Below are 51,580 nucleotides of genomic sequence, written 5' to 3'. Positions count from 1 at the left end.
CCGCACCGCGCACGCACCGCACGCCGGCTGCCGTCCCTCAGCTCCGCAGCGAGGAGCGGCCGGCTGTGCCTGCGCCGCCGCGCACGGCGGGGCCGCGGGCGCCTGCCCCGCCGGGGTCGCCGGCCTGTCCAGCGGGGCCGCGCAGGGCGGGTCGGCGGGCCCCCGCGGGGTGTTCTTTCCGGGGAGCGGCCGCGCGGGATCCGCCGTGGTGCCGCAGGGCGACGTGCCCGTGTCCTTCGCGAGGGGCCGCGTGCCCGGATCGTTCCCGGCCGGCCACGCGTCCGGGTCGTTCGCCACCGAGCTGCGGACGACGACCGCCTCGGCGGTGACCGGACCCTCGTTCGTCACGGAGATCTCGTAGGGGACCTCTCCCCCCGGCCGTACGGTCTCCGGCAGCACGTCCCCGGAGACCGCCAGGTCGGTGGGCTGCGACGCCGTGACCGGGGGGAAGGCCATCTCCCGCGTCGCGGACCCCGGCCGGCCCTCCCAGGAGACCTTGGCCGGGCCGGCGAGCGTCCGCCCGGTCGGCGTCTTCGGGTCCACCGTCGCGGTGAGGGCGCCGTGCCTGGTCTGGTGGGCGGGGAGGACGCCGATCTGGCAGATGAGGTCCCGGCCGCCCCGCCACCTGCACTTCGGCGGCATGGCGACGATCTTGAGGTCGCGATTCGGCCTGGTGGTGAGGGTGACGTTCCGCACCGGGGCCGCGCCGGTGTTCGTCACCGCGTACGGCCAGGTGTACGTCCTGCCGGGCACGACGGCGCCGTGCGGGCCCTGCGTGTCGAGGACGACCCGCGAGCGCGGCGGGAGGTGCCCGTCCCGGTGATCCCGGTCCGTGGTCGCGTGGTCGCCTCCCGGCCACGCCGAACGGTCGCCGTACCCCCAGGCGGCCGGACCGCGATCCCAGCCCGCGAGCCCGTGCTCCGAACCGGCGGGCGCCTGCTCCCGCCCGCCGGGCCGTACGTCGTGATCCCGTCCGGTGGGCCGGTGGTCGTGTGCGCGCCCCGATGAGCCGCCCGGCCCGTCGGCGTGCGCGGGTTCATGCGACGCGAGTAGCGGCGTGATCGTGAAGCACGAAACGGCCGCCGCCGCCGCGATGCCCCGGGTTCCGGCACGCGTGGCGCGGCCAGAGAAGTCGATCATCGTTGTCCCCCGTGACGTGCTTGGATGCTTTCGACAACGACCCGTTGTAACCGACCCCCGGATGACCTCCTAGCAGCGTGTCGGCGTGTCGTCACAAAGCGTGATGGTAAAAACCTGGGCGATCATGGCGAGATCAGAAACACGGCGATAGTTTCGATCACCCCGACCTAGGAGCCGACCGTGCCCGAGAAGAAGGTCACCGCGGCCGCGATCGCCGGTGCCGTCGTGACCATCGTCGTCTGGATCCTGCGCCTGTCCCACATCGACGTGCCAGCCGAGGTCGCGGCGGCGGCGACCACTCTGCTGTCCGCTGTCGCCGGTTACCTCGCCCCGCACACTCATCGTCCGGACCTGGAAGGCCCGGCGACCGCCCCCCGGACCCCGCCCGCCGCGCCCTGACGACGGGCCCGGCCGGCACAGGGACATCGGGGAGTCCTCAGCGCCTCCGGTCCGGCCTCACAGCCCCATGCGGTCCTCGCAGGCCGGGCAGGATGCCTCGAGGTAGCGGACGGGGATCTGCTCCTCGTTCCACTCGATCGACGCCAGGACCCCGCAGCCGAAGCACACCGGGCACAGGCCGACGCCCGAGAGGGCCTGCCGCACGGCGATCAGCAGCCGGCTGGGCGGCAGGCCGCGGATGACCTCGTCCACCTCGTCGCGCGTGCAACGGATGCGGATGTGCCCCGTCCCCTCGCACTGCGGGCAGTCCCCCATGCGCAGCAGAGGGGGGTCCTTCTGAAGGGTGACCAACTCGCCGCTGCCGATGCACATCTGACAGGGCATCACGATCCCCTGGAACGCCCCGTCGCCGATGGTCTCATCGCTCATGCGCCCTCCTTCGTCGGAGGAGTGACCAGAGGCGCTGTACTGACGATTCGCTCGCTCCGCTCGCTCATGCGACCTCCCCCTTCACGGCCACCCGGTTCGCCGGCCGCTCGGTCCCGGTACCGGATCGACCGGACCGAACCCTCACCTGCCAGCTTCCTCCACCGGGAGCCGCGGCACCGCTCTTTTTCCGAGGTCGCCCACCGCCCGAACTGCGCAAACTTCCCCGTATGGGAAAAGACGGCTAGCCGAGCAGGGCGTAGACGGTGGTGGCGTGGGCCGCGACGGCACCGTCGGCGGCCATCTCGATGTCCGCGAAGGCCAGCGTGCGACCGATCTTGGTAAGCCGCGCCGTGACGACCACGTCGGCGTCCACCACCGGGCGCTGGAAGGTGCTGGACTGCTGCACGGTCGTCATCGGCACGTACGCGCCGCGAGCCGCGGACACCGCGATCACCGTGGCCGTGTCGGCGGCGGCCATCAGGGCCTGGCCGGACAGCGCCCCACCCTCCCTGGCCAGCCTCGGCGACCAGGGCAGGCGCAGCACCGCGGCCCGGTCGCCGACCTCCTCGACGACCAGGCCCAGGTCCTGCACCCAGGGCGCGAAGTTCTCCTTCAGGATCGCGTTGCCGTCGGCGGCGCTCAGCGTCATGCCGCCATCATCCCCGAACGAAAGTCTCGGCCAAGCCCCTCATCGAAGCGGACATGCCGGGCGTATCCGCAGCCCCACCGCGCCTTCCCCGAGCCTTCGCGCCCCAGGCGGCGCAACACGCTCAGCGTCTGATCGCAGGTGACGACACGCCTTCACCGAGCGTTCGGCGCTCAGCTACGCCCACGAGCCGCTCCGAACCGCACCGCCGCGCCCGGTTCCGGGCGCGGCGGCACGCGAGGTCGGGGGGCCGGCGGCGGGTCAGCCTCTGACCAGGGTGGCGACGCACTCCACGTGCTGGGTCATGGGGAAGGCGTCGAAGGCGCGCAGCGCGGACAGCGTCCAGCCGTACTCGGAGAAGAACGCCAGGTCGCGGGCCAGGGTGGCCGGGTCGCAGGAGACGTAGGCGACGCGGCGGCCGGCGAGTTCGGCGACGCGCTTGACGACGTCCCGGCCGGCGCCGGCCCGCGGCGGGTCGAGGACGACGAGGTCGGCCTGGCGCAGGGTGGACCTGCCACGGCCGAACTGGATCTCGTCGATGACCTTCTCGACCTCCCCGCGTTCGACCGACACGTGCGGAAGGTCGCGGAGGTTGAAGCGGGCGTCGCGGACGGCCTGCCCCTCCGACTCGATCCCGACCACGAGGCCGTCCGGGCCGATCGCCTCGCCGAGCACACCGGCGAACAGTCCCGCGCCGCAGTACAGGTCGACGGCGATGTCGCCCTTCCGGGGCTCCAGCGCGTCCAGGACGGCCGCGGCGAGCGTCTCGGCGGCGCCGGGGTGGACCTGCCAGAACCCGCTGCCGCTGACCTGCCACAGCCGCCCGGCGGCCTCCTCGCGGACGAAGGGCGGCTTCTCCTCCCGTTTGCCGCTGACGAGGCGTACGGGCGCGTCCATGCGGGGAACGCGGGCGCGGCCCCGGCTGGACAGGACGGCCAGGCGGTCGCCGGTGGCGGCCGACGCGATGGCCTCGACGCCGGTCGCGCCGGACCAGCGCTTGCGCTCGATGCCGAGCGCCTCGACCTGCGGATGGGCGATCAGGCACTCGTCGATCGGCTCGATCTGGTGGGAGCGGTGCTTGCGCAGGCCGATCACGCCGTCGCGGCGGACCGCGAACTGCACGCGGGTCCGCCAGCCGAGGCCGTCCGGGGCGCCCGGCACCTCCTCGACGACGACGTCGCGGTCGATGCCGGCCAGCCGGCTGAGCTGCTCCTTGACGACCTCGGCCTTCAGCCGGCGCTGGGCGGGCAGGGACGCGTGCTGCCAGTCGCAGCCGCCGCAGCGGCCGGGACCGGCGAACGGGCACGGCGCCTGGACCCGGTCGGGTGACGGCTCCAGGATCTCCACGGCGTCCGCGCGCAGGAAGTTCTTGGTCTCCTGGGTGACCCGGGCCCGTACGCGCTCGCCCGGCAGCGTGTGCCGGACGAACACGACACGCCCTTCGTGCCGGGCCACGCACCAGCCGCCGTTGGCGACCGCTCCGATCTGGAGTTCGATCAGCTCAGACGATTCCACCGGCGGCACGGGTTCCCTCCGATTCGACTTCTTGCTCTGGGCCGTACGGGCGGCGCACGGAACCGGGGGCCGGCGGCTCCTGCCGGCCCTTGAGGCGGTCGGACGAGGCGAGCTGCCAGGGCACGCTCACGACCATCACACCGGGCTGGAACAGCAGGCGCGTCTTGAGCCGCAGCGCGCTCTGGTTGTGCAGCAGGTGCTCCCACCAGCGTCCCACGACGTACTCGGGCAGGAACACGGTGACCACGTCGCGGGGGCTGCGCCGCCGGACGCTCTTGACGTACTCCAGGATGGGCCGGGTGATCTCGCGGTACGGCGAGTCGAGGATCTTCAGCGGCACGGGCAGCTCGCGCGCGTCCCACTCCTCCTGGAGCTTCTGCGACTCCTCGGGGTCGACCCCGACGGTGACCGCCTCCAGCGTCGAGGGGCGCGTGGCCCGCGCGTACGCCAGCGCCCGCATCGTCGGACGGTGGAGCTTGGAGACGAGGACGATGGCGTGGTTGCGGGAGGGCAGGGCGACGTCCTCTCCGGTGACCGCCAGCTCGGCGGCGACCCGGTCGTAGTGCCGCCGGATGCCGCGCATCATGAGGAACAGCAACGACATCGCGACGCACGCGATCCACGCGCCGAGCAGGAACTTCGTGATCAGCACCACGATCAGGACGATCGCGGTGACGATGCCGCCGAAGGTGTTGATGGCCCGCGACATCTTCATCCGCCGTCGGGCGGCCGGGTCGGTCTCGGTCCGCAGCAGGCGGTTCCAGTGCCGGACCATGCCGGTCTGGCTCACCGTGAAGGACACGAACACGCCGACGATGTAGAGCTGGATCAGCGACGTCACCGAGGCGTCGTAGGCGTAGATCAGCACGCCGGCCAGCGCGCCCAGGATGATGATGCCGTTGCTGAACGCCAGCCGGTCGCCGCGGGTGTGCAGCTGGCGGGGCAGGTAGCGGTTCTGCGCGAGCACCGACCCGAGCACGGGGAAGCCGTTGAAGGCGGTGTTGGCGGCCAGCACGAGGATCAGCGCGGTCATCGTCGTCAGGTACGCGAAGCCCAGCGGGAAGTTGCTGAACACGCTGTGCGCGACCTGCGCGATCACCGGGTCCGGCGACACCTCCTTGCCCGCCCGGTCCAGGATGTGCGTGCCCATCGCCGGGTCGCCGAACTTGGTCTTCGTGATGTACGCCAGCGCGACGATGCCGCCGAACATGGACGCCGCGATCAGCCCGAGGGCCAGCAGCGTGGCCGCGGCGTTCTTCCCCTTGGGCTTCCGGAAGGCGGGCACCCCGTTGCTGATCGCCTCGACGCCGGTCAGCGCGGCGCAGCCGGAGGAGAAGGCCCGCAACAGCAGGAAGACGAGCGCGAACCCGCTGACGCCGACCGCCGTGCCGTGGACCGTCATGTCGGCGGTCGCGGCCCGGAGGTGCGCGCCGAACGCCATGCGCGTGAAGCCCCAGATCAGCATCAGGAAGACACCGAACATGAACAGGTACGTCGGGATGGCGAACGCGACGCCGGACTCCCGGATCCCCCGGAGGTTCATGATCGTCAAGATGGCGACGATGAGGAGCGCGGCGAGGACCTTGTGCGGCTGCAGGAAGTGCAGGAGGGCGGCGAGGTTCTCGATCCCCGAGGACACCGACACCGCGACCGTCAGGACGTAGTCCACCATGAGGGCGCTGGCCACCACGATGCCGGCGTTGCCGCCCAGGTTGGTGGTGGCGACCTCGAAGTCGCCGCCGCCGCTGGTGTAGGCGCGGACGTTCTGCCGATAGGACGCGACCACGGTGAGCATGATCACGACGACCGCCCCGGCCACCCAGGGCGTGAAGTGGTACGTCGCAAGCCCCGCGAGGCCGAGGGCGATCAGGATCTCCTGAGGGGCGTACGCCACTGACGACAGCGCGTCACTGGCGAACACCGGGAGGGCGATCGTCTTGGGGAGTGTCTGCTCGTGCTGCTGGGCGCTGCGAAGCGCCCGGCCGAGCAGAAGCCTCTTGACGAGGTCTGGAGCCTTCGACACGACAGGTAAGGCTAGTCGTTCCGGCGGCTGTGAGTTCCACCTCGCCCGGGGGATGAATGCAAGTGCCGTCCTTAAGACGGGTCAGGAAGTGCTCCGCACACCTCCGGCTGTGTAGGTTTCATCAGGTCAAGCGGAGCCAAGCGGACGGCACCGGCGCCGGGAAGGACGACCGTGCATATCGTGATCATGGGTTGCGGGCGAGTGGGATCCACCCTCGCCCACATCCTGGAGGACAAAGGCCATACCGTGGCCATCATCGATCAGAGCCCCGAGGCGTTCCGCCGGCTGCGCGGCGGCTTCAAGGGGCGCCGGATCACCGGGTTCGGTTTCGACCGCGACGTGCTCGTCGAGGCCGGGATCGAGCAGGCCTCCGCTTTCGTCGCCGTCAGCAGCGGTGACAACTCCAACATCATCTCGGCCCGGGTCGCCCGCGAGACCTTCGGCGTGGAGAACGTCGTGGCGCGGATCTACGACCCCCGGCGGGCCGAGGTCTACCAGCGGCTCGGCATCCCGACCGTCGCGACCGTCCGCTGGACCGCGGACCAGATGATCCGGCGGCTGCTGCCCGAGGGCGTGTCATCGCTGTGGCGCGACCCGACCGGCGAGGTGGTGCTGGCCGAGGTGCAGACGGATCCGAAGTGGATCGGCGCCAAGGTCGCGGCGCTGGAGGAGGCCGCCAAGACCCGCGTCGCGTACCTGTCCCGCATGGGCGAGGCGCTGGTGCCCACGGGCGACACCGTCATCCAGGACGGCGACGTCGTCCACGTGATGGCGGCGTCCTCCGACATCCAACGCATCAACGACGCCGTGTCCCAGCGGCCCGAGGAGAAGGTGGAGTAATGCGGGTCGCCATCGCGGGAGCGGGCGCCGTCGGCCGTTCCATCGCGCAGGAGCTCCTGGAGAACGGCCACGAGGTCCTGCTCATCGACAAGAACCCCCGCTCGATCAAGGTCGAGGCGGTGCCGCGCGCCGAGTGGCTGCTCGCCGACGCCTGCGAGATCGCCTCGCTCGACGACGCCGGCCTGGAGCGCTGCCACGTCGTCGTGGCCGCCAGCGGCGACGACAAGGTCAACCTGGTGGTCTCGCTGCTCGCCAAGACCGAGTACGGCGTCCCCCGCGTCGTCGCGCGGATCAACCATCCCAAGAACGAGTGGCTCTTCAACGAGTCGTGGGGCGTCGACGTCGCGGTCTCCACGCCGCGCCTGCTGTCCGCGCTGGTCGAGGAGGCGGTCAGCGTCGGCGACCTGGTCCGGCTGATGACCTTCCGGCAGGGTGAGGCGAACCTCGTCGAGCTGACCCTGCCCGAGGACGCCCCGCTGGCCGGCCAGCTGGTCGGCTCGGTGACGTGGCCGCGCGACACCGCGCTGGTGGCGATCCTGCGGGAGGGCCGGGTGCTGGTGCCCAGCCCGGACGACACCCTCGAGGCCGGGGACGAGCTGATGTTCGTCGCCAGCCAGGACGTCGAGGACGAGCTCGGCGACCTGCTGTCGGCGCACTGACCCAGGGCCTGTCTCGAAGTCTCCAGGACTTTGAGGCGGCCCCCTGAGTCCGAGTCAGGACTTCGAGGCGCCCGTGGCCGTCTCCATCGGCGTACGGCCACGGGCCAGCAGCCAGACCATGGCGGCCAGCGCCGCCACCTGCAGCGGCCAGCCCAGCACGACCTTGGCCGCGCCGAGCCAGCCGACGTGCCCCGCCAGGTAGAGGGGGTACTGCACGGCGACCCGCACCAGGCACGGGATGAGCAGCAGCCAGGTGAGCCGGGAGCACAGCCGGACGATGTCGCGGTCGCGGTGCCAGGCGGTGGGGTCGCCGGTGACCGATCCGATCAGGAACCCGACGACGGGCCAGCGCACGACGATCGACAGCAGCATCCCCGCGGCGTAGGCCGCGTTGTAGAGGATGCCGGGCAGGAACGCGTCGGCGGCCTTGCCCGAGCGCAGCGCGAAGAACGCCGCGATGGCGATGCCGAAGATGCTGTTGAGCACGAACTGGACGGTCGAGCGCTGCGCCAGGCGCACGACCAGCAGGACGACGGCGAGCCCGGCGCCGATGACCAGGGACAGCCGGAGCTGGTGGCCGACGATCCAGGAGACGGTGAAGCCGATCGTGGGGATCGCCGCCTCCACGACGCCGCGCGGGCCGCCGAGCGCCTTGCCCAGTTGCTTGCGGACGGCCTCCTCGACGGTGTCGTACGCGTCCCGCCGGGCCTCGCCGGACCCCGCCGTCTCCCCGTCCCCGTCGCGCGGCGCCCCGGCGGGAGTCCCCGCCGCGCCGTCCGCGTCGCGCCGCGCCCCGGCGGGAGTCCCCGCCGCGCCCTCCGTGTCGCGCCGCGTCTCGACGGGAGTCTCCGCCGCACCGCGCGCGTCGCGCCGTGCTCCGGCAGGGGTCTCCGCCGCGCCGCCCGCGGCCGACCGGGCCTCGGCGGGGGCCTTCGCGCCCTCGCCCTCCGGTCGGCGCCGATCGCTCATGATCCTCCCCGCAGTTCGTACCGCGGGTTGAACATCACCTTGCGGCCGTCCTGGACGCTCACCAGGCCCTCCGCGCGCACCAGCCGACCGGGCTCGATCCCGGCGATGCGCCGCCGGCCGAGCCACACCAGACTGATCACGTCCGAGCCGTCGTACAGCTCGGCCTCCAGTGAGGGCGCGCCGCCGCGCGGTCGGAGAGTCACGGTACGTAGCGTACCCGCCACGCAGGCGCGTCGGCGCACGGCGCACTTCTTGATCGGAGTGGCGCCCTCCTCGCCGGTGGTCTTCTGCAGCTCCTCGGCCTCGAGCTCCGCCTTACTCGACGTCAGGCGGCGCAGGAAGCCGCGCAGTCCCCGAGCGCCCTGTGCGCTCTCCTGCGCCGTACCGGCCGGCACTTCCTCCATGATTCGCAAGCGTAGGCCATCACCTGACGTAACAGACCACCGCACAAGGCTTGAATCATCTGATACTGGAGCGAACCCTGGTACGCGCGGCGAATTCCGCACCCTCCGTGTGCCGCGCGAGGGCCGCCTCCGCCGAGCCGAGCTGCCACGGGACACTGGTCATCATCACGCCGGGGCGGAACAGCAGGCGCGCCTTGAGGCGCAGGGCACTGTGGTTGTGCAGGAGGTGCTCCCACCAGCGGCCCACGACGTACTCGGGGATGAACACGCAGACGACGTCGCGCGGGCTCCGGACCCGGATCCGGGCGACGTAGTCGAGCACCGGCCCGGTGATGTCGCGATAGGGAGAATCGAGGATCGTCAGGGGTACGGGGATGTCACGCTCGGCCCACTCTCGCTCGAGCCGGTCGGCCTCCTCCGGGCTCGTGGCCACGCTCAGCGCGGTCAGCGTGTGCGGTCGCGTCGCCCGGGCGAACGCCAGCGCCCGCAAGGTCGGGGTGTGCACCTTCGACACCAGCACGACCGCGTGGATGCGGCTGGGCAGCGGCACGCCCTCCTCCCCCGGCTCGAGCTCCTCCGCGACCCGCCGGTAGTGCCGCTGGATCCCCTTCATCATCAGGAAGACCAGCGGCATCGTCACCACGACGATCCACGCTCCGTGTGTGAACTTGGTGAGCAGCACGATGACCAGCACGAGCCCGGTGAGCACGGCTCCGACCAGGTTGATCGCGCGGGACCGGTGGACGGAGCGGCGTTCCGCCGGGTCGGCGAGCCGGCGCAGCTCGTCGCCCCAGTGCCTGACCATGCCGCTCTGGCTCAGGGTGAAGGAGACGAACACCCCGAGGATGTAGAGCTGGATGAGCCTCGTCGTGCTGGCGTCGAACGCCCAGATCAGCGCGCCGGCGAGCAGCGACAGGATCACGATGCCGTTGCTGAACACCAGCCGGTCGCCGCGCCGCGCGAACTGCCGGGGCAGGTACCCGTCGCCGCCCAGGATCGAGGCGAGGATCGGGAACCCGTTGAACGCGGTGTTGGCCGCCAGCACGAGGACCGCCGCGGTGAACGCCTGCACCAGGAAGAACAGGATCGACCCGTGCCCGAAGACGGCCGCGCCGAGCTGGGCGATGACCGTCCTCTGCTGATAGCCGTGCGGCGCGCCGACGAGCTGGGCCGGATCGTCGGCCAGGTGCACGTGCGCGGCGCTCGCGAGGATCGTGATCCCGCCGAACATCGTGACGGCCAGCAGGCCCATGATCGTCAGCGTGGAGGCGGCGTTCCGGCTCTTGGGCGGCTTGAAGTTCGGCACGCCGTTGCTCACCGCCTCGACGCCGGTCAGCGCAGTGCAGCCCTGGGCGAACGCGCGCATGACGAGCAGGACGGCCGCCGCCCCGGCCGTGCCGTGCACGGCCCGCACCCCGACGGCGGCCGACTCGGCGGTCGGCGGGTGCCCGGTCGCCACGCGGAGCAGCCCGACGACCAGCATGAGGAGGATGCTCGCGACGAAGCCGTACGTCGGGATCGCGAAGGTCGTGCCCGACTCCTTGACCCCCCGCAGGTTCATCACGGCGAGCACCGTGATCAGCGCCAGCGAGACCGGGACCGCGTACGGGTCCAGCGCCGGGAACGCGGAGATGACGTTGGCCACGCCCGCCGCGACCGACACCGCGACGGTCATGACGTAGTCGATCAGCAGCGCGCTCGCCGCGACGAGGGAGGCGTTCTCCCCGAGGTTGGCGCGGCTGACCGCGTACGCCCCGCCGCCGTTGGGATAGGCGTGACAGGTCTGCCGGTACGAGGTGGTGACCACCAGGAGCAGGAAGACGACGCCCGCCCCCACCCACCAGGAGAGCGCGAGCATCGCCAGGCCGCCGAGGCTGAGCGCGAGCAGGATCTCCTCGGTCGCGTACGCGACGGAGGAGAGGGGGTCGCTGCAGAAGACGGGGAGCGCCAGTTTCTTGGGCAGCAGCGTCTCGCCCATCTGCCCGGTACGCAGCGGCCGGCCGACGAGGAAGCGCTTGGGCAGCTGCAGCACGGCTTGCTTCACGATTGCCAGCAAACCGGCCCGAACCCCCCGAATCCGCGTCCCCTAACACCCTTCTTACGCGCGCGGGCCGCTTCTTAACGCTTCCCTTACACGCCCCGTCCGAGGCGGCCGCGCGAGAACCGGCGGGCGGCAGGACGGCCGCGCCCGCCCCGGGCGGCGGCCCACCGTACGCCGCCGTGCCCGCCGGGCCCACCCGGCACGACGGCTCGATCCTCGACGTGTCGTATGACACATTCTGACTACCTTTGTCGGTGTATATACCTCTCAAGGGCACGTCTCCGCGCGGCTCCGCGCCCGACTTCCGCACGGGAGATGAAGCGTGACCGTGAACCTCGGCCCGAGCGTCACGCGATCCGATCGAGAGTGGCCGGCCGGCCTCGACGTCGCCGGCCTGCGCTCCGGAGGGTGGCGGCCCATCCCGTTCCGGGAGTTCGTCCTCAAGATCCACAGCCGCTGCAACCTGGCCTGCGACTACTGCTACATGTACGAGATGGCGGACCAGAGCTGGCGGTCACGCCCGCGCCGGATGGAGCGCGCCGTCCTCGACCAGACGGCCCGGCGCATCGCCGAGCACGTCCACGCCCACGGACTCGACCGGGTCAAGCTCGTCCTCCACGGCGGCGAGCCCCTCCTCGCCGGGGCCGAGCGGCTCGCGTACGCCGTACGTGCCGTCCGTGCGGCGGTCGGCCCGGGTACCCGCGTCGACGTGCGCGTCCAGACCAACGCCCTCCGGCTGAACGCCGGCTTCCTCCGGCTGTTCGACGAACTGGACGTCGCCGTGTCGGTGAGCCTGGACGGGGACGAGGAGGCGCACGACCGGCACCGCCGCCGGACCGACGGGCGCGGCAGCCACGCCGCCGTGAAGGCGGGGCTCGCCCTGCTGACCGATGGGCCCTATCGCCACCTCTTCGCCGGGCTGCTGAGCACCATCGACCTGCGCAACCCGCCGGTACGGACCTACGAGGCGCTCCTGGCCTGGGGTCCACCGCAGATCGACTTCCTGCTGCCGCACGGCAACTGGAGCACGCCGCCGCCCGGGCGGGTGCCCGACGGCCCGGACACCCCGTACGCGGACTGGCTCATCGCCGCCTTCGACCGGTGGTACGACGCCCCCCGCCAGGAGACGCGGGTGCGGACCTTCGGCGAGATCATGCAGCTGCTGCTCGGCGGGGCCAGTACGACCGAGAGCATCGGGCTGTCCCCGGTCGCGGTGATCGTCATCGAGACCGACGGCGCGATGGAGCAGATCTCCGCGCTCAAGTCGGCGTTCCCCGGCGCCCCGGCCACCGGCCTGCACGTGGAGCGGGACTCGTTCGACGCGGCCCTCCTCCTGCCCTCGGTCGCGGCCCGGCAGATCGGGCTGGACGCGCTGGCGCCCGCCTGCCGCTCCTGCGCGGTGCGGCGCGTCTGCGGGGCCGGCCTCTACGCCCACCGGTACCGCGCCGGGGCCGGCTTCGCCAATCCGTCGGTGTACTGCCCGGACCTGTTCCGCCTCATCGCGCACATCCGCGGTCGCGTCCAGGCCGGGCTGACCGCCCGCTTCCCCGGGCGGTCCTGAGCCGATGGAGTTCGCCCGCCGCCGGCTCTCCCCGCACGATCTGGACGTGCTCGCGCACGGGTCGGGTGGCGCCCTCGTGGCGCGCTGGCTGGCCGAGGCCCAGCTCGGCAAGAGGCTGCTCCTGATCTGGGGGGTGATGGACACCGCCCGCCGGGTGGGACACGTCGAGGCGGAGCGGACGCGGCAGGCGTACCGCCTCCTGGCCGATCTGCAGCGGCGCCATCCGGAAGAGGCCGAGGCCGTCCTGGGCCACCCGGCGACGGGGGCCTGGGCGCTCGGGGTGCTGGGCGTGCTGCAGGGCGCCGAGACTCCGGGCCGCCCGCGCACCGACCCCGCCGGGCTGAGCGCGCTCGCGGCCGCGGTCATGATCAGGGCGGGCGTACGAGGCGCCGTCCGCGTGCCGGCGGCGGATGGCGCGGTCATGCTCCCGTCGCTGGGCCGCGCGGACGTCCCCGGCGATGAGGTCCTGGTCCGGTCGTCGGGTCGCGGCGCCGAGGTGACCGCGCCCGGTGTCCGGGTGACGATTCCGGCCGACCCGCGCACGGACGCGCCCGGCTGGCACGGCCTGCGGACGGTGACCGCCTCCGCGCACGGCCTCACGATCCGCGCGGTGCTCGACGACCTGGACGCCTGGCGCCTGCCGGGCGCCATGGTCGGCGACCGGCTCGGCGGAGCCGAGGTCGCCGAGTGGCGGTCGCTGCTCGAGGAGGCGTGGGAGGTCCTGACCTGTCACCACTGGACGACCGCGACGGAGTGCCAGACGATCGTCCGGGCCCTCGTGCCCCTCCTCGCGCCGCCGAACGGTCAGCGCAGCGCGTCGTCCCGGGAGACCTTCGGCGCCGTCGGGACCTCCCGGCCCGTCGACGCCCTCGGCCTGGCGGTCACCTTCGCGCACGAGGTCCAGCACGCGAAGCTCGCGGCCGTCCTGGACACCGTCTCGTTGATCCGGCCGGACTCCGGGCGGCGCTACTACGCGCCGTGGCGGGAGGATCCACGGCCCGTCGAGGGTCTGCTGCAGGGGGCGTACGCCCACCTCGGGGTCAGCGGTTTCTGGCGGCGGCAACGCCACCATGAGCGGGGCGTGGCCGCCATGCGAGCCCACGCGCAGTTCGCGCGCTGGCGGACCGCGGCGCTGCGGGTGACCAGGACGCTCCTCGCCAGCGGCGAGCTCACCGACGAGGGGCTGGCCTTCGCGACCGGTATGCGGCGCACGCTCGAGGCGTGGGAGACCGAACCCGTGCCCGCCCCGGCGCTTCTGCGGGCTCGCCGCGAGGCGGAACAGCACCGGACCCGCTGGCGCCTGCGCAACTGCGCCGCCTCGGAGTCCGGCTGAGCGCGGCCGGCGCGGCGCGGGCCGGGCGGCTCAGATCGGCGGCGCGTCGAAGTCGAAGTCGAGCCGGTTACCGATCGCGGCGACCTGTGTGTCGGGGTGCTCGGGGCCGAGGGTCCGGTTGTACCCGAGGATCGTGGCCGCCGCGAGCGCCTCGGCCTCCTCGTCGGCGCCGGCGGCGCGCAGGTCGACCACGAGGTTCGCCGCGCAGCCCAGGGTCACGGGGTGCTCCTCGCCCAGGACCGTCTTCAGCCGGGCGAGGCTGTCGGCGCCGAGCTCACGGGCACTGTCGAACTCCCCGAGCGCGTGGCGGTCGCTGGCGAGGTTGATGGCGACCGTCAGCGGATAGTGATGGTCCTTCCCGAGCTGGGCGTGCAGGCCGGCGAGGGCCCGTTCGTTCAGCGCGCGCGCCTCCTCGGCCCTGCCGCGGACGCGGTACAGCAGCGCGAGGTTGCCCAGGCAGCCCATGTTGTAGGGGTGGTCTTCGCCGTAGACCTTCGGATAGCGGTCCACGGTGTCCTCGGCCAGCGTGAGCGCGTCGTCGATCCGCCCGATCGTCCGCAGGATGTTCGACAGGCACATCGCCGCGGCCAGGGTGTCGGGGCGGTCGGCGCCCAACTGCCGGTTGCACTTGGTGAAGATGTCCTGCGCGAGGTCGAGGGCGTCGTCGTACGCCCCGGCCCGCCGCATGGCGATCGACAGGTCCTTCCCGGTGCGCAGCGTCCAGAGGTTCTCCGCGCTGAGCTCCTGGCGCCCGAAGTCGTAGGCGTCCTCGCCGAGGAAGCGCGCCTCGACGTAGTCGCCGCACAGCCGGACCACCCGGGCGAGGCCGTTCCAGGAGGACAGGACGTTGGACTTGCTGACGCCCGTGCTGGCCTCGCTCTGCGCGTTGAACGCCGCCTCGTGCAGGTCGCGGGCCGTCTGGTAGTCGCTCAACAGGGCGTAGTCGAGCGCCAGGTTGTTCACCGTCGCGAGGGTCCGGCCGTCGCGCTCGCCGTACACCGACCGGTGCAGATCCCGTGAGGTCTCGTCGTGGCGCAACGCCTCGGCGAACTCACCGCGCGCCCGGAGGTCGGCGCCGAATCCGTTGATGAGGCCGAGCGTGGTCTCGTCCTCCGGGCCCAGCACCCGGCGCGCCTGTTCCAGAGTGTCCCTGACCAGGTCATGGGCCTGGCGGTACTCGCCGAGCTCGCGGAGGATCGTGCCGAGCCGGCGCTTGGCCACGATGATCTCGCGGGCGTCGGGATCGGAGTCGGCCTGCCAGGTCTCGAGGAACTCCTCGACGAACGCCCGGGCGTTCGCCAGGTCGCCGTAGGTGCTGAGGTAACGCACGATGTTGGTGGCGAACCTGCGGACCCGCGGATCGGCCGACTCCGCGATGCGCGCCGGCCGGACGTGCGGGACGAGTTCGGCATAGCGCGGCCAGTCGGTCTCGTTGTCCGGGTTGGCCGGCGCGGCACCCGCCAGGAGCCGCTGGACCTCCACCCGGAACTCCCGCTGCTCGTCGGCCGGCAGGGACTCGCGCAGCAGCGCCTGGATCAGCCGGTGCACCTGGATGGTCCGGCTGTCGGAGTCGATCCGGACGAGGGCGAACCGGCCGAGCATCCGGATCGCCTGGGAGCGGCGGATCGCGTTGCCCAGCACCGGGCTCAGCGCGGACTCGCCGGTGAAGGTGTTGCGCCGGAAGACGTCGAGCGGGATCGGCTCGGGGCCGAAGAAGGCGCACGCCCGCAGGAGCTGCATGGCCTCGGGAAGCTGCTGTTCGAGCTTGCTCACCGACAGCTGCCAGGCGGCGGTCATCGACGCGGGGTATTCGGAGGCGCGGATCTGGTTGAGCAGCTCGGTGGGCTGTTTGCTGAGCAGGTCGAGGTATTCGTCGGGCGCCATTCCGGTGACCGACTGCAGCGCGCCCGCCTGTTCCAGGGCGAGGGGCAGGTCGCCCAGGCTCTCGGCGAGCATCCGGGCGTCGGTCTCGCTGATCGACCGGGGCGCCCGGCGGTTGAGGAACTCGATGCTCTCGCTGCGGGTGAACACGTCGACAGCGACGGTGTCCACGACGCTCTCCCACTCCTGGTTCCGAGAGGTGATGAGCACGTGGCCGGGCCCGTCCGCGGGAACGAGCCGCAGGATGCTCTCCGGGTCGCCGGCGTTGTCGAAGATGAGCAGCCAGCGGTCGTAGGGATCGCCCCGGCGGAGGGCGTCCAGCACCGCGGCCGCGGAGTCCTCGATCCCCGCCGCCTGCGCCGACTCCAGCCCGAGCCGGGGCGCGAGACCGGCGAGCGAGGAGGGCACCAGGTCGGGCTGGTCGGCGGAGATCCACCAGACCAGGTCGTACTCGGCCTGGAAGCGGTGGGCGTACTCGATGACGACCTGGGTCTTCCCGACGCCGCCCATGCCGTGCAGCGCCTGCGGGATGACGGCGGTGACGCGGTTCGTCAGGCCCTTGTGCAGGTTGTCCAGCATCCCCTGGCGACCGGTGAAGTTCTTGTTGCGCGGCGGGATCTTGCCCCACACCTGGGGCACGCGTCCGGCCGTACGCCGCCTGCCCACGTTCTCGGATTCCACGCGCCGCCTCCGCCGCCACTATGCACTTCGAATTACGGGGTCATCTAAACACTCATTACCCCGAGACGCACGAGGCCAATGCCGGGACCCCGGAGATGATGTCCACTTTTGCGGTGAACGTTCCCTAACACCCATTGCGCACACGGCGCGCAGTTGATCACTATTCTGCCAATATTGGGCATCCTAAAAAAGCGAATGGTCACGGCCCCGTCGCCCGAGAACCGATCGACATCCCCACGTCCGGGGTGTAAGAGTTAGGCGACAGGGAGAGACATGAACCCCGGAGGCCGGATTGCGGGCGCGTCTTCGGGGAATGCCTCAGTTGCGACTGCCAGGGACGGGCCAGGGAGCGCCGCATGCGCGACGACACGACGACGCCGAGTCATGATCCGGCTCCCGACGAGGGATTGATCGACCTCACCGGCTTCGACCTCGGCGATCTGGACGCCGCCGACGGTTCATGCCTGGCCGAGGCGCTCCGGCACCTGGTCGACGCACAGTCGCGAGGGACCGAGGCCGTCGCCGGGTTCCAGGAGTGAGGCGTGTCCGCCACGAACGCCTTTCGGCTGCCCGCCGCCCAGGCGCCGTCGCCGGGCGACGTGTTCCGTGATCATCGGTGACGGCAGGGGGATCACCGTGAGACCGCCCTCGCATCCGATCGGCCGGGTCTCATGATGATCGAGACGATGACGCCCCCGGTGAGCGGGCCGCCCTATGTGGGACCGCGTGCGTTCACCACGGCCGACGCGCCCCGATTCTTCGGCCGTGAGGCGGCGTCCCACCGGCTGGCCGAGCTGTGGCGGAAGCATCGGCTGACCGTCCTGCACGGGCCGTCGGGATCCGGCCGGACCTCGTTGATCGAGGCCGGGGCGCGGCCCCTCCTGCCCTCCGCCGAGGCCGAGATCCTGCCGACCGGGCGGCTGTCCTACGGCTCGGTCTTCCCGGCGGCGGCCCTGCCCGAGCACAACCCCTACACCCTGGCGCTCCTGTCGTCCTGGTCGCCGGCCGAGCCGGCCAGCCGCCTCGCGGGATGGTCGGTCGCCGACTTCCTGACCCGGCGGCCGCAGCGCACCGACGTTCTCGGCCGCCGGATTCCCCTCCTCGCCGTCATCGATCAGGCCGAGGAACTCGTCGCCGGGCCGCCGCACGCGCCCGAACGGGAGCGCGCCCGGCGCTCCTTCGCGGACGAACTGGCCGAGGCGCTGGACGAACACCACCACCTGCGGCTGCTGCTGTCCGTCCGCGACGGGTCCCTGCCCGACCTGGAACCGTACGAACGCACCCTCGGCGACGGTGAGGTCGCCCGGCTCCGGCTGACCCCGTTCGACGCCGAGGCCGCGCTGGAGGCCGTTCGCGGGCCGCTCACGAGGACGGCGCGGTCGTTCGCCCCCGGCGCCGCCGAGGCGCTCATCGACGATCTGCGCGCGGGAACCCCCGTCGTGGAGCCCGCGTTCGCGCAGATCGTGTGCGAGCGGCTGTGGCGATCGCTGCCGCCGCAGGCCGGGGCCATCACCGCCGAGGCGGTTCAGACGCACGGCACGGCCGCGCTGACCGGCTACGTCGCGCGGGCCCTCGCCGACGTCGCCGAGCAGTACGACGTGCCGGTCGGCGGCCTCCGATCCTGGATGCAGCGCACCTTCGCCGGCCCGGACCGGGATCCCGCCCCGAACCCGCCGCAGATGCCCCCGGCGGTGTTGCGCGCGCTCGAGGATCTCCACCTGATCAGGTCGGAGCGCTCGGGCGGAGAGCTCCGTTACGAGCTTCAGCATCCCCGGCTGGTCGCACCGCTCGGTCAGATGATCGACACTCGTCCGAGCGCCTCCGGGCCGGCCGAGCGGCTGCGCGCCGCGACGCGCGCCCTGGCGAGCGGCGAGTTCGCGCGGGCCGAGCGCCAGGCGGTGACCGCCGTACGCCTCGGGGCCAAGTCCGATCTGCGGCTGCGCGCGGAGGCCGAGTCCCTGCTCGGCAACGTCGCGCACGGCAGGGGGCTGCGGAAGGAGGCGGAGACGCACTACCAGACGGCCGCCTCCCTGTTCGAGGCCCGCCAGGACCGCGCCGCCGTCGGCCGGCTGCTCGCCGCCATCGGCCAGATCCGGCTGGCGGACGGCCGTGGCGCGGAGGCCCTCGAAGAGCTGCACGCCGCCGCCGAGCGCCTTCCCACGGACCTCACCGTGCAGGCCGAACTCGCCCGGGCGCTGTGGGAGCTCGGACAGACCCGGGCGGCGATCACCGTCCTGGACGCCGTGCTGTCGGCCGAGGGCGACGCACCGGAGATCCTCCGGACGCGGGGCGAGTTCCTGGCCGACCTCGGCGACGCCGACGCGGCCCTGCGCGACCTCGACCGCCTGCGGCGCCTTCCGCCGGGCGCCCGCGCGGCGCGCGCGCTCGCACTCGCCACGCTGGGACGGTTCGACGCGGCGCGGCAGGAGATCGACGCCGCCCTGGAGGAGGCCCCCGACAGCGGCCCGGTGCTGCTGTGCGCCGCGCGGGTCGCGGGTCTGCGCGGGGCCGGCGACTCGGCCGCGGACCTCGCCCGGCGCGCGGAGGCCGCACGGGACCCCGCCCTGCCACGGCATCAGCGGCGGGTCGTCCGCCGTATCCTCGCCCACCGGCCGGACGATCCGCGCTCGGCCGGGTGACGATCGCCGAGATCGGCGTCGATCGCCCGGTACATCTCCGCGAGCCTCGCGTCGAACGCGGCGAAGTCGAACGGCGCCCTGATCTCCCCGATCAGGAATTTCTTCTCGGGCCCGGGGTCGTACTTCAACTCGGCGTGCCTGGCGGCGAACGCCGCGAGGGCGGTCGCGGCGGCGGCGAGCGCGCGGGCGGCCTCGGCCGTTTCGCCCGGAGCGAGGACCGCCACCTGCGCGGCCCGCTGCCCCACCGTGCGCACGTGCTCATCGATGGCGGCGAGCTTGACGTCGAGGTCGCGCCAGGACCGCTGACCGGCCAGCTCGAGCTGGACGCGGAGCTGTGTCGCCGGCCCGAGGAGCTCGCCGTACGCGGCCTGCCGTGCCTCTAGAGCATGCCGCCTGCGGTCCCGCTCGGCCTGGACGGACTCCCGCCGGACGGTGCCCCACAGCGTCACCGCGACCCCTCCGACCGTGCCCCCGGCCGTGATCAACGAGGCCAGCGTGGAACCGTCGGGCATGACGGCAGTCTGACACCTCGCCGGCCCGCCGTTGACCCCTTATGCCACACAGGAGAGGTTCCTCCCCAGCCTCCCGCGTCGCTCGTCGCCCGTACCGGGGTCAGTGTTCGAAGCGGTAGCCCATGCCCGGTTCGGTGATCAGGTGGCGGGGGCGGGACGGGTCCCGCTCCAGCTTGCGGCGGAGCTGGGCGAGGTAGACGCGCAGGTAGCCGGTCTCGTTCTCGTACGCCGGGCCCCAGACCTCGCGGAGCAGCTGCTGCTGGCTGACCAGGCGTCCCGCGTTGCGTACGAGCACCTCCAGGACGTGCCACTCGGTCGGGGTGAGGCGGACGTCCGCGCCGTCGCGGCCGACCTTCTTGGCGGCCAGGTCGACGGTGAAGTCGTCGGTGACGATGACGGCCGCCTCCTCGGCGGGAGCGGCCCGGCGCACGGCGGCGCGCAGCCGGGCCAGCAGTTCGTCCATGCCGAACGGCTTGGTCACGTAGTCGTCCGCGCCGACGTCGAGCGTCTCGACCTTCTCCTCGGACGCGTGCCGCGCGGACAGCACGATGATCGGCACGCTCGTCCAGCCGCGCAGGCCCTTGATCACCTCGGCACCCTCCATGTCGGGCAGGCCGAGGTCGAGGACGACGACGTCGGGGCGGCGACGGGCGGCCAGGTCCAGCGCGGTACGCCCGTCGGGCGCGGAGTCGACCTCATAGCCCCGGGCCCGCAGGTTGATCCGCAGCGCGCGGACGATCTGCGGCTCGTCGTCCACCACGAGTACCCGTGTCACGTCTGCTCCTCGCCTTCCCGTGCCGTGCGTCCGGTCGGCAGCGAGAAGACCATGGTCAGCCCGCCGCCGGGTGTGTCCTCGGCCCGCAGCTCGCCGCCGATGGCCTCGGCGAAGCCGCGCGCCACCGCGAGGCCCAGGCCGACCCCGCTCCCCCGCGGCCGGTCGCCGAGCCGCTGGAACGGCTCGAACATACGGGGCTTGGCGGAGTCGGGGACGCCCGGCCCGCGGTCGGCGACCCGCAGCTCCACCATCCCGTGGTGCTCGCTGGCGGTCACCCGGACGGGCTCCGGGCCGCCGTGCCGTACGGCGTTCTCCACGACGTTGGCCAAAGACCGTTCGAGGAGTCCCGGGTCGGCGACGACCGGCGGCAGGTCCTCCGGTACCTCGATCTTGACCTGGTCTCCGGGGACGTTCGCCAGCGCCGGCTGGATCACCTCGTCGAGGGCGACCGGGTGGGCGAGCGGGTTGACGACGCCGGTCTGCAGGCGGCTCATGTCCAGGAGGTTGGCGACCAGGCGGTCGAGGCGGTCGGCCGACTCCTCGATCGTGGCCAGGAGCTCGGCCTCGTCCTCGGGGTCCCAGCGCACGTCCGGCGAGCGAAGGCTGCCGACGCTCGCCTTGATCGAGGCCAGGGGCGTCCGCAGGTCGTGGGACACGGCGGCGAGCAGGGCGGTACGGATCCGGTTGCCCTCGGCGAGCCGCCGGGCCTCCTTGGCCTCCTCGGCGAGGCGCCGGCGGTCGAGCGCGGCCGCCGCCTGGTAGGCGAACGCCGCGAGGATGCGCCGGTCGGCGGCGGGCAGCACCCGGCCGTCCAGCGCGAGGGTCACGGTGTCGCCGGCCTGGACGGTGACGTCGGCGTCCCCCGGCCGGGCGCACGGCTCCCGGCCCGCGAACGCCATGCAGGCCCAGTCGTCGCCGGAGCGCTCGAGAAGGCTCACCGACGACAGCCCGAACGTCTCCCTGACGCGTTCGAGCAGCTGGGGCAGGGCGTCCTCGCCGCGGAGCACGCTGGTGGCGAGCATGCTCAGCGTCGTCGCCTCCGACCGCGCCCGCGCCGCCTGGGCGCTGCGCCGGGCCGCGAGGTCGACCACGGTGGAGACCGCCACGGCCACGGCCACGAACACCAGGAGGGCCAGGGCGTTCTCCAGGTGGGCCACGGTGAGGGTGTGCACCGGAGGCGTGAAGAACCAGTTGAGCAGCAGGAACCCGGCGACGGCGGCCACGATCGCCGGCCACAGCCCGCCGACGAGCGCCACGCCGACCGCGATCGTCAGGAAGAACAGCAGCTCGGTGGGGAGCCCGAAGTGCCCGTCGACCGCCAGCAGCCCGGTGAGCGCCGGCGGGCCGAGCAGCGCGAGCAGCCAGCCGGCCGTCCGCCGACGGCGGCCCAGCGACGTCGGCGGGGCGGCCGCCCACCCCCGGCCCTTGCCGGCGTAGTCGTGGGGGACGATGTGCACGTCCACGTCGCCGGACGCCCGGGCGACGGTCGCGCCGACGCCGGGCCCGAAGACGTACTGCCAGCCGCTGCGGCGGCTCGATCCGAGCACGATCTGGGTCGCGTTCGCGGCGCGGGCGAAGTCGATCAGCGCCTTGGGCACGTCGGCGCCGGTGACCTGGTGGTAGGAGCCGCCCAGGCCCTCGACGAGGGCGCGCTGGCGGGCGAGGGCCTCCGGCGACCCGTCGGCGAGGCCTTCGGCCCGTGCGACGTGCACGGCGACCAGGTCGGCCCGGCCCGCGCGGGCGGCGACGCGGGCGGCCCGGCGGATCAGCGTGTCGCCCTCCGGTCCGCCGGTCAGCGCGACGACGATCCGCTCCCGCGCCTCCCAGGTCTCGGTGATGCCCTTCTCGTCCCGGTAGCGGGCGAGCGCGTCGTCGACCCGGTCGGCGACCCAGAGCAGGGCCAGCTCGCGCAGTGCCGTCAGGTTGCCGACGCGGAAGTAGTCGGCCAGCGCCGCGTCGACCTGCTCGGCGTCGTAGACGTTGCCGTGGGCGAGACGGCGGCGCAGCGACTCCGGCGCCATGTCGACGAGCTGGATCTGGTCGGCCCGCCGGACGACCTCGTCGGGCACGGTCTCGCGGGGCCGTACGCCCGTGATGCGCTCGACGACGTCCGTCAGCGACTCCAGGTGCTGGACGTTGACGGTGGACACGACGTCGATGCCCGCCTCGAGGAGCTCCTCCACGTCCCGCCAGCGCTTGACGTTGCGGGATCCGGGGACGTTGGTGTGCGCCAGCTCGTCGACCAGCGCGACCTCGGGGCGGCGCGCGAGGATCGCGTCGACGTCCATCTCGTCGCGGTCCCCGTCCCCCTGGGCGAGCCGGCGGAGGGGGACGGCCTCCAGACCGTCGAGCAGCGCCGCCGTACGGGACCGGTCGTACGTCTCGACGTACCCCACGACGAGGTCCACGCCGCGCGCCAGGCGCCGGTGCGCCTCGTCGAGCATGGCGTACGTCTTACCCACCCCGGGCGCGGCACCGAGGTAGATCTTGAGCCTGCCCCGCATCGCCATACTGATTCACCCCCTTCCTGCATTGTGTCCTGTATGCCGCGCATCGAGACGCGGAGCCGGATCCCGTGCGGATGATCAGTGCGGCGTGCGCGCGTCCGGCATCCGGACGATCTGGCGGGCCTCGTCGCCCGGAACGTGCGTCTGCCGGGGGCCCAGCCGGAAGCGCAGCCGGCAGACGACGACGTCGGTGTCGCGGCGCAGCGCGTGGGCCAGCACCGCGCCACGCTGGTTCTGCAGGACGCGTTGCCACACGTGCGCCGGCTCCACCTCGGGGATGAGGACGAAGACGTGCGGTTCGCCGACTCCGCGGACGTACTCGACGATGGGCTCGACGAGACGCCGGTGCGGGTCGTTCAGCAGGACGAGATCGGCGTCCGGGGCCCAGCGGTGCCAGGCCTCGACGAAGCGCATGGTGTCCTCGGGTTCGTCGGGATGGGCCACGTGCACCGCGACGACGCGCTCGCCGAGCGAGAACGCGGCCGACAGCGCCTCGTACGTCAACCGGTCGACGCCCTCGACCGGGACGAGCACCACCGCGCGACGGCGGCGGGGCCGGGCGGGCGTACGGTTCAGCTCCAGGCGCTCCCCGATCCGGCCGTACGCCCGATGGACGCGGGACATGAGCAGCACGATGAGCGGCAGGGCGACGACGATCAGCCAGCCGCCCTCGGTGAACTTGGTGGCGGCCACGACGACGGCGGCGATCCCGGTGAGCAGGGCGCCCAGTCCGTTGAGGGCGGCGCGCGGCCGCCAGCCGCGCGGCCGGTCGAGCCACCAGTGCCGCACCATCCCCGCCTGGGACAGGGTGAAGCCGACGAACACCCCGATCGCGAACAGCGGCACCAGCGTGTTCATGTCGCCGGCGGTCCCGATGAGCAGCAGCGCGGCGGTCCCGGCGAGGAACAGGATGCCGTATCGGTGAACCTGCCGCTCGGCGCGCAGGGCGAACAGATGCGGCAGGTTGTTGTCCTTGGCCAGGAGACGGGCCAGGACCGGCATGCCGCCGAAGGAGGTGTTGGCGGCCAGGGCCAGCAGCAGCACGGTCGCGAACTGGACGACGTAGTACCCGACGCCGTGGCCGAACGACCCGGCGGTGACCTGCGACAGGATCGTGACGCCGCGGACCGGGCGGATGTGGAACCGGCCGATCAGGGTGGCGATGCCGATCAGCATGAGGCCGAGGGTCGCGCCGAGCGCCACCTCGGCGCGCTGCGCTCTTCTCACCCGCGGCCTGCGGAAGGACGGCACCGCGTTGGCGATCGCCTCCACGCCCGTCAGCGCGGCGCAGCCGTTCGCGAAAGCGCGCAGCAGCAGGAGCGTGCCCACGGTCCTCAGCGTTCCGGCCTGCGCGCCGGCGTGCGCCACGACGACGGGGTGGTCCCGGAACAGGCCGACGACGATCACGGCGACGATCGACAGGACGAACACGACGGTGGGCGCGATCAGGAGCCGGGCGCTGTGCGCGATCCCCCGCAGGTTGACCGCCGTGATCGCGACCAGGACGGCGAGGCAGAGTCCGGGGGTGTACGGGTGGAGCGCCGGGAACGCCGAGGTCAGCGCCGCCACCCCCGCCGCGATCGACACGGCGACGTTGAGGACGTAGTCGACGATCAGCGAGGCACCCGCGACGAGGGACGTACGCCGGCCGAGGTACGCCCTGGACACGCCGTACGCCCCGCCGCCCTGGGGGAAGGCGGCGATGACCTGGCGGTAGGAGATCGTGAGCACTGCCAGCAGCCCGGCGATCGCCAGCGTCACCGGCAGGGTGTAGCCGAGGGCCGTCCCGCCCGCGGCGGCCAGCACGATGACGATGGCCTCCGGGCCGTACGCCACCGAGGACATGGCGTCGAGCGAGAGGGCCGCGAGCCCGCCGGTGACCGAGAGCCGGTCGCGCTCTTCGCGGTGGGCGCCCGGCGCCCGCGATCCGTCGGCTCCGTCGCGTGTCACGGGACCGCCGCTCGCGGGTCCTGGTGTTCTCCTGCCGCGGGTCATGAGGACCGCCGCTCGCGGACCGCGTCGACGTGCGCCGTCAGCGCCGGGTCGGCCAGGTCGGGCCGGAACACGGGGAGCGAGACGATCATCGTGAGGCCGCCGCCGGGAGTGTCCTCGGGGACCAGGGCGCCGTCCATGGCCTCCACCAGCCCGCGCGACAGGGCCAGCCCGAGGCCGAGACCGACGCCGGCCTCGCGGTCGCCGACGCGCTGGAAGGGCTGGAAGATCCGGTCTCGGTCGGACTCGGGGACGCCGGGTCCGCGGTCGATGACCCGCACCTCGACGTGGCCCGCGTGGGCGCTGGCCGTGACCAGCACCGGCTCGCCCGGAGGACTGTGGTGCATCGCGTTGGACAGCAGGTTGACCAGCACGCGTTCGAGCAGGACGGGGTCGGCCAGCAGCTCGGGCAGCGCGTCCGGCGCCTGGAACCGCACGCCGGGCGCGCCCGCCTCGTCGGCCGCGTACTGAACGATCTCCCGGACCGCGACGGGCTCCCGGTGCACGCCCAGCGCACCGGACTGCAGGCGGCTCATGTCGAGGAGGTTGGCGACGAGGTGGTCGAGCCGTACGAGGGACTCGTCGGCGGTGGCCAGGAGCTCGGCGCGCTCCTGCTCGGACCAGGTGACGTCGTCGGTGCGCAGGCTCTCCACCGCGGCCTTCGCGGACGCCAGGGGGGACCGCAGGTCGTGGCCGACCGCCGTGAGCAGCGCGGTCCGGAGCCGGTCGGCCTCGGCCAGCGGACGGACCTGCTCGGCCTCCTCGGCGAGGCGCTGCTGGCGCAGCGCGACGGCGGCCTGCGCGGCGAACGCCTCGAGCACCCGCCGGTCGGCCGCCGACGGCGTACGGCCGCGCAGGACGAGGGCCAGATCCTCGTCCACGGGGATGTCGGCGTCGCCGTCGTCGGGGCTGCACGCCGGTTCGTCGCCGACGGCGGCGACCACCCGCCAGCACTCCGGGTCGCGCTGCCGGACCGGGGTCAGCGGTGCCTCCGGCCGCCGCTCCAGCAGGCTCACCGCGATGAGGCCGAACGTCACCCGCAGACGCTGCAGCAGGTGGCTCAGCGCGTCCACGCGGGCGCCGCCCCAGCCGCGGAGGACGCTGCCCGCCAGATCGGACAGCAGTTCGGCGTCGGCGTGCGCGCGGGCCGCCTCCCGGGTGCGCCGGGCGGCGATCTCGACCACGACGCTGACCGCGATCCCCACCACCACATAGCAGACGAGGGCGAGGACGTTCTCGTGCTGCGCGATCGTGAACCGGTACAGCGGCGGGGTGAAGTAGTAGTTGAGCAGCAGTGAGCCGATCACCGCGGCGAACAGCGCGGGTTGGATGCCGCCGACCAGCGCGACCGTGACGACCGCGACGAGGAAGACGAGGATGTCGCTGGGCAGCGAGAGCTGGTGGCGCAGGTTCGCCAGCAGCAGGGTCAGCAGGGGCAGGCCCGCGGCGACCAGGAGGAAGCCGATGGCGTGGCGGCGCCGGGTCAGCCCGCCGGCGCGGCGGGCCGCCGACCGGGGCCGGTTCACCTCCTCGTGGGTGACCATGTGGACGTCGATCGGCCCGGACAGCGCGGTGGTGGTGACGCCGACGCCCCGGGACAGCAGTTGGGCGAACCGGCCGCGCCGGGAGGCCCCGAGGACGAGCTGGGTGGCGTTCACGCCCCGGGCGAAGTCCAGCAGGGCCTGCGGGATGTCGTCGCCGACGACCTGGTGGTAGGTGCCTCCCAGGCTCTCGACCAGGGCCCGCTGGCGGGCCAGGTGCCCGGGGCCGGCGCCGGCCAGCCCGTCGCCGGTCGTGACGTGCACGGCGAACAGGTCCGCGCCCTTGGCCCGGTCGGCGATCCGCGCCGCGCGGCGGATGAGCGTGTCGCCCTCGGGGCCGCCGGTCAGCGCGACGACGACGCGTTCGCGCGCCTCCCAGGTCGTCTGGATGTCGTGGTCGGCGCGGTACCGGTCGAGCTGGTCGTCCACCTTGTCGGCCAGCCACAGCAGCGCCAGCTCGCGCAGCGCGGTGAGGTTGCCGATCCGGAAGTAGTTGCCCAGCGCCGCGTCGATCTTCTCGGGGGCGTAGACGTTGCCGTGCGCCATCCGGCGGCGCAGCGCCTCGGCCGTCATGTCGACCAGCTCGACCTGGTCGGCCCGCCGGACGACCTCGTCCGGCAGCGTCTCGCGCTGAGGGACGCCGGTGATCTCCTCGACGACGTCGTTGACCGAGTCGAGGTGCTGGACGTTCACCGTCGTGACCACGTCGATGCCGGCCTCGAGGATCTCCTCGACGTCCTGCCAGCGCTTCGCGTTCCGGGTGCCGGGCACGTTGGTGTGGGCGAGCTCGTCGATCAGGGCGACCTTCGGGGCGCGGGCGATCACCGCGTCGGTGTCCAGCTCGGTGAAGGTCGTCCCCCGGTACTCCACCGTCTGCCGGGGGACGATCTCCAGACCGTCGAGGAGCTCGATCGTGCGGGGCCGGCCGTGGCACTCGACGAAGCCGACCACCACGTCGGTTCCGCGTCCCTTCCGCCGGCGGCCCTCGCCGAGCATGGCGTACGTCTTGCCCACCCCCGGGGCCGCGCCGAGGTAGACGCGCAGCCGGCCGCGTGCCATGCCCGTCACCTCCCCTCTCACCCGCGGTACGGGTACTTCTGGTCGAGCTCGACGTTGAGCCGCAGGACGTTCACCCGGGGCTCGCCGAGGATGCCGAGCGTCCGGCCGTCCTCGTTGTCCCGGATGGCGGCGAGGACCTGGGCCGTGGCGACGCCGCGCGCCCTGGCGACCCTGGGGGCCTGCAGGCGCGCGTACGCCGGGGAGATGTGCGGGTCCAGGCCGCTTCCACTGGCGGTGACGGCGTCCGCGGGCACCGCCGGCCGGGCGGGGGCGTCGCCGCGCACCGGCACGATCTCGCCCGTCGCGTAGTCCTCGCCCGCCTCGGCGCACTCGACGCGCACGCCCTCGTACGAGGCGACGAACGGCCGGGACACGACTCCGCACTGCTCGTTGACGCTGACGACGCGGGTCGGCCGGGTCACGCGGCCGGCCCGGTCGCGCGGGCCGATGACCGACAGGACCGCGCCGACGCCGCCGGGCGTGCAGTACGGGCGGGCGCCGCTGACGCCCTCGAGCTCGCCGACCGCCTTGCTGCGGGCGCAGACCTGGGTCAGCAGGGAGTCCCGCGCGGTCTTGGCGGCGATCTCCTTCGCCTTGTCGGCCGGGTTCCGCGGGAGGGTGTCGACGACGTCCTCGGGGCCGAGGTTGCTCGCGCCGGTGGAGGTGGGGTCGTAGCCGGCCCCGGCGTTGGACGGCCGGCTCTGGACGTACTGCCGCAGCGGGTTCCCGCCCGGGTCGGTGAAGGCCTGGCCGATGAGGCGGCTGCCGACGACCCGGCCGGCCAGTTCGATCTTCGAACCCTCGGCCCGGCCGTGCAGGCCGGGAAGGAACGTGACGGCCCACACCGCGAGCGGGTAGACGACGCCGGTGATCACGGTCAGGACCAGCAGGGCACGGATCGCGGCGAGATGGCGACGGATCAGACTTGGCAGGCGCATCAGGACATCCCTGGAAGGAACTGAATGAGCAGATCGACGAGCTTGATGCCGACGAACGGCGCGACGATGCCGCCCAGCCCGTAGACGTACAGGTTGCGGGACAGCAGCTTGGAGGCGCTCGACGGGCGGTACTTCACGCCGCGCAGGGCGAGGGGGATCAGCGCGACGATGATGATCGCGTTGAAGATGACGGCGGACAGGATCGCCGACTGCGGGCTGTGCAGCCGCATGACGTTGAGCCGGTCCAGGCCCGGGTAGAGCGCCGCGAACATCGCGGGGATGATCGCGAAGTACTTGGCGATGTCGTTGGCGATCGAGAAGGTGGTCAGCGCACCGCGGGTGATCAGCAGTTGCTTGCCGATCTCGACGATCTCGATGAGCTTCGTCGGGTTGGAGTCCAGGTCGACCATGTTGCCGGCCTCCTTGGCGGCCGAGGTGCCGGTGTTCATCGCCACCCCGACGTCGGCCTGGGCGAGCGCCGGCGCGTCGTTCGTGCCGTCGCCGGTCATCGCGACGAGCCGGCCGCCCTCCTGTTCCTTCTTGATCAGCGCCATCTTGTCCTCGGGCCTGGCCTCGGCGAGGAAGTCGTCCACGCCGGCCTCCTCGGCGATGGCCCGGGCCGTCAGCGGGTTGTCCCCCGTGATCATCACGGTGCGGATGCCCATCCGGCGCATCGCGGCGAAGCGCTCGCGCATGCCCGCCTTGACGACGTCCTTCAGGTGGATCACGCCGAGCACCCGGGCGCTGTCCGCCCCCGCGCCCCGGACCACCTCACCGACGACCAGGGGCGTGCCGCCACCGGCGGAGATGCCGTCCACGATGTGGGCGATCTCGGTCGCCGGGTGACCGTCGTGCTCGAGCACCCAGGAGAGGACCGCCGCGGCCGCGCCCTTGCGCAGGTGACGCGTACGGCCGGCGGCGCCGTCGAGGTCGACGCCGGACATGCGGGTCTGGGCGGTGAACTCGATCCACCGCGCGCGGGACAGCTCGCCCGGCGAGCGCTCCCGCAGCCCGTACGCGGTCTTGGCGAAGACCACGATCGAGCGGCCCTCCGGCGTCTCGTCGGCGAGGCTCGACAGCTGCGCCGCGTCCGCGAGCTCCTGTTCGGTCACGCCGTCCATCGGGATGAACGCCGCGGCCTGCCGGTTGCCGAGCGTGATCGTGCCGGTCTTGTCCAGCAGCAGCGTGTCGACGTCCCCGGCCGCCTCGACCGCGCGGCCGCTCATCGCGAGGACGTTGCGCTGCACGAGCCGGTCCATGCCGGCGATGCCGATGGCGGACAGCAACGCGCCGATCGTCGTGGGGATCAGGCAGACGAGCAGGGAGACCATGACGATGCCGGTGACGCCGTGGGCGCCCAGCGCGAGCGAGTCCGGCACGCCCGGCCGGTTGGCCTTGGCGAAGATCGCCAGCGGTTGCAGGGTGGCGACGGCCATCACGAAGATGATCGTCAGCGAGGCCAGCAGGATGTTGAGGGCGATCTCATTCGGGGTCTTCTGCCGGTTCGCCCCCTCGACCAGGGCGATCATCTTGTCGATGAAGCTCTCGCCGGGCCTCTGGGTGATCTTGACGATGATCCGGTCGGACAGCACCTTGGTGCCGCCGGTGACCGCGGACCGGTCGCCGCCGGACTCGCGGATGACCGGCGCCGACTCGCCGGTGATCGCCGACTCGTCGACACTGGCGATCCCCTCGACGACGTCCCCGTCGCCCGGGATGATCTGCCCAGCCTCGACGATGACGTGGTCGCCCTGCCGCAGCGCGGGTGCGGGCACCGCCTCCTCCCGCTCCGGCCCGCCGGGCGCCCAGTCGACCAGGCGGCGGGCCATCGTGTCGGTCTTGGCGCGGCGGAGCGATTCGGCCTGGGCCTTGCCCCGGCCCTCGGCCACCGCCTCGGCCAGGTTGGCGAAGATCACCGTCAGCCAGAGCCACGCGACGATCAGCCAGGAGAACCAGCTCGGCCGGGCCACGGCGAGCACGGTGCTCCACACCGCCCCGATCTCGACGATGAACATGACGGGGTTGCGCCACATCGTGCGCGGGTCCAGTTTCCGGACCGCGTCCGGCAGCGACCTGAGCAACTGTCCCGGGTCCAGCAGGCCGCCCTGCACCCTGCCCGGCGCGGGCACCGGCGTCTCAGGCGCCGTCCGGGGCGCGTCGGCGAGTCGTGCGGGCATCAGTGGACTCCTTCGGCCAGCGGCCCGAGGGCGAGTGCGGGGAGGAAGGTCAGGGCGACGAGCACGACCGTCACGCCGGCGACCATGCCGACGAACTGCGGGCGGTGGGTGGGGAGCGTGCCCTCCGACGCGGGGGTGCGGCCCTGGCGCGCGAGGGAACCGGCCAGCGCGAGGACGAAGATCATCGGCAGGAAGCGGCCGAACGCCATCGCCAGGCCCAGCGCGGTGTCGTAGAAGGGGCTGTTCGCCGTGAGACCCGCGAACGCCGATCCGTTGTTGTTCGACGCCGAGGTGAAGGCGTACAGCACCTCCGACAGCCCGTGCGCGCCGCAGTTCAGCATGCCCCCGCGGCCCCACGTTCCGGCCATCGCCGCCGCGGTGCCGGCCAGGACGCAGATCGGCGTGATGAGGAAGTACGCGGCCGCGAACTTGATCTCCCGGCTGCCGATCTTCTTGCCGAGGTACTCGGGCGTGCGGCCGACCATCAGCCCGGCGACGAACACCGTGATCACGGCGAGGATCAGCATGCCGTACAGGCCCGAGCCCGTCCCGCCGGGCGCGACCTCGCCCAGCATCATGTTGAACATCGTCATCATGCCGCCGAGGCTGGTGTAGGAGTCGTGGAAGGAGTTCACCGCGCCGGTCGAGGTCAGCGTGGTGGCGTCCGCGAACGTCGCCGAGTTCGCCACCCCGAACCGCGTCTCCACGCCCTCCATCGACGCACCGATCGCCGTCGGCACCGTTCCGTGGTGGGACAGTTGGAAGAACGAGAGCAGCGTGACGCTGATGACGGCGAGCGTCGCCATCACCGCGACGATCGCGTAGCCCTGCTTGTTACTGCCGACCATCCGGCCGAACGTCCGGGGCAGGCTGAAGGCGATCATCAGCAGCAGGAAGATCTCCAGCCAGTTCGTCCATACCGTGGGGTTCTCGAACGGGTGGGCGGAATTGGCGTTGTAGAAGCCGCCGCCGTTGGTGCCGAGTTCCTTGATGACCTCCTGACTCGCGACCGGGCCCCCGGTGATCGACTGCTTCGCGCCGGCGAGCGTCTGGATCGTGTGCGGGTCGTGGAAGTTCTGCACCGCGCCGCCGGCCACCAGGATGATCGCGGCGACGAAGGCGATGGGCAGCAGGATCCGCAGGATGCCGCGGACCAGGTCCACCCAGAAGTTGCCGAGATGCTCGGTGCGGTGACGGGCGAAGCCGCGTACGAGGGCCATCGCCACGGCCATGCCGACGGCGGCGGACACGAAGTTCTGCACCGCGAGGCCCGCCATCTGCACCAGGTGACCCATGGTCGACTCACCGGAGTAGGACTGCCAGTTCGTGTTGGTCACGAAGCTGACCGCGGTGTTCCACGCCTGATGCGCCACCACCGGCCGGAACCCCAGGCTCAGCAGCAGATGGTTCTGCAGCCGCTGCAGGCCGTACAGGAACAGCACCGACACCGCCGAGAACGCCAGCACGCTCCGCGCGTACGAGGCCCAGGTCTGCTCGGCCTCCGGATGGACGCCGACCAGCCGGTAGACCACCCGCTCGACCCGCGAGTGCCGCGTACCGGTGTAGACCCGGTACATGTAGTTCCCCAGCGGCCGGTAGACCACGGCGAGGGCGAGCACGAGGGATCCGGTGAACAGGACCCCCGCGACCGTCGTACTCATCAAAAACGCTCCGGGAAAAGCAGGGCGGCCACCAGGAAGACGGACACGAGCACGGCCAGGATCAGCCCGACCAGGTTGTCCAGGCTCACAACCGCTCGACCGCCTTCACGACCAGGCCGAACAGGGCGAAGATCGCCACCGTCAGCAGCACGTACACCAGGTCAGCCATTGCCCCGTTCCTCCGTCGCTGCGATCCACGCGGAGGGTTTCAGGCGTGTCATCACGTCCGCCTCCGGCGTGCCGGACCTCCGATCTGAAGGTCACGCCTGCAGTCAACGCCCGAAATGGGCGGCTATCGCCGCTATTGACGAACCCTTAGCGCCGCCCGTCGGCGCCTTAACGCGCTCCTAACGGCACCCTCCGGCGGCGCGGCTCAGGCGGCCGACCCAGGGATGGCCCGCAGCGCGGGCCCGGCGGCTCACGACCGCGCGGCGAACCGGCGCCGGCTCAGGCGGCGACACGGAAGAGGCACGCGCGCGAACCGGTGCCCCACACTCACGCGGCGGCTCAGGAGCGGGCGACACGGAAGAGGCACGCGCGCGGACCGGCGGCTCACACCCACGCGGCGTACCGGCGCCGGCTCAGGAGCGGGCGACGCGGAGGAGGTGCAGCGCGGGTTCGGGAAGCTCACGGGCGCGCGGCCAGACCGCCCGCAGCACCCGTTCCAGCCGCAGCTCGCTCGGCACCTCGACGAGCCGTCCCGCGGCGATCTCGTCGGCGACGACGAGCGCGCTCAGCACGGCCGGCGCGGTGCCGGCGATGGCGGCGGCGCGCAGCGGTGCGGTCGCGCCCAGCTCCAGCGCCGGCGCGGCCGGGCCCCCGTACGGCGCGAGCGCGGCCTCGAACGTCTCCCGGGTGCCCGATCCGGCCTCCCGCAGGAGCAGCGGGGTGGCGGCCAGCTCGACCGGGCGCAGCGGCCGTCGCCTGCGCGTCCACGGATGACCCGGCGCGACGACGACCACGAGACGATCCCGGCCGACGGCGCGGCTGTGCAGGTCGCGCGGCGCGCCGCGGCCCTCGATGAACCCCACGTCCGTCTCGTCCGCCCGCACCCGCTCGATGACGTGGGTGCTGTTGGTGACGTTCAGCTCGACGTGGACGCCGGGGGCGGCCTCGCGCAGCGCCACGAGCCACCCCGGCACGAGGTGCTCGGCGATCGTGAGGCTGGCCGACACGCGGAGCCGGTCCGGCTGGCGGGAGCGCAGCGCCGCGACGCCCTCGACCAGGGCGTTCGCCTGGACGAGGACGGCACGCGCCCAGTCGGTGACCACCGAGCCGGCCGAGGTCAGCCGGGACCCGCTGGTCGAGCGCACGAGCAGCCGCACGCCGAGCCGGCGTTCCAACGTGCGCATCCGCGCGCTGGCCGAGGGCTGGCTGATGCCCATGCGCGCGGCGGCCTGGCCCAGGCTGCCGGTCTCGGCGACGGCCACCAGCAGCTCCAGGGCCTCTAGTTCGGGAAGCCGGGAGGTCATAGACGAACTCTATGACCTGCCAGGGAAACACCTGCTACTGCGGGGCCCGCGCGGGCCCGATGCTGGAGATCATGTCGATCTGGACGCCATCCCGACGCGCCGACGCCGCCGCCCACGGAGCCCCGGACACCGAACGCCCGCCAACGTCGCCCTCCGGCCCGGCCACCGACCGCCACACGGAGGCCCCACGGCCGGTCGAGCCGGGTCCGGCGGCGGCCGCCACGCCGGACGCCGCACAGCCGCGCAGGCCGGACCCGGCGGTGGACGCCGCGCGACCGGCCGGGCCGGATCCGACGGCCGACGCCACGCCGGACGCCGCGCGGCCGGCCGGGCCGGATCCGGTACGGCGCCGGTGGGGACTCGTGCCGGGCGTCGCCGCCTGCGCCCTGGCCGTCGCGGTGTCGTACGGCGCGCACCGTGCGGCGGGGGCGGTGCCCATGCTCACCGCCGCGCTGATCCTCGGCGTGCTCGCCGCGAACCTCGGGTTGTTGCCCTCGACGACCCGGCCGGGGCTGCGGTTCGCCGCGACCAAGTTCATGCGGGCGGGCGTGGTGCTGCTGGGGCTCCAGGTCTCGTTCGGCGACATCCTCGCCCTGGGGGCGCGGACGATCCTCATGACGGTGACGGTCCTGGCCGTGACCTTGGCGGGCACGCGGTGGCTCGGCCGCAGGCTCGGCCTGTCCGACCGGTTGTCCCTGCTGGTCGCCGCGGGCTTCGCCATCTGCGGCGCGTCGGCCGTGGCCGCCGTCGACGGCGCGCTCGGCGCACGGCCGGACGACGCGGAGGCGGAGCGGGAGACCGCGACGGCGATCGGCCTCGTCACGCTCTGCGGCAGCCTGGCCATCGCGGTGCTGCCGCCCGTCGCCCGCCTGCTCGGACTGTCGCCGTACGACGCGGGCCGCTGGATCGGCGCGAGCGTGCACGACGTGGGTCAGGTCGTCGCGACCGCCACCCTCGCCGGTTCGGCGGCGCTCGTTCCGGCGATCGCGGTGAAGCTGGTACGGGTGGTCATGCTCGCGCCCGTCACGGCCGGGGTCGCCCTGCGGACCCGCCGGGGCGCGGGGCGGCGCCGGCCCGCGCCGCTGCCGCTGTTCGTGGTCGGTTTCCTGGCGACGATGGCCGTGCGTTCGACGGTGACGCTCCCGCCGGAGGCGCTGGCCGCCGCGAGCACCGTACGGGACGTGCTGTTCGCGGCTGCCCTGTTCGGCCTGGGCGCCGCCGTGCGCCTGCCGGAGCTGGCGCGGACCGGCCGCCGCGCCCTTCTCCTCGGGCTGGCCTCCTGGGTGCTGATCGCCGGCGTCTCGTACACGGGCGTCCTGCTCACGTCGCACTGACGCGGCGGGGTCAGTGCGACTCCCGGGCCACCTCGTCGCCCGAGGAACCGACCAGGAAGTCCTGGTCCGCGCCGGTGTCCGCGCCCATGACGGTGTCGACGTACAGCCGCTCCCAGCCGCGGAGCGGGCGGGCCACGCTGTCCAGCAGGGCCCGTGCGGGTTCCCTGCCGGCCAGGTCCTCCTGCGGGATGTCCACGTCGATTCGGCGGTTCTCGACGTCCAGGACGATCGGGTCGCCGGTCCGGACCCGGCCCAGCGGGCCGCCCGCCGCGGCCTCCGGCGAGACGTGCAGGACGACCGTGCCGTACGCCGTGCCGCTCATGCGGCCGTCGCAAACCCGGACCATGTCGCGGACGCCCTGCTTGAGGAGCTTCTCCGGCAGCGGCATGTTCGAGACCTCCGGCATGCCCGGATAGCCCTTCGGGCCGCAGCCCCGCAGGACGAGCACGGAATCCTCGTCGACGTCGAGGTCCGGGTCGTCCAGGCGGGCGTGCAGGTCCTCGATCGAGTCGAACACCACGGCGCGGCCCCGGTGGCGCATCAGGCGCGGGGAGGCCGCCGCGGGCTTGATGATGGCGCCGTCGGGCGCGAGGTTGCCGCGCAGCACGGCGATCCCGGCGGCGGGCCGCAGCGGCGACTCCCGGCCGTGGATGACCTCCGGATCCCAGATCTCCGCGTCGCCGAGGTGGTCCACGAGCGGCCGCCCCGTGACGGTGAGCGCGGCGGGGTCGAGGAGGTCCTGAACCTGGCGGAGCACCGCGTGCAGGCCGCCCGCCCGGTGGAGGTCCTCCATCAGGAAACGGCCGGCGGGCTGCAGGTTCACGAGCAGCGGGACGTCCGCGCCGATCCGGTCGAAGTCGTCCAGGGAGAGGGGGACGCCGAGCCGGCCGGCGATGGCGAGCAGGTGGACGACCGCGTTGGTCGAGCCGCCGAGCGCCGCCAGCGCGACGATCGCGTTCCGGAACGATCCGATCGACAGCACGTCGCTGGGCCGGCGTCCCTCGTGCACCATCTCGACGGCCAGCCGGCCGGTCTCGTGCGCCCGGGCGAGCAGGCGGCTGTCCGGCGCGGGCAGACCCGCGGTGCCCGGGAGCGTGGTGCCGAGCACCTCGGCGAGCAGGCCCATCGTGGAGGCCGTGCCCATCGTGTTGCAGTGGCCACGGCTACGGATCATGCAGGACTCGGACTCCAGGAAGTCGCGCTCGGACAGCTCGCCGGCGCGTACCTCCTCGCTGAGGCGCCAGACGTCGGTGCCACACCCGAGCGGCACGCCGCGGAACGTGCCGGACAGCATCGGCCCGCCGGGCACGACGACCGCGGGCAGGTCCACGGAGGCCGCCGCCATCAGCAGGGACGGGATCGTCTTGTCGCAACCGCCGAGCAGGACGACGCCGTCGACGGGGTTGCCGCGCAGCATCTCCTCGGTCGCCATCGCGGCCATGTTGCGCCACAGCATCGCGGTCGGGCGCAACTGCGTCTCGCCCAGGGACACGACGGGCAGGTTCAGCGGGACGCCGCCGGCCTCCCACACGCCCTGCTTGACGCTCTCCGCCACCTCGTCCAGGTGGCTGTTGCAGGGGGCCAGGTCCGAGGCGGTGTTGGCGATGGCGATCTGCGGCCGCCCGTCGAAGGCGTGACCGGGCAGGCCCCGGCGCATCCAGGCCCGATGGATGTACGCGTTACGGTCCTGCCCCGAATACCACTGTGAGCTGCGCAGAACGGACATGTTCCATCTCCTCGAACGGCAACCCAGTGCATGGAATCACATGGGACCGCTCGGCGTCACCCACGGTCCGCCGCCCCGCACGGGCGCCCGTACGGTCAGGAGCCCTCGCCCCACAGCCGGCGTACGGTCTCGAAGACCTTCTGGTTGTGGGAGATCTCGACGACGTTGCCGTCCGGGTCCTTCAGGGCGCAGATGTAGCCGACCGGGCCGGGCATGTCGCGCGGCTCCCAGTGCAGGCACCCGAGCTCCCGGGCGCGGTCGGCGAGCGCGTCGACGTCCTCCCGCCGCGGCACCTCGATGCCGAGGTGCGCGAACGGGGCGAGCAGCCCCAGCTCGCCGCCCCTGTCCTCGTTGAACGACACGAGGACCAGCACGAACGGCGTCTCGACCTGTTTGTCGTTGGACAACCACGCGCTCTCGCCAGCGGCGTCCGCGAAGCGTTCGACGACCACCAAGGGCGTGAGCGTCGTGTAGAACTCGATCGCCTTGTCGAGGTCCCCGGTCGGCAGCGCGACGTGCGTCCAGCGGGCCTGCGTCAGAGCCGTCCCCACGGAGTCCTCCCGAGCGCCGTCGCGAACCTGGTCGTCCCCCCAGGTTACGAACCCGCCCGCCCCCGGTCCACGCCCACGCCCTCAGCGCGCCCCGACGAGCTCAGCCGGGTCGAAGCTCAGCTCGAACGGTTCCGCCAGCTTCAGGATCTCCCCCGCGTGCGCCGCGGCGATCTTCGCGTATCCCCGCCCGCGCAGTTCGTAGACGGTGACCTGTGCGACCCCGGACAGCTCCACCTCGACGAAGAAGGGAATGCCGCCTTCCGCGTAGCGCTGGGACTTCCACGCGCGCCCGAACGCCGTGTTACCGGGACTGAGGATCTCGGCCACCATCGTCACGTCCGCGGCGTTCATGTACGGGTCGGAGTCGGAGAGCGCGGCGGCCGATCCGACCATGACGTCCGGGATCAGAAGATCGGCCCCGAGTTGCAGGTTGACCTCGCGGTTCGCCGCAAGGCCGGGCGGCGCCGCGTCGTCGAAGAGCCTCTCCAGCCGTTTGGCGGCCCACTGATGCGGTTTCGGAGGCACGGGGGATACCACCAGTCTTCCTTCGAGGAGCTCCTGGCGCATGCCGTTCTCCGGCAGGGCCAGCACCTCCTCGATCGTCCAGCTCGTTCGGTAATGATCGGGCGGCACGGCAAACGCCTCCGTCATCGGTGGATCACCTCCGTACACGTCGCCAGTCTCGCACGTCGGCAAGTCACTGTACGCAGCGGAGCGGTCACAGCTCTCAAAAACGCGAAATCCCGCCCCCGGCCGGTGCCGGGGGCGGGATTCGGGGTCGGGTCAGCGGACCTCGGTGATCTCCGGGCCGCGCTCAAAAGGGTTGAACGGGGACCCGCCGTCCTCGCCGCCCTCCTGTTCCTGCTGGCCCATCGCCTGCTGGGCGCCGTCCGGCAGGGACAGCTCCAGCAGCTCACGGGGCGGCATCGGAGAGTCGCCACGGTTGACCACGATGTTGGCGAAGATCTCCTCGACGGCCCGCGCCTGCTCCGGGTCCTGCAGGGCGGCGCCCTGCACCACGCCGCGCAGGAACCAGCGGGGGCCGTCGACGCCGAGGAAGCGGACCGGCTGCCAGCCGTAGCCCTGCTCGGCGATCTCCGGCGGCACCTGGTCCTTCAGCTCCTCCGGGATGGCGACCGGGACCATGGCGTGCAGCTCGGTGCCGAACGGCCCCTCGGCCTCCTGGGTCTCCCCCTGCGCCTGCTTGATCTCCTCGGCGATCTCCTGGCGGAGCTCGTCCCACAGACCGCTCTTCTTGGGCGCGGCGAAGGCCTGAAGCTGCAGGCCGCTCTCACCGATCACGACGGTGACGGCGACGAAGTGCCCGCCGACGAGGTTGCCCTGGGCGTCCTGCTCGGCGTCCTCGATGTTGAGCTGGTGCTCGATCCCCTCGGCGATGGGCACCTGGAACGCGCCGAAGTCGACGCGCTCCACCTCGGGGATCGAGTCGGCCTCGGCGTCCCAGGGGCCGCCGTGGGACACTGCCGCGCTCTCCTGCTCCCCCTCGGATCCGGGCTCCTCGGCCTCGGATTCCTCGGCCGCGACGGTCTCCTCGTCGGTCGGCTCGAGGTTCTTCTCGGGCTCCTCGTCCCGACGACGGCGTCGAAACACGACTCACGCTCCTTCGTTGTGCTGTACGGCCGCGTCCGCGGCGCGGCCCCCCACGGCTCCTGCGTACCCGCCCGTGGATCCGAAACCACCGTCTCCGCGGGCCGAGCCCGGCAGGACCTGTACCTCATGGAAGACGGCCCGCTCGACGCGCTGGATGACCAGTTGCGCGATACGGTCGCCGCGCGTCAGCCGCACGGTGTGCTCGGTGTCGGTGTTCAGCAGGGTGACCTTGATCTCTCCCCGGTAGCCCGCGTCGACGGTGCCGGGCGCGTTCACGATCGTCACTCCCAATTTAGCCGCCAGCCCGGAGCGCGGGTGCACGAAGGCGGCGTAGCCGTCGGGGATGGCGATCGCGATTCCGGTCGGCACGAGTGCGCGGGCCCCGGGCGGCAGCTCGACGTCCACGGTGGTGACCAGGTCGGCCCCGGCGTCGCCCGGGTGGGCGTACGACGGCGCGGGCAGGCCGGGATCCAGCCGCTGGATGAGAACTTCCACAGTCAAGGGCTCCACCTCGTCGCGATCTTGATGGCGGCGCTCGCCTCGGCGCGCGTCACAGGCCGTGACACTACCGCCTGTGCGGCCCCGCGCCGATGAGCGCGGCGCGGCCGGTCACGGCTCCGCCGCCCGGGGCGGGGCGCCGCCGCCGCCTCCGGCGCCGCGTCGGACCCCGCCCGGCCTCGCCCCGGCGCGTGGACGGACCCGGCCCGGCTCCGCCCCGGCCCGCGGGACGAGGCCGCCCCGGCGGCTCCTCCGGCGCGCGGACGGGCCCGGCGCGGTGCCGCTCAGGAGGCGTCCGGGGACCGGTCGCCCGCCGCCCGATCCGCCGGTGGATCAGACGATGACGCCTCGTCCGGCACGACCGTCCCGGTGCCCGCCCGCGCGGCATCGGACGGCGCGGTGTTCTTCCGGCTCCGGCCCAGCAGGGGGGCACGGGCGGGGCGTTCCGTCGGGGACGCCTGGTCGGCACCGCGCAGCGCCGGCCACGCCCGGTAGATGACCGCAGCTGTGGGGACCGCGACGGCCGCGCCGGGGATGCCGCCGACGACCGCGCCGACCGAGATCGCGATGATGATCCCCAGCGGGTGGAAGCGCACCCAGCGGCCGACGACGAGCGGCTGCAGGACGTGGCCCTCGAGCTGCTGCTCGATGACCAGGATGCCGAGGAAGACCAGGGCGGCGACGAAGCCCTTGAAGCTGAAGACGACGAGGAAGGCCAGCGCCCCGGCGACCAGGATGCCGACGATCGGGATGAAGCTCCCGAAGAACACGATCACCGCCAGCGGCGCCACGAGCGGCACACCCATGATCATCAGCGTCACGGCGATGACGATCGAGTGGATGAGCGCGACGATCACCGTGCCGTGGACGTACTGCGACAGCGTCTCCCAGGCCGCGCGGCCCGCCCGGTCGACGCGGTCGTGGTACCGCCCCGTTCCGCTGATGAGCCAGCGCCAGATCCCCGGCCCGTCCTTCAGCAGGAAGAAGGTGACGAAGAACAGGAAGACGATGGCCGCGAGCACCTCGCCGGCGACGGTGGCGCCGGTGAAGGCCGTGCTGACCAGCTTGCCGCGCTGCTGCTGGATCTGGTTGAGCAACTGGTCCACGGCCGACTGGAGCTGGGAGTTCTTGAGGTGCAGCGGCCCGGTCACCAGCCAGTGCTGGAACTGGGTCGCCGTCCGCTGTATCCGGGTGACCAGGTGCGGGAACTGGTCGTTGGCCTGGATCCCGACGAACGTGCCCACGCCGCCGAGCACCCCGAGGGCGAGCAGCATCGTCAACCAGGTCGCGGCGAGCGAGGGCATCCGGCGGCGCAGCCGGGCGGTGACGGGGTACAGCAGCGCGCACAGCAGCAGCGCGATCGCGCACGGCAGAACGACGAGTCGCAGCTTGTCCAGAATGCGCGCGACCGCGTAGATCACGATGCCGACGACGATCAGCCGCCAGCAGAACGCGGCCACGGTCGCCAGCGTCCGCGGCACTCCCGAATCCCGATCGCTCACTGTTCTCCTCCGGACCACGCCCTACCCGGACCGCCGTCATCGACTCATTACCAAGCCGACGTCTTCGTGACCTGTCGTGTTCACTCCGATGCACGATTGGCCACATTCGGGCATCCGTGCTCTGGTATCTCGCCAACAAGCCGAAATGCTCTTACGTTGTGTTAACCAAGACCCTCGCTAGGCGGGTCGGTCGAACGGGGAAGGACTGCGTGATGGCGCACGGGGTGATACATCGGGCATTGGACGGCTATCGATTCCAGCTTTCCGGCGATCTTGATCTTACTCTTCCTTTCACCTCCGTGACGCGGTACGCCGTGGACGGGAGGATCTACGAGCTGACCTCCGGCGACCGCCAGGCGGCGTCCGCGTGGGCCGAGGATCTCGGCATTCGGCACTTCGACGATGAATTCTCGGTTCAGGGCGGCACACTTCGCACGACGCGGGTGACCCATTATGACCAACGCGTCGGCCTGGAAGACCATCTCCTCGCCGTGATGTGGCAGGGGCGGAAATATTCCCTGTTCGTCCCGATGTACAGCGCCAAGGCCGCCGATGCCGTGCGCCTTTTCCAGCTTCTGCGGGTCACCGAACATCAGGACGGCATCACGGTCGCCTCGCGGAATCCCAAGCGGGCGGGCATCGCCGAGCCGGCCGACGTGGCCAAGGAGATCCCCGGGATCGGCCTGCTCGAGATCACCGCGCTCACCAAGACGACCGCGCGGAGACTCCCGGCGTGGTCGGGCGCCCAGGTGCACAGCGGGGAGTTGTTCCGCGACACGCTCGACGACGACACCACGTACTTCCTGCTCGCCACGTCATCCGCCATGGTAACCGTGCTGCCGCACGAGTCCCGCCAGGCCGCCGCGGTGGCGAACCGGATCGGCGGGCTGCGCGTCGAGACCGTCGCCTGATGGCGGCGATGCTGACCGGTGTATCGGCCGGGACGGTGACGTTGATCCTGCTCGTGGGCTTCGCGGGCCATCTGCTGCATCCGCGCGTCCTGCCCGCCGCCCTGACCGCGCACCGCACGGTCCCCGCCCCGCTGGTCTGGCCGGTGGCCGTCGCGGTCGGCGCGCTGGAGGGCGTTCTCGGGGCGGTCACCGGGTACGCGCTGCTGGCCGGACGGCCCCGGGCGCTGACGCTCGGCGCGACCGGCAGCGCCCTGCTGTTCGTGGCCTACGCGCTGTACGGGCTGTACGTCCTGCGCACCCGGCCGAGCGGGCGGGGACGCGGCGACCGCGTGGCGGGTGCGGAGAACCGGGCCGTGCCGTGCGGCTGCTCGGCCGACGACACCCCCATGAGCGGCTGGGTGGCCGGGCGGGCCGCGGCGCTCGCGTTGGCGTCGGTGACCGCGTCGGCCGGCGCCGGTTCGGCCACCGCCTCGCACGGGGTGCATGTGGCGCTCGTGGGCCTGTCGTCCGTAACGTTCGCGGTGCTGCTGTGGTCGCTGCCGACGGCCATGGCCGACCCCGAAAGGAGCGTCGCCGGATGACCTTCGAGACCACGGCCCTGCTGGTGACCTGGGTGGCCATCCTCCTGCTCGCCCTCGTGGTGGCCGGGCTGGTCCGCCAGGTGCACCACCTGACCAAGGGGCCCCGCACGCTCGACGACGGCCTGACCACGGGCATGACCGCGCCGGGTCTGGCCCGGCTCGCGCCCGAGCCGGGCCGGCCGACGCTGCTGTTGTTCCTCGGCGCGGAGTGCCCCGCCTGCCACGACGTCTTCGAGGAGGCGCTGGGCCAGTCCGAGGCTCCGCCGATCCGCGCGCTGTTCTTCGACGACGCCCTCGACGTGACCCCGCCGGACAACATGGTGGTCCTGGCGGATCAGGGCGATCTGTTCCAGGAGTACCAGGTCCCGGCCACGCCGTACGCCGTGCTCGTCGGCTCGGACGGGCGGATCCGGACGGCCGAGCCGGTCGGCTCGGTGCGCGCGCTGCACGGGCTGATCGTGCAGGCCGGCGGCCGGGTGGTGGAAGCCGGTGCGCCCGTGCCGCCGATCACCGACGCGGACACGGCGACCGTGTGAGAGAGAACGGGGAGGATGCCCGATGCTCGAACTCGACGACATTCCCACGCTGAGCGGCCCACGGCCCGAGGGCGCCCGGCGGGCCGCCCGGCGGATCCCGCACGCGACGGCCGAGGGGATGGCGCGCCGGTCCATGCTGGGCGGCGCGCTGGCCGCCGGCACCACCGTCGGCCTGTCCGCGCTCGGGGTCTTCGCCCCCGCGCGCAAGGCCCTCGCCGCCGGCTACACCCTGACGCCGGGCTACTACGACATCTACGGCAAGTGCCCGGCGTACGCCGCGCCGTTCGACTGCTCCCCCGGCTGCGGGCCGAGCACCGTGCTGTCCAGCGCCTGCCGGACGAGCGGCAAGTACACGGGGTACCACCGCTCCGGGGTCTCCGATCCGGGGCGTTTCAAGCTCCGCCCCAACCAGTGCTACGCGGGCAAGTACGACGGCTGGATCTGGGCGTACGCCCATGAGTGCGGCAGTTGCACCAAGTCGGTGACCTGGCGCTGCCACGACGGCTGGAAGAAGAGCGCGGCGGGGCACTGGTACAAGACCGTCTGCCGGTGGGCCCTTGCCTGCGCCAAGTGAGACGCGGCCGGCCGGCCGGCTGCGCCGGGGGCTGACCGAGCCGCTGCTGCCGTTCGCCGCGCTGGCCCTGCTGGCCGTCGCGGCGGCGGCAGCGCAGCGGACCGTGCTGTGCTGGGCGTCGGTCGGGGCGCTGGCCGGATACTCGCTGTCCGGCTCGGTTTGAACGCGTAACAGCGACTTCGTGCTGTTCTCGCCAGGTTGGCGGGCTCACGTACGGCAGGGCGAGGTCCTGGCCGTCTTCTCCCTCGGGCTGCTCCTCGGGGGCACGCTCAGCGCCACCGTGCTGTGGCTGCTGTCCGGCTTCGCGGCGCCGCTGCCCCGGGCCGTGCGGATCGGGGCGATCCTGGTGATCGCGGTGGCGGGCGTGGCCCGCGAGGCCGGCTGGATCCGCGTGCCGCTCCCCCAGAACGCCCGGCAGATCCCCCGCGAGGTGCTGCAGAGCCGAATCCGGCGCGGTTCGCTGCAGTTCGGCTTCGAACTGGGCACCGGGGTGCGCACGTACGTCTCGGCGAGCGCGCCGTACGTCGTGGCGCTCGGGCTCGTGCTGGCGCACCAGGGGCCGCTCGCGACGGTCCTGACCGGCACCGGCTTCGGCGTCGGCCGGGCGGTCACCGCGACCGCCCGGTACGCCAGCCGGCACGACGAGTGGGACGACCGCCGCGTCACCCGGATGCCGATCCTGACCAACGCGATCGGCGTCGCCGTCCTTGTCGTCCTCGCCCTGCTGTACCGCTAGGGCGCCAGCGTCACGTCGACGGTGAAGCCCTCCTCCCGGGACACCGGGTCGAGCGCCAGGTCGGCGATCCGGCCGGCGGCCCGCAGGTCGGCCACGGCGAGGCGGGCGACGTCCGCGCCGCGGACCACCGCCCGCTCGACGTCGGCGCGCATCGAGACCTTCGCGGTCGACTTGGCCTTGCGGACCTGCCGGAGGACGTCGGAGGTGGCGGTGAGGACCGCCGCGTCACCGCCCGCCGGGGCGTCGGCGATCGGCCAGGCGGCCCGGTGCACGGAGCCGTCCCGCCACCACGACCAGACCTCTTCGGTGACGTAGGGCAGGATCGGCGCGAACAGCCGCAGGACCACCGACAGCGCCTCGCGCAGCGCCGCCCGCGCGGAGATCGCCCCCTGGCCGGGTTCGCCGTCCGGCGCGCCGTAGGCGCGGGCCTTGACCAGCTCCAGGTAGTCGTCGCACAGGTCCCAGAAGAACCGTTCGGTGCGCTCGAGGGCACGCGTGTAGTCGTACGCCTCGAAGGCGGCCGTGGCCTCGCGGACGGTCTCGGCCAGCGCCGTCAGCATCGCCAGGTCCAGCGGCTCGGTCACGGACGCGCCGGGCGGGACGTCGCCGAGGCCGAGCACGAACTTCGACGCGTTGAGGATCTTGATGGCGAGCCGACGGCCGATCTTGATCTGGCCCGTGTCGAACGCCGTGTCCGTGCCGAGCCGGCCGTTCGCGGCCCAGTAGCGCACCGCGTCGGCGCCGTGCTGGACGAGGAGGTCCATCGGCGTGACGACGTTGCCCTTGGACTTGGACATCTTCTTGCGGTCCGGGTCGAGGATCCAGCCGGACAGCGCGGTGTCGGTCCAGGGCAGCGAGTCGTGCTCCAGGTGCGCCCGCACGACGGTGGAGAACAGCCAGGTGCGGATGATGTCGTGCGCCTGGGGCCGCAGGTCGTACGGGAAGACGCGGCCGAAGAGGTCCGGGTCCCGCTCCCAGCCGCCGGCGAGCTGCGGCGTCAGCGACGAGGTCGCCCAGGTGTCCATGACGTCCGGGTCGGCCATGAAGCCGTGCGGCTTGCCGCGCTGGTCCTCGGTGCGGCCCGGAGGGGCGTCGGAGGAGGGGTCGACCGGCAGCGCGTCCTCCGGCGGCGTGATCGGCCGGTCGTAGATCGGCTCGCCGTCGCCGTCCAGGGGGTACCAGACCGGGATCGGCACGCCGAAGAACCGTTGCCGGGAGATCAGCCAGTCGCCGGCCAGCCCCTCCACCCAGTTGTCGTACCGCCCCTTCATGTACGGCGGGTGCCAGGTCAGCTCGGCGCCGCGGGCCAGCAGCCGGTCGCGCAGCTCCGGGTCGCGCCCGCCGTTGCGGATGTACCACTGGCGGGTGGTGACGATCTCGAGCGGCTTGCTGCCCTTCTCGTAGAACTTCACCGGGCGGGTGAGGGGCCGCGGCTCGCCGTCGAGGTCGCCGGACGCCCGCAGCAGCTCGACGACGCGCTCGCGGGCCGAGTGCGCGGTCAGCCCGGCGAGCTCGGCGTACGGCTCCGGGGCGACGCCGGCCGGCGGGTCAGGCAGGATCCGGCCGTTCCAGTCGATGATCGCGCGGGTGGGGAGGTGCAGCTCCCGCCACCACGTCACGTCGGTCAGGTCGCCGAACGTGCAGATCATCGCGATGCCGGACCCCTTGTCCGGCTCGGCGAGGCGGTGCGCGACGATCGGCACCTCGACGCCGAACAGCGGCGTCCGCGCCGTGGTGCCGACCAGCTCGCGGTAGCGCTCGTCGTCCGGGTGGGCCACCAGCGCGACGCAGGCGGGCAGCAGCTCCGGCCGGGTCGTCTCGATGTACACCGGACGCCCGGCGGAACCGTGGAAGCGGATCCGGTGGAACGCGCCGGGCTGCTCGCGGTCCTCCAGCTCGGCCTGGGCGACCGCGGTGCGGAACGTGACGTCCCACAGGGTCGGGGCCTCCGAGACGTACGCCTCGCCGCGCGCCAGGTTGCGCAGGAACGCCCGCTGGGCGGCGGCGCGGGCGGGCGCGCCGATCGTCGTGTAGAGCAGGGACCAGTCCACCGACAGCCCGACGCGGCGCCAGACGTCCTCGAAGGCCTTCTCGTCGATCCGGGTCAGCCGGTCGCACAGCTCGACGAAGTTGCGCCGGGACACCGGGATCTGCCGGCCGGGCTTGTCCGGGGGTTCGAACGCCGGGTCGTAGGGCAGGGACGGGTCACATCGGACGCCGAAGTAGTTCTGCACGCGGCGCTCGGTGGGCAGGCCGTTGTCGTCCCAGCCGATCGGGTAGAAGACCTCGCGGCCGCGCATCCGCTGGAAACGGGCGATCGTGTCGGTATGGGTGTAGGAGAAGACGTGACCGACGTGCAGGGAGCCGCTGACGGTGGGCGGCGGCGTGTCGATCGAGTAGATCTCCGAACGCGCCTTCGACCGGTCGAAGCGGTAGGTGCCGCGCTCGTCCCAGAGTACGGCCCATTTCTCCTCGAGACCGTCGAGGGTGGGCTTCTCCGGCGGGCGTGGCTTGTCTGTCATGGCGCCCATGGTATTGGGGACGACGGCGGAGTCGGGCCTCGTCAGGTGATCGCCTGTGAGAGGGTCGGATCATCGACAGAACCGGAAGTCACACTGGGAACGCGGGAGAAGGAGAACGCATGCCGGACAAGGGAGAGCTGGGCTGGCGGCTGGTGGCCGGCGCGGCGGCCTTCGGCGCCGGGTTCGCGGCCCGGAAGGCGATCACGTTCGGGTGGAAGCGGGCCATCGGCAAGGAGCCCCCGACCAACCCGGAGTCGCCGGAGGTCGAGCTGAAGGAGGCGATCGCCTGGGCCGTCGTCATGGGCGTCGGCATGGAGGTCGCGCGGCTGCTGGCCACCCGCGCCGCCGCGAACCGCTGGCACAAGAGCACCGGCGAGCTGCCCGCCGCACTGCGCACGGCGGTCGACAAGGCCAAGAGCGTCGCCTGAGCGAGGTCGCGCCCGGCGCCCCACGGACCGACCGGGGGCGCCGTTCTCATCCGGTGACCCGATCCGCGACGCGCCGCGCGAAGTGCGGCGACGTCGGGACGACCGGTCGGTCGAGGCGCCGCCCGGCGATGTCGACGAGGAGGGGGACGGGGCGGCGGATCAGGCCGGGTCTTCGCCGGCGCCCGGCCGGGGCGCGGGGGCGCCGATGGCGCGGCGGAGGTCCTGGCGCACGGTGTCGGCCAGCCGCTTGGTGGCCGTGCGGTTGAGGGTGCCGCCGGCGACGGCGCCGGTCAGGAAGGGGCCCATCGTGGTCAGGTGCCGGCCGAGTGTGCGCATGAGGCGCTTGCGCAGGCCGGTTCTGGCCGCCAGGCCGAGCGCGGCGGCGACGCTGCCGGGCTGCAGCGGGTCGAAACCCCGCTGCTGGGCCCAGAGCTGCAGGAAGACCGCGCCCCGGGCCGTGCCGCTGCCGGGCACCTGCACGCCGTAGACCTCGTGCAGTTCGGCGATCAGCTTGACCTCGATCGCGGCGACGGCGACGGTCTCCGCCACGATCTGGGCGGGCGCGGACAGCAGGAGCGGCGGTGTGACGAACTCCACCGCCGCCAGCGCGCCTCCGGTGGCGCCGACCGCGGTCGTGGCACGCTGCGCGGCGCGTACGAGGGAGTCGGCCAGCCGCTCCCCGGTGAGGCCCTGGTGGTGGGCGCGGAGGGTCTGCAGGTCACGGACGGGGATGTGCGGGCCGATCTCCGCGACGACGTCCGTCAGCCAGCGTCCGCGCGCGAGACCCGCGGCGCGCGCCCGGCGCGCTCTCGCCGCCAGCAGGCGGGCGAGCCGGCCGAGCAGGCGACCGCGGGTCCCGTTATCGATCTCATCGTCGGACAATCGGCCGACCAGCTCCGCCATCTCCTGGCCGAGCCGGTCGTCACCGTCTTCCCTACGGGCGAGCTCTCCCTCGGACACGGGTGAACCCGGCGTCAGGCGGCGCACTCGCGGCAGATCAGCTGACCGTTCTTCTCCTCTGCCAGCTGACTGCGGTGGTGCACGAGGAAGCAGCGGGCGCAGGTGAACTCGTCCGCCTGGCGCGGCAGAACGCGGAGGCTCAGCTCCTCGTTCGACAGGTCCGCACCCGGCAGCTCGGTCACCTCACCGGCGTCCAGGTCCTCGTCGATGACACCCGTGCTCTTGTCCGCCCGGCGCGCCTGCAGCTCCTGCAGGCTGTCCTCGTTGAGGTCATCATCAGTCTTGCGTGGGCTGTCGTAGTCGGTGGCCATCTTCTGTCTCCATCCCCCTCGGTCCTTAGTTATGCGCCCCGTCGCGCGGGTCTAACGCTCGGGGGGCTCATCTTGTGCCCGATCCGGGCGGGAAATTCTGTCACGGGATTTGACCCCGAACACGCAAGGCGCGTCGTATCACTCCGTGACTCCTCTCACCGCGCTTCCGAGATGTCCGATGTGGCGTAAATCACACGGCCCATGGCGAAGCGGTGACAGCCCTCCGCCGTGAACCGGATGATGACGGCGAACGTCACAGGTAACGCGATATGGTTTCCCGCCTGTACGGACCTGGCGGGTGCACAGGATAAGGGTTGTTGGAAGGGGTCACACATGCCGGATGCCGCTCCCCTGGAGCCGGGCGATCCGGCCGCGCTGGGGCAATACCAGGTAGTCGGAAGGCTCGGAGAGGGCGGCCAGGGCGCGGTCTTCCTCGGTCGGTCCCCGTCGGGGGACCCGGTGGCGATCAAGCTGCTGCACGAGCAGATGAACTCCGACTCCTCTGCCCGGACGCGGTTCGCGCGCGAGGCCGAGGCGGCACAGAAGGTCTCGGCGTTCTGCACCGCGCGGGTCCTGGACTACGACCTGAACGGCCGGCCGCCCTACATCATCAGCGAGTTCATCGACGGCCCGCCGCTGTACGACGTGGTCCTTCAGGAGGGCCCTTTCGAGGGGGCGGCGCTCGAGCGCCTGGCGATCGGCACGGCGACCGCGCTCGCGGCCATTCACGAGGCCGGCATCGTCCACCGCGATTTCAAACCGAACAACGTTCTCCTGGCGTCCGACGGCCCGCGCGTGGTCGACTTCGGCATCGCCCGGTCCGTGGACTCCCAGCAGAGTTCGGTGACGGCGACCGGCATGGTGGTCGGCACGCCCGGATACCTCGCCCCGGAGCAGCTCACCGGTGAGCCGCTGACGCCGGCCGTGGACATCTTCGCGTGGGGCGCCACCATGGTCTTCGCGGCGACCGGGCGGTCGCCGTTCGAGGCCGAGACGCTCCCGATCATCATCAACCGGATCCTCAACGAGGAGCCGGACCTGTCCCGGCTGCACGGCACGATGCGCGAGCTCGTCGCCGCCGCCCTGGACAAGAACTCACGCCGCCGCCCCGCCGCGCACCAGCTCCTGCTGCGCCTGCTGGGCCAGGTCGGCGCGGCGCCCGGTCCGGCGGCCGACCGGAACGACCTGCTCGACAAGGGCACCCAGATCGCCGCGCAGCTGCCGCCGCCCCCGCCGATCATGACCCCGCCGCCGCCGATGATGCACCCGGGTCCCGCGACCCCGCCGCCGATGCGTCCCGGCCCGGCCACGCCGCCCCCGATGATGCACCCGGGCCCGGCGACGCCGAACCCGATGATGCGGCCGGGACCCCAGACGCCCCCGCCCTGGCAGGGGCAGGGCCGGCCGACGCACCCGCAGGGGGCGCCGTACGCCCCGCCGCGCCCCCAGAAGAAGAGCGGCAACGCCCCGCTCTTCGTCGGCCTCGGCTGCGTCGTCGTGCTGCTGCTGGCGATCGGCCTGCCGATCGCCGTCGGGGCGGGCCTGTGGAACAAGGTCAACAAGGACCGGTTGCCGTCGGGCTTCGAGGGAAGCTGGGGCGGCAAGGGCATGCCGACGAGCAATGTGGCCTTCGGCACCAGCCAGTCGCACGAGATCGACCTCACGCTCTACCGCCTCATCAAGTCGGGCAACGTCCGGTACGAGACCTGCTCCGGCAGCCTGGACAACCCGCAGATCTCCGACGACGGCAAGCAGGTGACGTTCCAGCAGACCCTCACGTCGTTCGGGACCAACCAGTGCCTGTCCCCCTCGTACGTGACGCTGACCCTGAGCGGCTCGTCGATGACCTGGCAGATGAGCCAGACCGCCGGCGGCGCTCCGCTCGCCAGCGGCACCCTCAGCAAGCAGTAGGCCCCCGAACCCGTCCGAGGGAGGACGCCCCATGCCCGGAAGCCCGCTACGAGCCGGTGACCCGGAACGCGTGGGCGTCTACGACCTGGCCGGCCGCCTCGGCGAGGGCGGCCAGGGGGTCGTCTACCTCGGCGAGGCGCCGGACGGCCGGCAGGTCGCGGTCAAGCTCCTGCACGCGCAGTTCAGCGGGGACACGAAGGTACGGGCCCGGTTCGCCGGGGAGCTGGCCAGCGCCAAGCGCGTGGCGCCGTTCTGCACGGCCCAGATCCTCGACGCCGACGTCGAGGGCGACACGCCCTACCTCGTCAGCGAGTACATCGACGGTCCGTCGCTGCGCCAGGTCGTCGACGCGGAGGGGCCCCGCTGGGGCTCTTCCCTGCAGCGCCTGGCCATCGGCACGGTCACCGCGCTGGCGGCGATCCACGAGGCCGGGATCGTCCACCGTGATTTCAAGCCGTCGAACGTCCTGCTCGCCTCCGACGGCCCACGGGTGATCGACTTCGGGATCGCCCGGGCCCTGGACGCCACCGGCACCCTGTCGAGCACGGCGGTCGGCACGCCGTCGTACATGTCGCCCGAGCAGATCTCCGGGCACGTCGTCGGCCCGGCGACGGACGTGTTCGCGTGGGCCGCCGCGATGGTGTTCGCCGCGACGGGCTCGCCGCCGTTCGGCCAGGACTCCATCCCCGCCGTGATGAACCGCATCCTGAACCAGGAGCCGTACCTCGGGATGCTGACCGGGCCGCTCCGGGAGATCGTCACGGCCTGCCTGGTGAAGGATCCCGCGCGGCGGCCCACCGCCCAGCAGGTCCTGCTGCGCCTGCTCAGCCACGAGGGCGTGGCCCTGCCGGGCGCCGGCGCGCCCGCGCCCACCACGATCCTGCAGGAGGGCGCGCAGGTCGCGGCCGAAGGGGCGCCGTCCGCCGGGTGGGCGTCCCCGGGGCCGTACGCCCCGCCCAGCGACACCCCGCCCCCCGGTCCCTACGCCCCGGCGGGCGACACCCCCCCATCCCAAGGTGCGTGCGCTCGTGATCAACGACGAGCCCACGGGCACCAAGCGGCAGGATCAGCAGCACAGCAAGGCGATCACAGGT

General features: G+C 72.6%; 44 protein-coding genes and 1 pseudogene. 17 read left to right on the top strand and 28 right to left on the bottom strand.

The genetic code is table 11. The features are described from left to right. Nucleotides 1–1,140, bottom strand: a pseudogene (locus AB0K82_RS36330) (hypothetical protein); the annotation flags it as partial. Between the two features lie 180 nt (nt 1,141–1,320). On the opposite strand from AB0K82_RS36330, the gene AB0K82_RS36325 reads away from it, so the two are divergent. Beyond that, entirely contained in the window at nt 1,321–1,539 is a 219-nt protein-coding gene (locus tag AB0K82_RS36325; RefSeq protein ID WP_364405734.1) for a hypothetical protein, read from the top strand. 57 nt (nt 1,540–1,596) lie between these two features. Here the strand turns inward: AB0K82_RS36325 and AB0K82_RS36320 are convergent, their stop codons facing one another. From AB0K82_RS36320 to AB0K82_RS36305, 4 genes are all read right to left on the bottom strand, one after another. Further along, a complete protein-coding gene (locus tag AB0K82_RS36320; RefSeq protein WP_364405732.1) occupies nt 1,597–1,968 on the bottom strand; it encodes a hypothetical protein in 372 nt (123 codons plus the stop codon). 241 nt (nt 1,969–2,209) lie between these two features. After that, nucleotides 2,210–2,617: a PaaI family thioesterase gene (locus tag AB0K82_RS36315; protein WP_364405730.1), complete on the bottom strand. Its 408-nt coding sequence runs from the start codon at nt 2,615–2,617 to the stop codon at nt 2,210–2,212. Nucleotides 2,618–2,875: 258 nt separating this feature from the next. Continuing rightward, nucleotides 2,876–4,129, bottom strand: coding sequence for a class I SAM-dependent RNA methyltransferase (locus AB0K82_RS36310; protein WP_364405728.1), 1,254 nt, complete (start codon nt 4,127–4,129; stop codon nt 2,876–2,878). Then, nucleotides 4,116–6,152: an APC family permease gene (locus tag AB0K82_RS36305; RefSeq protein ID WP_364405726.1), complete on the bottom strand. Its 2,037-nt coding sequence runs from the start codon at nt 6,150–6,152 to the stop codon at nt 4,116–4,118. Before AB0K82_RS36305 ends, AB0K82_RS36310 begins: the two co-directional genes overlap by 14 nt. A gap of 171 nt (nt 6,153–6,323) precedes the next feature. On the opposite strand from AB0K82_RS36305, the gene AB0K82_RS36300 reads away from it, so the two are divergent. Further along, nucleotides 6,324–6,992: a TrkA family potassium uptake protein gene (locus AB0K82_RS36300; RefSeq protein WP_364405725.1), complete on the top strand. Its 669-nt coding sequence runs from the start codon at nt 6,324–6,326 to the stop codon at nt 6,990–6,992. After that, complete coding sequence (locus AB0K82_RS36295; RefSeq protein ID WP_252778446.1) at nt 6,992–7,651, top strand: TrkA family potassium uptake protein; 660 nt, start codon at nt 6,992–6,994, stop codon at nt 7,649–7,651. The genes AB0K82_RS36300 and AB0K82_RS36295 overlap by 1 nt, the downstream gene beginning before the upstream one ends. 54 nt (nt 7,652–7,705) lie before the next feature. Here the strand turns inward: AB0K82_RS36295 and AB0K82_RS36290 are convergent, their stop codons facing one another. The 3 genes from AB0K82_RS36290 to AB0K82_RS36280 all read right to left on the bottom strand — a co-directional run bounded on the left by AB0K82_RS36290 (nt 7,706) and on the right by AB0K82_RS36280 (nt 11,068). Beyond that, a complete protein-coding gene (locus AB0K82_RS36290; RefSeq protein ID WP_364405741.1) occupies nt 7,706–8,311 on the bottom strand; it encodes a DUF3159 domain-containing protein in 606 nt (201 codons plus the stop codon). Between the two features lie 305 nt (nt 8,312–8,616). After that, complete coding sequence (locus AB0K82_RS36285) at nt 8,617–9,024, bottom strand: OB-fold nucleic acid binding domain-containing protein (protein WP_364405723.1); 408 nt, start codon at nt 9,022–9,024, stop codon at nt 8,617–8,619. 55 nt (nt 9,025–9,079) lie between these two features. Further along, entirely contained in the window at nt 9,080–11,068 is a 1,989-nt protein-coding gene (locus AB0K82_RS36280) for an APC family permease (protein WP_364405721.1), read from the bottom strand. A 319-nt stretch (nt 11,069–11,387) separates the two neighbouring features. Here AB0K82_RS36280 and AB0K82_RS36275 point away from each other — a divergent pair, with 319 nt between their 5' ends. Together AB0K82_RS36275 and AB0K82_RS36270 are read left to right on the top strand one after the other, a co-directional pair. Continuing rightward, nucleotides 11,388–12,626, top strand: a complete 1,239-nt coding sequence (locus AB0K82_RS36275) for an FxsB family cyclophane-forming radical SAM/SPASM peptide maturase (protein WP_364405719.1) — start codon at nt 11,388–11,390, stop codon at nt 12,624–12,626. A gap of 4 nt (nt 12,627–12,630) precedes the next feature. Further along, on the top strand, nt 12,631–13,959 hold the full coding sequence (locus tag AB0K82_RS36270) for an HEXXH motif domain-containing protein (RefSeq protein WP_364405717.1): 1,329 nt from the start codon (nt 12,631–12,633) through the stop codon (nt 13,957–13,959). Nucleotides 13,960–13,989: 30 nt separating this feature from the next. Here AB0K82_RS36270 and fxsT read toward each other — a convergent pair whose 3' ends face one another. Continuing rightward, entirely contained in the window at nt 13,990–16,521 is a 2,532-nt protein-coding gene (gene fxsT, locus AB0K82_RS36265) for an FxSxx-COOH system tetratricopeptide repeat protein (protein ID WP_364405715.1), read from the bottom strand. Nucleotides 16,522–16,877: 356 nt separating this feature from the next. Here fxsT and fxsA point away from each other — a divergent pair, with 356 nt between their 5' ends. Further along, on the top strand, nt 16,878–17,060 hold the full coding sequence (gene fxsA, locus AB0K82_RS36260) for an FxSxx-COOH cyclophane-containing RiPP peptide (protein WP_364405713.1): 183 nt from the start codon (nt 16,878–16,880) through the stop codon (nt 17,058–17,060). A gap of 147 nt (nt 17,061–17,207) precedes the next feature. Further along, nucleotides 17,208–19,160, top strand: coding sequence for a tetratricopeptide repeat protein (locus AB0K82_RS36255; RefSeq protein ID WP_364405711.1), 1,953 nt, complete (start codon nt 17,208–17,210; stop codon nt 19,158–19,160). On the opposite strand, the gene AB0K82_RS36250 is transcribed toward AB0K82_RS36255, so the two are convergent. The 10 genes from AB0K82_RS36250 to AB0K82_RS36205 all read right to left on the bottom strand — a co-directional run bounded on the left by AB0K82_RS36250 (nt 19,097) and on the right by AB0K82_RS36205 (nt 33,794). Beyond that, complete coding sequence (locus AB0K82_RS36250) at nt 19,097–19,672, bottom strand: hypothetical protein (RefSeq protein ID WP_364405709.1); 576 nt, start codon at nt 19,670–19,672, stop codon at nt 19,097–19,099. The two genes, AB0K82_RS36255 and AB0K82_RS36250, sit on opposite strands and share 64 nt — an antisense overlap. Before the next feature lie 100 nt (nt 19,673–19,772). Beyond that, entirely contained in the window at nt 19,773–20,447 is a 675-nt protein-coding gene (locus AB0K82_RS36245; protein WP_364405707.1) for a response regulator, read from the bottom strand. Next, entirely contained in the window at nt 20,444–22,951 is a 2,508-nt protein-coding gene (locus AB0K82_RS36240; protein WP_364405739.1) for a DUF4118 domain-containing protein, read from the bottom strand. Before AB0K82_RS36240 ends, AB0K82_RS36245 begins: the two co-directional genes overlap by 4 nt. Before the next feature lie 81 nt (nt 22,952–23,032). After that, nucleotides 23,033–24,904, bottom strand: a complete 1,872-nt coding sequence (locus tag AB0K82_RS36235; protein ID WP_364405705.1) for an APC family permease — start codon at nt 24,902–24,904, stop codon at nt 23,033–23,035. 41 nt (nt 24,905–24,945) lie between these two features. Next, entirely contained in the window at nt 24,946–27,546 is a 2,601-nt protein-coding gene (locus AB0K82_RS36230) for a DUF4118 domain-containing protein (protein ID WP_364405704.1), read from the bottom strand. Nucleotides 27,547–27,563: 17 nt separating this feature from the next. Then, nucleotides 27,564–28,487 (bottom strand): potassium-transporting ATPase subunit C, encoded by a 924-nt coding sequence (locus AB0K82_RS36225; RefSeq protein WP_364405737.1) that lies wholly within the window; start codon nt 28,485–28,487, stop codon nt 27,564–27,566. Continuing rightward, nucleotides 28,484–30,661, bottom strand: coding sequence for a potassium-transporting ATPase subunit KdpB (gene kdpB / locus AB0K82_RS36220; protein ID WP_364405702.1), 2,178 nt, complete (start codon nt 30,659–30,661; stop codon nt 28,484–28,486). The genes AB0K82_RS36225 and kdpB overlap by 4 nt, the downstream gene beginning before the upstream one ends. Beyond that, the gene (gene kdpA / locus AB0K82_RS36215) at nt 30,661–32,322 is read right to left on the bottom strand and encodes a potassium-transporting ATPase subunit KdpA (RefSeq protein WP_364405700.1); all 1,662 of its coding nucleotides are present in this window, start codon (nt 32,320–32,322) and stop codon (nt 30,661–30,663) included. The genes kdpB and kdpA overlap by 1 nt, the downstream gene beginning before the upstream one ends. Continuing rightward, nucleotides 32,322–32,411, bottom strand: a complete 90-nt coding sequence (locus AB0K82_RS36210; RefSeq protein ID WP_364405699.1) for a potassium-transporting ATPase subunit F — start codon at nt 32,409–32,411, stop codon at nt 32,322–32,324. Before AB0K82_RS36210 ends, kdpA begins: the two co-directional genes overlap by 1 nt. Before the next feature lie 492 nt (nt 32,412–32,903). Continuing rightward, nucleotides 32,904–33,794 (bottom strand): LysR family transcriptional regulator, encoded by an 891-nt coding sequence (locus tag AB0K82_RS36205; protein ID WP_364405697.1) that lies wholly within the window; start codon nt 33,792–33,794, stop codon nt 32,904–32,906. A gap of 11 nt (nt 33,795–33,805) precedes the next feature. Between AB0K82_RS36205 and AB0K82_RS36200 the strand changes: the two genes are divergently transcribed. Then, entirely contained in the window at nt 33,806–35,128 is a 1,323-nt protein-coding gene (locus tag AB0K82_RS36200) for a putative sulfate exporter family transporter (RefSeq protein WP_364405695.1), read from the top strand. A gap of 10 nt (nt 35,129–35,138) precedes the next feature. On the opposite strand, the gene AB0K82_RS36195 is transcribed toward AB0K82_RS36200, so the two are convergent. The 6 genes from AB0K82_RS36195 to AB0K82_RS36170 form a co-directional block, all read right to left on the bottom strand. Further along, nucleotides 35,139–36,854 carry an IlvD/Edd family dehydratase gene (locus tag AB0K82_RS36195; RefSeq protein WP_364405694.1) on the bottom strand — a complete coding sequence of 572 codons (1,716 nt, stop codon included), beginning with the start codon at nt 36,852–36,854 and terminating at the stop codon, nt 35,139–35,141. Between the two features lie 95 nt (nt 36,855–36,949). Next, nucleotides 36,950–37,405 carry a VOC family protein gene (locus AB0K82_RS36190; protein ID WP_364405692.1) on the bottom strand — a complete coding sequence of 152 codons (456 nt, stop codon included), beginning with the start codon at nt 37,403–37,405 and terminating at the stop codon, nt 36,950–36,952. Between the two features lie 81 nt (nt 37,406–37,486). Further along, nucleotides 37,487–38,056 (bottom strand): Uma2 family endonuclease, encoded by a 570-nt coding sequence (locus AB0K82_RS36185; RefSeq protein ID WP_364405690.1) that lies wholly within the window; start codon nt 38,054–38,056, stop codon nt 37,487–37,489. Nucleotides 38,057–38,188: 132 nt separating this feature from the next. After that, nucleotides 38,189–39,016, bottom strand: a complete 828-nt coding sequence (locus tag AB0K82_RS36180; protein WP_364405688.1) for a DUF3710 domain-containing protein — start codon at nt 39,014–39,016, stop codon at nt 38,189–38,191. A 3-nt stretch (nt 39,017–39,019) separates the two neighbouring features. Then, entirely contained in the window at nt 39,020–39,517 is a 498-nt protein-coding gene (dut, locus tag AB0K82_RS36175) for a dUTP diphosphatase (RefSeq protein ID WP_364405687.1), read from the bottom strand. Between the two features lie 281 nt (nt 39,518–39,798). Further along, nucleotides 39,799–41,016, bottom strand: a complete 1,218-nt coding sequence (locus AB0K82_RS36170) for an AI-2E family transporter (RefSeq protein WP_364405685.1) — start codon at nt 41,014–41,016, stop codon at nt 39,799–39,801. A 116-nt stretch (nt 41,017–41,132) separates the two neighbouring features. On the opposite strand from AB0K82_RS36170, the gene AB0K82_RS36165 reads away from it, so the two are divergent. The 6 genes from AB0K82_RS36165 to AB0K82_RS36140 are packed head-to-tail and all read left to right on the top strand — an operon-like array spanning nt 41,133 to nt 44,354. Continuing rightward, nucleotides 41,133–41,927 carry a hypothetical protein gene (locus AB0K82_RS36165; RefSeq protein WP_364405683.1) on the top strand — a complete coding sequence of 265 codons (795 nt, stop codon included), beginning with the start codon at nt 41,133–41,135 and terminating at the stop codon, nt 41,925–41,927. Then, nucleotides 41,927–42,508 (top strand): MauE/DoxX family redox-associated membrane protein, encoded by a 582-nt coding sequence (locus AB0K82_RS36160; RefSeq protein WP_364405681.1) that lies wholly within the window; start codon nt 41,927–41,929, stop codon nt 42,506–42,508. The genes AB0K82_RS36165 and AB0K82_RS36160 overlap by 1 nt, the downstream gene beginning before the upstream one ends. Beyond that, entirely contained in the window at nt 42,505–43,044 is a 540-nt protein-coding gene (locus AB0K82_RS36155) for a hypothetical protein (RefSeq protein ID WP_364405679.1), read from the top strand. The genes AB0K82_RS36160 and AB0K82_RS36155 overlap by 4 nt, the downstream gene beginning before the upstream one ends. Before the next feature lie 22 nt (nt 43,045–43,066). Beyond that, nucleotides 43,067–43,618, top strand: a complete 552-nt coding sequence (locus AB0K82_RS36150) for a hypothetical protein (RefSeq protein WP_364405677.1) — start codon at nt 43,067–43,069, stop codon at nt 43,616–43,618. Continuing rightward, complete coding sequence (locus AB0K82_RS36145) at nt 43,602–43,781, top strand: hypothetical protein (protein WP_345359041.1); 180 nt, start codon at nt 43,602–43,604, stop codon at nt 43,779–43,781. Before AB0K82_RS36150 ends, AB0K82_RS36145 begins: the two co-directional genes overlap by 17 nt. Nucleotides 43,782–43,799: 18 nt before the next feature. Continuing rightward, nucleotides 43,800–44,354, top strand: a complete 555-nt coding sequence (locus AB0K82_RS36140; RefSeq protein ID WP_364405675.1) for a hypothetical protein — start codon at nt 43,800–43,802, stop codon at nt 44,352–44,354. Here AB0K82_RS36140 and valS read toward each other — a convergent pair. Next, nucleotides 44,351–46,876 (bottom strand): valine--tRNA ligase, encoded by a 2,526-nt coding sequence (valS, locus tag AB0K82_RS36135; protein WP_364405673.1) that lies wholly within the window; start codon nt 46,874–46,876, stop codon nt 44,351–44,353. The two genes, AB0K82_RS36140 and valS, sit on opposite strands and share 4 nt — an antisense overlap. Before the next feature lie 119 nt (nt 46,877–46,995). On the opposite strand from valS, the gene AB0K82_RS36130 reads away from it, so the two are divergent. Continuing rightward, nucleotides 46,996–47,304 carry a DUF4235 domain-containing protein gene (locus tag AB0K82_RS36130; RefSeq protein ID WP_345359050.1) on the top strand — a complete coding sequence of 103 codons (309 nt, stop codon included), beginning with the start codon at nt 46,996–46,998 and terminating at the stop codon, nt 47,302–47,304. 159 nt (nt 47,305–47,463) lie between these two features. Here the strand turns inward: AB0K82_RS36130 and AB0K82_RS36125 are convergent, their stop codons facing one another. Further along, the gene (locus AB0K82_RS36125; protein ID WP_364405735.1) at nt 47,464–48,207 is read right to left on the bottom strand and encodes a hypothetical protein; all 744 of its coding nucleotides are present in this window, start codon (nt 48,205–48,207) and stop codon (nt 47,464–47,466) included. Between the two features lie 71 nt (nt 48,208–48,278). Then, nucleotides 48,279–48,575, bottom strand: a complete 297-nt coding sequence (locus AB0K82_RS36120) for a DUF4193 domain-containing protein (protein WP_329240019.1) — start codon at nt 48,573–48,575, stop codon at nt 48,279–48,281. Nucleotides 48,576–48,908: 333 nt separating this feature from the next. Here AB0K82_RS36120 and AB0K82_RS36115 point away from each other — a divergent pair, with 333 nt between their 5' ends. Next, nucleotides 48,909–50,486, top strand: coding sequence for a protein kinase (locus tag AB0K82_RS36115; protein WP_364405671.1), 1,578 nt, complete (start codon nt 48,909–48,911; stop codon nt 50,484–50,486). A gap of 31 nt (nt 50,487–50,517) precedes the next feature. Further along, nucleotides 50,518–51,580, top strand: a 1,063-nt coding sequence (locus tag AB0K82_RS36110) for a serine/threonine-protein kinase (RefSeq protein ID WP_364405669.1), incomplete at its 3' end; no start/stop codon positions are given.

The sequence above is a fragment of the Actinoallomurus sp. NPDC052274 genome (assembly GCF_040679475.1).
Taxonomy (GTDB): domain Bacteria; phylum Actinomycetota; class Actinomycetes; order Streptosporangiales; family Streptosporangiaceae; genus Actinoallomurus; species Actinoallomurus liliacearum.
The sequence above is the reverse complement of the archived record's forward strand: the minus strand, read 5'-3'. Positions and strand labels throughout refer to the sequence as shown.

What these genes read in the sequence shown, in the direction of transcription:
- AB0K82_RS36155 (WP_364405679.1), top strand. Translation starts at nt 42,505, where the DNA reads ATGACCTTCGAGACCACGGCCCTGCTGGTGACCTGGGTGGCCATCCTC.
- AB0K82_RS36160 (WP_364405681.1), top strand. Translation starts at nt 41,927, where the DNA reads ATGGCGGCGATGCTGACCGGTGTATCGGCCGGGACGGTGACGTTGATC.
- AB0K82_RS36200 (WP_364405695.1), top strand. Translation starts at nt 33,806, where the DNA reads ATGACCTGCCAGGGAAACACCTGCTACTGCGGGGCCCGCGCGGGCCCG.
- AB0K82_RS36185 (WP_364405690.1), bottom strand. Translation starts at nt 38,056, where the DNA reads ATGACGGAGGCGTTTGCCGTGCCGCCCGATCATTACCGAACGAGCTGG.
- AB0K82_RS36250 (WP_364405709.1), bottom strand. Translation starts at nt 19,672, where the DNA reads ATGCCCGACGGTTCCACGCTGGCCTCGTTGATCACGGCCGGGGGCACG.
- AB0K82_RS36230 (WP_364405704.1), bottom strand. Translation starts at nt 27,546, where the DNA reads ATGGCACGCGGCCGGCTGCGCGTCTACCTCGGCGCGGCCCCGGGGGTG.
- AB0K82_RS36125 (WP_364405735.1), bottom strand. Translation starts at nt 48,207, where the DNA reads ATGGCGGAGCTGGTCGGCCGATTGTCCGACGATGAGATCGATAACGGG.
- AB0K82_RS36120 (WP_329240019.1), bottom strand. Translation starts at nt 48,575, where the DNA reads ATGGCCACCGACTACGACAGCCCACGCAAGACTGATGATGACCTCAAC.
- AB0K82_RS36240 (WP_364405739.1), bottom strand. Translation starts at nt 22,951, where the DNA reads ATGCGGGGCAGGCTCAAGATCTACCTCGGTGCCGCGCCCGGGGTGGGT.
- AB0K82_RS36195 (WP_364405694.1), bottom strand. Translation starts at nt 36,854, where the DNA reads ATGTCCGTTCTGCGCAGCTCACAGTGGTATTCGGGGCAGGACCGTAAC.
- AB0K82_RS36115 (WP_364405671.1), top strand. Translation starts at nt 48,909, where the DNA reads ATGCCGGATGCCGCTCCCCTGGAGCCGGGCGATCCGGCCGCGCTGGGG.
- valS (WP_364405673.1), bottom strand. Translation starts at nt 46,876, where the DNA reads ATGACAGACAAGCCACGCCCGCCGGAGAAGCCCACCCTCGACGGTCTC.
- AB0K82_RS36315 (WP_364405730.1), bottom strand. Translation starts at nt 2,617, where the DNA reads ATGACGCTGAGCGCCGCCGACGGCAACGCGATCCTGAAGGAGAACTTC.
- AB0K82_RS36295 (WP_252778446.1), top strand. Translation starts at nt 6,992, where the DNA reads ATGCGGGTCGCCATCGCGGGAGCGGGCGCCGTCGGCCGTTCCATCGCG.
- fxsA (WP_364405713.1), top strand. Translation starts at nt 16,878, where the DNA reads ATGCGCGACGACACGACGACGCCGAGTCATGATCCGGCTCCCGACGAG.
- AB0K82_RS36205 (WP_364405697.1), bottom strand. Translation starts at nt 33,794, where the DNA reads ATGACCTCCCGGCTTCCCGAACTAGAGGCCCTGGAGCTGCTGGTGGCC.
- AB0K82_RS36270 (WP_364405717.1), top strand. Translation starts at nt 12,631, where the DNA reads ATGGAGTTCGCCCGCCGCCGGCTCTCCCCGCACGATCTGGACGTGCTC.
- AB0K82_RS36255 (WP_364405711.1), top strand. Translation starts at nt 17,208, where the DNA reads ATGACGCCCCCGGTGAGCGGGCCGCCCTATGTGGGACCGCGTGCGTTC.
- kdpB (WP_364405702.1), bottom strand. Translation starts at nt 30,661, where the DNA reads ATGCCCGCACGACTCGCCGACGCGCCCCGGACGGCGCCTGAGACGCCG.
- kdpA (WP_364405700.1), bottom strand. Translation starts at nt 32,322, where the DNA reads ATGAGTACGACGGTCGCGGGGGTCCTGTTCACCGGATCCCTCGTGCTC.
- AB0K82_RS36285 (WP_364405723.1), bottom strand. Translation starts at nt 9,024, where the DNA reads ATGGAGGAAGTGCCGGCCGGTACGGCGCAGGAGAGCGCACAGGGCGCT.
- AB0K82_RS36130 (WP_345359050.1), top strand. Translation starts at nt 46,996, where the DNA reads ATGCCGGACAAGGGAGAGCTGGGCTGGCGGCTGGTGGCCGGCGCGGCG.
- AB0K82_RS36320 (WP_364405732.1), bottom strand. Translation starts at nt 1,968, where the DNA reads ATGAGCGATGAGACCATCGGCGACGGGGCGTTCCAGGGGATCGTGATG.
- AB0K82_RS36150 (WP_364405677.1), top strand. Translation starts at nt 43,067, where the DNA reads ATGCTCGAACTCGACGACATTCCCACGCTGAGCGGCCCACGGCCCGAG.